Annotated in this window: 55 protein-coding genes and 7 tRNA genes (1 of these 62 cut by a window edge); 17 read left to right on the top strand and 45 right to left on the bottom strand. The window is 53.2% G+C overall.

Translation table 11 applies throughout. From position 1 onward, the window contains the following. The 7 genes in view from citT to citC are tightly spaced (at most 37 nt apart) and all read right to left on the bottom strand, a layout consistent with a single transcriptional unit that may run on beyond the window. A protein-coding gene (gene citT, locus ACH0WD_RS05145; protein ID WP_000059028.1) for a citrate/succinate antiporter CitT crosses the window boundary here: on the bottom strand, positions 1–368 show its 5' portion. The gene continues 1096 nt to the left of window position 1, outside the view; only the first 368 of its 1464 coding nucleotides appear in the window; the start codon lies at positions 366–368; the stop codon falls past the left edge of the window. A 37-nt stretch (positions 369–405) separates the two neighbouring features. After that, positions 406–1302 carry a triphosphoribosyl-dephospho-CoA synthase CitG gene (citG, locus tag ACH0WD_RS05140; protein ID WP_000982671.1) on the bottom strand — a complete coding sequence of 299 codons (897 nt, stop codon included), beginning with the start codon at positions 1300–1302 and terminating at the stop codon, positions 406–408. Then, positions 1274–1825 (bottom strand): citrate lyase holo-[acyl-carrier protein] synthase, encoded by a 552-nt coding sequence (gene citX, locus ACH0WD_RS05135; RefSeq protein WP_001236066.1) that lies wholly within the window; start codon positions 1823–1825, stop codon positions 1274–1276. The genes citG and citX overlap by 29 nt, the downstream gene beginning before the upstream one ends. Before the next feature lie 3 nt (positions 1826–1828). Beyond that, positions 1829–3358: a citrate lyase subunit alpha gene (gene citF / locus ACH0WD_RS05130; protein ID WP_000192334.1), complete on the bottom strand. Its 1530-nt coding sequence runs from the start codon at positions 3356–3358 to the stop codon at positions 1829–1831. A gap of 9 nt (positions 3359–3367) precedes the next feature. Continuing rightward, positions 3368–4276, bottom strand: a complete 909-nt coding sequence (gene citE, locus ACH0WD_RS05125) for a citrate (pro-3S)-lyase subunit beta (RefSeq protein ID WP_000622342.1) — start codon at positions 4274–4276, stop codon at positions 3368–3370. Continuing rightward, positions 4273–4569 carry a citrate lyase acyl carrier protein gene (gene citD, locus ACH0WD_RS05120; RefSeq protein ID WP_000700679.1) on the bottom strand — a complete coding sequence of 99 codons (297 nt, stop codon included), beginning with the start codon at positions 4567–4569 and terminating at the stop codon, positions 4273–4275. The genes citE and citD overlap by 4 nt, the downstream gene beginning before the upstream one ends. Then, on the bottom strand, positions 4566–5642 hold the full coding sequence (gene citC, locus ACH0WD_RS05115; protein ID WP_000467872.1) for a [citrate (pro-3S)-lyase] ligase: 1077 nt from the start codon (positions 5640–5642) through the stop codon (positions 4566–4568). The genes citD and citC overlap by 4 nt, the downstream gene beginning before the upstream one ends. Before the next feature lie 385 nt (positions 5643–6027). Between citC and dpiB the strand changes: the two genes are divergently transcribed. Together dpiB and dpiA are read left to right on the top strand one after the other, a co-directional pair. Continuing rightward, complete coding sequence (dpiB, locus tag ACH0WD_RS05110; RefSeq protein WP_000121814.1) at positions 6028–7689, top strand: sensor histidine kinase DpiB; 1662 nt, start codon at positions 6028–6030, stop codon at positions 7687–7689. After that, complete coding sequence (gene dpiA, locus ACH0WD_RS05105) at positions 7658–8338, top strand: two-component response regulator DpiA (RefSeq protein ID WP_000138786.1); 681 nt, start codon at positions 7658–7660, stop codon at positions 8336–8338. Before dpiB ends, dpiA begins: the two co-directional genes overlap by 32 nt. A 53-nt stretch (positions 8339–8391) precedes the next feature. Here the strand turns inward: dpiA and dcuC are convergent, their stop codons facing one another. Further along, a complete protein-coding gene (gene dcuC, locus ACH0WD_RS05100) occupies positions 8392–9777 on the bottom strand; it encodes an anaerobic C4-dicarboxylate transporter DcuC (protein ID WP_000958618.1) in 1386 nt (461 codons plus the stop codon). A 378-nt stretch (positions 9778–10155) separates the two neighbouring features. Between dcuC and pagP the strand changes: the two genes are divergently transcribed. Both pagP and cspE read left to right on the top strand, forming a co-directional pair. After that, on the top strand, positions 10156–10728 hold the full coding sequence (pagP, locus tag ACH0WD_RS05095) for a lipid IV(A) palmitoyltransferase PagP (protein ID WP_001623090.1): 573 nt from the start codon (positions 10156–10158) through the stop codon (positions 10726–10728). A 187-nt stretch (positions 10729–10915) separates the two neighbouring features. Beyond that, positions 10916–11125: a transcription antiterminator/RNA stability regulator CspE gene (gene cspE / locus ACH0WD_RS05090; RefSeq protein ID WP_000034826.1), complete on the top strand. Its 210-nt coding sequence runs from the start codon at positions 10916–10918 to the stop codon at positions 11123–11125. A gap of 57 nt (positions 11126–11182) precedes the next feature. Here cspE and crcB read toward each other — a convergent pair whose 3' ends face one another. Next, on the bottom strand, positions 11183–11566 hold the full coding sequence (gene crcB, locus ACH0WD_RS05085; RefSeq protein ID WP_000939753.1) for a fluoride efflux transporter CrcB: 384 nt from the start codon (positions 11564–11566) through the stop codon (positions 11183–11185). A 90-nt stretch (positions 11567–11656) separates the two neighbouring features. Between crcB and ACH0WD_RS05080 the strand changes: the two genes are divergently transcribed. Together ACH0WD_RS05080 and tatE are read left to right on the top strand one after the other, a co-directional pair. Then, on the top strand, positions 11657–12445 hold the full coding sequence (locus ACH0WD_RS05080; RefSeq protein ID WP_000495786.1) for a deaminated glutathione amidase: 789 nt from the start codon (positions 11657–11659) through the stop codon (positions 12443–12445). 128 nt (positions 12446–12573) lie between these two features. Next, the gene (gene tatE / locus ACH0WD_RS05075; protein ID WP_000503938.1) at positions 12574–12777 is read left to right on the top strand and encodes a twin-arginine translocase subunit TatE; all 204 of its coding nucleotides are present in this window, start codon (positions 12574–12576) and stop codon (positions 12775–12777) included. Between the two features lie 85 nt (positions 12778–12862). On the opposite strand, the gene lipA is transcribed toward tatE, so the two are convergent. From lipA to ACH0WD_RS05020, 11 genes are all read right to left on the bottom strand, one after another. Next, complete coding sequence (lipA, locus tag ACH0WD_RS05070) at positions 12863–13828, bottom strand: lipoyl synthase (RefSeq protein WP_000042640.1); 966 nt, start codon at positions 13826–13828, stop codon at positions 12863–12865. A gap of 205 nt (positions 13829–14033) precedes the next feature. Continuing rightward, complete coding sequence (locus ACH0WD_RS05065) at positions 14034–14987, bottom strand: YbeF family transcriptional regulator (RefSeq protein ID WP_001282817.1); 954 nt, start codon at positions 14985–14987, stop codon at positions 14034–14036. 301 nt (positions 14988–15288) lie between these two features. Further along, on the bottom strand, positions 15289–15930 hold the full coding sequence (lipB, locus tag ACH0WD_RS05060) for a lipoyl(octanoyl) transferase LipB (RefSeq protein ID WP_000284009.1): 642 nt from the start codon (positions 15928–15930) through the stop codon (positions 15289–15291). A gap of 99 nt (positions 15931–16029) precedes the next feature. Then, positions 16030–16293, bottom strand: a complete 264-nt coding sequence (ybeD, locus tag ACH0WD_RS05055; protein WP_000850547.1) for a DUF493 family protein YbeD — start codon at positions 16291–16293, stop codon at positions 16030–16032. Between the two features lie 107 nt (positions 16294–16400). Beyond that, positions 16401–17612: a D-alanyl-D-alanine carboxypeptidase DacA gene (gene dacA, locus ACH0WD_RS05050; protein WP_000858711.1), complete on the bottom strand. Its 1212-nt coding sequence runs from the start codon at positions 17610–17612 to the stop codon at positions 16401–16403. Positions 17613–17751: 139 nt separating this feature from the next. Then, positions 17752–18885, bottom strand: coding sequence for an endolytic peptidoglycan transglycosylase RlpA (gene rlpA, locus ACH0WD_RS05045; RefSeq protein WP_001231303.1), 1134 nt, complete (start codon positions 18883–18885; stop codon positions 17752–17754). Positions 18886–18895: 10 nt separating this feature from the next. Further along, a complete protein-coding gene (gene mrdB, locus ACH0WD_RS05040) occupies positions 18896–20008 on the bottom strand; it encodes a peptidoglycan glycosyltransferase MrdB (RefSeq protein ID WP_000131713.1) in 1113 nt (370 codons plus the stop codon). A gap of 2 nt (positions 20009–20010) precedes the next feature. Further along, positions 20011–21912 (bottom strand): peptidoglycan DD-transpeptidase MrdA, encoded by a 1902-nt coding sequence (mrdA, locus tag ACH0WD_RS05035; RefSeq protein ID WP_000828700.1) that lies wholly within the window; start codon positions 21910–21912, stop codon positions 20011–20013. Between the two features lie 30 nt (positions 21913–21942). Beyond that, positions 21943–22410: a 23S rRNA (pseudouridine(1915)-N(3))-methyltransferase RlmH gene (gene rlmH / locus ACH0WD_RS05030; RefSeq protein WP_000776107.1), complete on the bottom strand. Its 468-nt coding sequence runs from the start codon at positions 22408–22410 to the stop codon at positions 21943–21945. 3 nt (positions 22411–22413) lie between these two features. Beyond that, on the bottom strand, positions 22414–22731 hold the full coding sequence (rsfS, locus tag ACH0WD_RS05025) for a ribosome silencing factor (protein WP_001161670.1): 318 nt from the start codon (positions 22729–22731) through the stop codon (positions 22414–22416). A gap of 327 nt (positions 22732–23058) precedes the next feature. Further along, complete coding sequence (locus tag ACH0WD_RS05020; protein WP_001241923.1) at positions 23059–23667, bottom strand: adenosylcobalamin/alpha-ribazole phosphatase; 609 nt, start codon at positions 23665–23667, stop codon at positions 23059–23061. Positions 23668–23763: 96 nt separating this feature from the next. Here ACH0WD_RS05020 and cobD point away from each other — a divergent pair, with 96 nt between their 5' ends. Beyond that, positions 23764–24858 (top strand): threonine-phosphate decarboxylase CobD, encoded by a 1095-nt coding sequence (gene cobD, locus ACH0WD_RS05015; RefSeq protein ID WP_001173237.1) that lies wholly within the window; start codon positions 23764–23766, stop codon positions 24856–24858. Here the strand turns inward: cobD and nadD are convergent. Genes nadD through leuS form a run of 4 tightly spaced genes read right to left on the bottom strand, consistent with a single transcriptional unit; the run spans position 24833 to position 29694 of the window. Continuing rightward, on the bottom strand, positions 24833–25474 hold the full coding sequence (gene nadD / locus ACH0WD_RS05010; RefSeq protein WP_001518902.1) for a nicotinate-nucleotide adenylyltransferase: 642 nt from the start codon (positions 25472–25474) through the stop codon (positions 24833–24835). The genes cobD and nadD overlap by 26 nt on opposite strands. Position 25475: 1 nt before the next feature. After that, positions 25476–26507 carry a DNA polymerase III subunit delta gene (holA, locus tag ACH0WD_RS05005; protein ID WP_000620491.1) on the bottom strand — a complete coding sequence of 344 codons (1032 nt, stop codon included), beginning with the start codon at positions 26505–26507 and terminating at the stop codon, positions 25476–25478. Then, positions 26507–27097 (bottom strand): LPS assembly lipoprotein LptE, encoded by a 591-nt coding sequence (lptE, locus tag ACH0WD_RS05000; RefSeq protein WP_001269951.1) that lies wholly within the window; start codon positions 27095–27097, stop codon positions 26507–26509. Before lptE ends, holA begins: the two co-directional genes overlap by 1 nt. A 14-nt stretch (positions 27098–27111) precedes the next feature. Then, complete coding sequence (gene leuS, locus ACH0WD_RS04995; protein ID WP_001157916.1) at positions 27112–29694, bottom strand: leucine--tRNA ligase; 2583 nt, start codon at positions 29692–29694, stop codon at positions 27112–27114. A gap of 236 nt (positions 29695–29930) precedes the next feature. Between leuS and ACH0WD_RS04990 the strand changes: the two genes are divergently transcribed. The 5 genes from ACH0WD_RS04990 to ACH0WD_RS04970 all read left to right on the top strand — a co-directional run bounded on the left by ACH0WD_RS04990 (position 29931) and on the right by ACH0WD_RS04970 (position 35026). Next, entirely contained in the window at positions 29931–30272 is a 342-nt protein-coding gene (locus ACH0WD_RS04990; RefSeq protein ID WP_001574029.1) for a UxaA family hydrolase, read from the top strand. Between the two features lie 16 nt (positions 30273–30288). Continuing rightward, complete coding sequence (locus ACH0WD_RS04985; protein ID WP_001670689.1) at positions 30289–31461, top strand: UxaA family hydrolase; 1173 nt, start codon at positions 30289–30291, stop codon at positions 31459–31461. Between the two features lie 49 nt (positions 31462–31510). Further along, a complete protein-coding gene (locus ACH0WD_RS04980) occupies positions 31511–32464 on the top strand; it encodes a 2-keto-3-deoxygluconate permease (RefSeq protein WP_000694477.1) in 954 nt (317 codons plus the stop codon). A gap of 67 nt (positions 32465–32531) precedes the next feature. Further along, positions 32532–34460, top strand: a complete 1929-nt coding sequence (locus ACH0WD_RS04975; RefSeq protein WP_001044182.1) for a sigma-54-dependent Fis family transcriptional regulator — start codon at positions 32532–32534, stop codon at positions 34458–34460. 92 nt (positions 34461–34552) lie between these two features. Further along, positions 34553–35026 (top strand): zinc ribbon-containing protein, encoded by a 474-nt coding sequence (locus ACH0WD_RS04970; RefSeq protein ID WP_001044885.1) that lies wholly within the window; start codon positions 34553–34555, stop codon positions 35024–35026. Between the two features lie 38 nt (positions 35027–35064). On the opposite strand, the gene ACH0WD_RS04965 is transcribed toward ACH0WD_RS04970, so the two are convergent. Next, on the bottom strand, positions 35065–36060 hold the full coding sequence (locus tag ACH0WD_RS04965; protein WP_001016633.1) for a tetratricopeptide repeat protein: 996 nt from the start codon (positions 36058–36060) through the stop codon (positions 35065–35067). Between the two features lie 124 nt (positions 36061–36184). On the opposite strand from ACH0WD_RS04965, the gene ACH0WD_RS04960 reads away from it, so the two are divergent. Genes ACH0WD_RS04960 through ACH0WD_RS04945 form a run of 4 tightly spaced genes read left to right on the top strand, consistent with a single transcriptional unit; the run spans position 36185 to position 40489 of the window. Further along, positions 36185–36892 (top strand): DUF1266 domain-containing protein, encoded by a 708-nt coding sequence (locus ACH0WD_RS04960; RefSeq protein WP_001747487.1) that lies wholly within the window; start codon positions 36185–36187, stop codon positions 36890–36892. Then, on the top strand, positions 36889–38322 hold the full coding sequence (locus tag ACH0WD_RS04955; RefSeq protein WP_000845193.1) for a J domain-containing protein: 1434 nt from the start codon (positions 36889–36891) through the stop codon (positions 38320–38322). The genes ACH0WD_RS04960 and ACH0WD_RS04955 overlap by 4 nt, the downstream gene beginning before the upstream one ends. 11 nt (positions 38323–38333) lie before the next feature. Beyond that, entirely contained in the window at positions 38334–39029 is a 696-nt protein-coding gene (locus ACH0WD_RS04950) for a DUF1266 domain-containing protein (protein ID WP_000356624.1), read from the top strand. Continuing rightward, the gene (locus tag ACH0WD_RS04945; RefSeq protein ID WP_001017757.1) at positions 39026–40489 is read left to right on the top strand and encodes a J domain-containing protein; all 1464 of its coding nucleotides are present in this window, start codon (positions 39026–39028) and stop codon (positions 40487–40489) included. Before ACH0WD_RS04950 ends, ACH0WD_RS04945 begins: the two co-directional genes overlap by 4 nt. A 21-nt stretch (positions 40490–40510) precedes the next feature. Here the strand turns inward: ACH0WD_RS04945 and ACH0WD_RS04940 are convergent, their stop codons facing one another. From ACH0WD_RS04940 to miaB, 12 genes are all read right to left on the bottom strand, one after another. Beyond that, complete coding sequence (locus ACH0WD_RS04940) at positions 40511–42190, bottom strand: molecular chaperone HscC (RefSeq protein ID WP_000368031.1); 1680 nt, start codon at positions 42188–42190, stop codon at positions 40511–40513. A gap of 75 nt (positions 42191–42265) precedes the next feature. Beyond that, complete coding sequence (locus ACH0WD_RS04935) at positions 42266–43504, bottom strand: hypothetical protein (protein ID WP_000498889.1); 1239 nt, start codon at positions 43502–43504, stop codon at positions 42266–42268. A gap of 31 nt (positions 43505–43535) precedes the next feature. Next, the gene (rihA, locus tag ACH0WD_RS04930; RefSeq protein WP_001207426.1) at positions 43536–44471 is read right to left on the bottom strand and encodes a pyrimidine-specific ribonucleoside hydrolase RihA; all 936 of its coding nucleotides are present in this window, start codon (positions 44469–44471) and stop codon (positions 43536–43538) included. A 116-nt stretch (positions 44472–44587) separates the two neighbouring features. After that, positions 44588–45313: a glutamate/aspartate ABC transporter ATP-binding protein GltL gene (gene gltL / locus ACH0WD_RS04925; protein WP_000631369.1), complete on the bottom strand. Its 726-nt coding sequence runs from the start codon at positions 45311–45313 to the stop codon at positions 44588–44590. Next, the gene (gene gltK / locus ACH0WD_RS04920; protein WP_000272802.1) at positions 45313–45987 is read right to left on the bottom strand and encodes a glutamate/aspartate ABC transporter permease GltK; all 675 of its coding nucleotides are present in this window, start codon (positions 45985–45987) and stop codon (positions 45313–45315) included. The genes gltL and gltK overlap by 1 nt, the downstream gene beginning before the upstream one ends. Continuing rightward, a complete protein-coding gene (gene gltJ / locus ACH0WD_RS04915; protein WP_000020930.1) occupies positions 45987–46727 on the bottom strand; it encodes a glutamate/aspartate ABC transporter permease GltJ in 741 nt (246 codons plus the stop codon). Before gltJ ends, gltK begins: the two co-directional genes overlap by 1 nt. Positions 46728–46886: 159 nt before the next feature. Next, positions 46887–47795: an amino acid ABC transporter substrate-binding protein gene (locus ACH0WD_RS04910; protein ID WP_001518176.1), complete on the bottom strand. Its 909-nt coding sequence runs from the start codon at positions 47793–47795 to the stop codon at positions 46887–46889. 354 nt (positions 47796–48149) lie between these two features. After that, positions 48150–49688 carry an apolipoprotein N-acyltransferase gene (lnt, locus tag ACH0WD_RS04905; RefSeq protein WP_001575804.1) on the bottom strand — a complete coding sequence of 513 codons (1539 nt, stop codon included), beginning with the start codon at positions 49686–49688 and terminating at the stop codon, positions 48150–48152. A gap of 19 nt (positions 49689–49707) precedes the next feature. Then, positions 49708–50586 carry a CNNM family magnesium/cobalt transport protein CorC gene (gene corC / locus ACH0WD_RS04900; RefSeq protein ID WP_001278615.1) on the bottom strand — a complete coding sequence of 293 codons (879 nt, stop codon included), beginning with the start codon at positions 50584–50586 and terminating at the stop codon, positions 49708–49710. Between the two features lie 157 nt (positions 50587–50743). After that, positions 50744–51217 (bottom strand): rRNA maturation RNase YbeY, encoded by a 474-nt coding sequence (ybeY, locus tag ACH0WD_RS04895; RefSeq protein WP_000084477.1) that lies wholly within the window; start codon positions 51215–51217, stop codon positions 50744–50746. Further along, complete coding sequence (locus tag ACH0WD_RS04890; protein WP_001018045.1) at positions 51214–52260, bottom strand: PhoH family protein; 1047 nt, start codon at positions 52258–52260, stop codon at positions 51214–51216. Before ACH0WD_RS04890 ends, ybeY begins: the two co-directional genes overlap by 4 nt. A gap of 204 nt (positions 52261–52464) precedes the next feature. Next, positions 52465–53889 (bottom strand): tRNA (N6-isopentenyl adenosine(37)-C2)-methylthiotransferase MiaB, encoded by a 1425-nt coding sequence (gene miaB, locus ACH0WD_RS04885; RefSeq protein WP_001519200.1) that lies wholly within the window; start codon positions 53887–53889, stop codon positions 52465–52467. A 143-nt stretch (positions 53890–54032) separates the two neighbouring features. On the opposite strand from miaB, the gene ubiF reads away from it, so the two are divergent. Next, entirely contained in the window at positions 54033–55208 is a 1176-nt protein-coding gene (gene ubiF / locus ACH0WD_RS04880; RefSeq protein ID WP_000184624.1) for a 3-demethoxyubiquinol 3-hydroxylase, read from the top strand. 66 nt (positions 55209–55274) lie between these two features. Here ubiF and ACH0WD_RS04875 read toward each other — a convergent pair whose 3' ends face one another. From ACH0WD_RS04875 to ACH0WD_RS04840, 8 genes are all read right to left on the bottom strand, one after another. After that, positions 55275–55850, bottom strand: coding sequence for a hypothetical protein (locus tag ACH0WD_RS04875; protein ID WP_001109081.1), 576 nt, complete (start codon positions 55848–55850; stop codon positions 55275–55277). Positions 55851–55985: 135 nt separating this feature from the next. Further along, a tRNA-Gln gene (locus ACH0WD_RS04870) sits at positions 55986–56060 on the bottom strand. Positions 56061–56103: 43 nt separating this feature from the next. Beyond that, positions 56104–56178 (bottom strand) — tRNA-Gln (locus ACH0WD_RS04865). Between the two features lie 46 nt (positions 56179–56224). After that, positions 56225–56301, bottom strand: a tRNA-Met gene (locus ACH0WD_RS04860). A gap of 15 nt (positions 56302–56316) precedes the next feature. Continuing rightward, positions 56317–56391 (bottom strand) — tRNA-Gln (locus ACH0WD_RS04855). Between the two features lie 35 nt (positions 56392–56426). Further along, positions 56427–56501: transfer RNA gene (locus tag ACH0WD_RS04850), tRNA-Gln, on the bottom strand. A 23-nt stretch (positions 56502–56524) separates the two neighbouring features. After that, positions 56525–56609: transfer RNA gene (locus ACH0WD_RS04845), tRNA-Leu, on the bottom strand. A gap of 8 nt (positions 56610–56617) precedes the next feature. Continuing rightward, positions 56618–56694, bottom strand: a tRNA-Met gene (locus tag ACH0WD_RS04840). Positions 56695–57001: the final 307 nt, after the last annotated feature.

The following is a 57001-nucleotide window of genomic DNA, read 5'->3' as shown; positions in this document are numbered from 1 at the left end:
CCCAGCCCGGTCACTTCGTAGCCCAGCGCGAAAATAAACGCGCCGAAAACCAGCCAGACCGTGGTGCTGGAGAAACCGGCAAGCCCCCATTTCAGCGCCTGTTTACTGGCTTTAAACGCCGGATCGGCTAGTTCTGATGCGTCAAATAGCAGGTAATTGCTGCCGATAACGCAAATGGTTACGGCGATAAAACTGATCGCTGTCGCCGGGATCGGCTCCAGGATCATACCGACAATCATCGCGACGAAAACCGCAAAATAGTGCCAGGCCTGTGGCGGCATACCATCTGGAACAGGAATTAGCAACATGACGCCCATCACCACTAATGGGGCCAACAACTTCCATATATTATCTTTGGATAAAGACATAAATGACTCTCCGGAAAGGATATTTTCTATAATTGTGTTAATGATTAACTTGCGAAATTTGCGCTAAAAACCAGGTCACGATCAGCAGATCGGCGCTACCGCCTGGGCTGAGATTGCGTTCAATGCATTGCTGATCGAACCGGTGGAGATAAACGAGATCGTCAGGCGTCCGTATGCCGCCCTGCTGTAATAAGACCGCAGCCTGCTGCTGTAACCAGCGCAGACCGTCCGCCCCGCCGCGCGACGCGACGTTGGTATCGCCGTTAAGCGACATCAGCAGCAGTAAGGTATCAAGCAGCGCCAGTTCCGGATCGCGCCCCTGCGCCAGCAATGCGCGGTAGTGCGGCAACGCGTGGCGGATGACCAGCGGATAGCCCGCTTCCGCTTCACCGCGCGCGCCGGTTAATCCCAGTTGCTGATACAGCCGCTGGCCTGCGGTGAGCTGTAGGTTGTTCTGGCGCAGTTCGCGCGTGGTCAGGCCGCGGCAAAAATCGGCGGCGGTAGCGCAGAGTGTTTCTGCGGCGATCGGCTGGCGTAGCTGATACAGGCGGCCAATGGCGGCGCACAGTAACCCCAGCGAGAAAATGCTGCCTTTATGGGTATTGACGCCCGCCGTTGCGCGAAACATCGCGGCTTCACAGGCCATCCCCAATGGACGCAGGCCCGCCAGAACCGACTCTGGCGGCAGGCGCGTGCAGCTGGCGCCATATTCCATAAAGCGCGGCAGCCAGTGTCGAATCGCCTCCGCGCTGCGGTGAAAATCCGCCAGCGCCATATCTTTGTGCGCGCCGCAGTTTAGTCGGTCTACCAGACCGGGTTTTGGCGATAAATTTACCTCGGTCAGCATGGCGCGCCAGGCCAAATCGGCCCAGGCGTCATACAGCGACTGAGGCTGAATGGAGGCGTTAGTCGGGTTGACGGGAATCGGCATCATGCAGCAGCGCCTCCATATGAGTCAGTAAATCAGTCAGCGCGTGGGTTTTACCCCGCGCGCATTCAGCCGCGCTTTGCCCGCACAGCAGACAGCGGCGAGCGGGAAGCGCGAAATGGCGGCGGGAGAGTATTTCGCCTTCCGCCGTCAGGACATCGATATCCCACAGGCGCCCCAGTGGATAACGCTGTTCAAGCGCGATGGTCGCCTGTTTGAGCGCCTGAGCGGGCGCGTCAATCGCCAGCAGCCCTTCCGGCCCGCTGGCGGAAACCAGTGCAGCCTGCTCCCGGATAGTCCAGCCATACTCTTCTGCCAGCGTGTGCAGGGCAGTCACGCCGTGATTAAAGATCCGGCGGGTTAACGCGCTGTCTTTTATCGGGCCTGGCGCCACCACGGTAAAGGAGACCAGTGGAGTGGCGTGGCGCGTTAGCCAGGCGCGCTGTCTTGCTTGTCTCTCATCCCGGCTGGCGAGCAGCTCAGGAATAGAAACGTCGTGACAGGTGGCGAGTTCAGGAAACAGGCGCATGGCTTATTCCTTCACCTGATGCACCACATCGATCACTGAACCGTCGCGATAACGCACGACAGCAATCACGCGGTCGGTGAATTCGATAGGGCGGGGCTGACCGGTAAGCAGTTGCGCGCGTTCGCGCAGCCACTCAATCGATACCACTTTCATTCCCGCTGCTTTCAGGCGTTCAGCCAGCTCCGGACGCGCCGGATTGACGGCGATACCGTGATCGGTGACCAGAATGTCGACGCTGGAGCCTGGTGTGACGCAGGTGGTGACGTTATCAACCAGCGTTGGGATGCGACCACGCACCAGCGGCGCGACGATGATGGACAGCGCCGCCGCGACGGCGGTATCGCAGTGACCGCCGGACGCGCCGCGTAGAACGCCGTCGGAGCCGGTCAGCACGTTAACATTGAAGTGGGTGTCGACTTCCAGCGCGCTCAGTACCACCACGTCCAGACGGTCGACGGAAGCGCCTTTAGAGCCCCAGTTGGCGTACTGGTTAGCGCTGATTTCGATATGGTTCGGGTTGCGGGCCAAAGATTGCGCAGCGTTACGATCGAAGCTCTGCACGTCAAGTAGTTTGCGGATTAAGCCCTTTTCATGCAGGTCGACCATGGTGGCGGTGATACCGCCCAGCGCGAAATTAGCCACAATGTTGCGGCTACGCATTTTGTCTTCCAGGAAGCGGGTGACCGCCAGCGATGCGCCGCCGGTGCCGGTTTGCAGGGAGAAACCTTCGTTGAAGTAGCCGGAGTGAGCAATGACTTCCGCCGCGCTGCGGGCGATCAGCAGTTCACGCGGATTAGTGGTCATGCGGGTCGCGCCAGCGCCGATTTTGTTTGCATCACCGACTTCTTCGATTTGCACGATCAGATCAACCTGATCCTGAGCGATGCTTGCCGGGTTATGCGGATACGGCAGCAGTTGCTCCGTCAGCATCACGACTTGCTTCGCGCTGTCGGCATCCACCATCGCGTAGCCCAGTGAACCGCAACAAGCTTTGCCGGTATAACCATTAGCATTACCGAATTCATCGCAGGAGGGCACGCCAAGAAACGCAACATCAATATTGAGTTCGCCGCTTTGTACCAGATGCACACGACCGCCGTGGGAGTGAATCTGAACCGGCTCAGCCAGCAGGCCGCGAGAAATTTCTTCCGCCAGCGGGCCGCGCAGGCCTGACGTGTAGATGCGGCTGACCACCCCGTTACGAATGTGTTCAACCAGCGGCGCATGGCAGTCGCTCAGCGAACTGGAGGCCAGGGTCAGGTTTTTGAAGCCCATCTTCGCGATGGTTTCCATCACCAGGTTAATCGTTAGATCGCCGCCGCGAAACGCGTGGTGAAAAGAGACCGTCATGCCGTCGCGTAAACCGGAACGGCGGATGGCCTCTTCCAGGCTGGCGCACAGTTTGTGGTCGCGCGGTTTTTGCGCTTGTAGATCCAATTTTGCCGCACTTTGGTAAGCGCTCAGTTCGCTTTCAGCGTGACGGCTCCAGGCGGCTACGCGATCCTGGCGTTGAGATTCATTTTTCTGCGTCATTTTTTTGCCTTATTCTTCGCGAATACCGGAAAGTTCTGCACGGGAGAGCACCAGACGGGCGCGTTCAATCACCGGGCTGTCGACCATCTTGCCGTTAAGGGAAACGACGCCGAGACCTTCGCGGGCGGCGGCTTCTGCGGCCTCAACGACCAGACGCGCATGGGCGACCTCTTTACGCGTCGGCGCATAAAGGTTGTGCAGCAGTTCTATCTGGCGGGGGTTGATCAGTGACTTACCGTCAAAGCCCAACTGTTTAATGTGGGCGGCTTCTTGCAGGAAACCGGCTTCGTTGTTGGCGTCGGAATAGACGGTATCGAAGGCCTGAATGCCGGCGGAACGCGCGGCCTGCAAAATGGCGCAGCGGGCGAACAGCAGTTCGGTGCCTTCCGGAGAGCGTTCGGTGCGCAGGTTGCGAACATAGTCTTCCGCGCCCAGCGCAATCCCGATCAACCGTTCAGAGGCGTGGGCGATTTCTACCGCGCGGGTAATACCCAGCGGCGATTCCACGGCGGCTAACAGGCCGGTACTGCCCGGTTCGCGACCGCAGGCGTTTTCAATGCGCAGAATTTCGTTTTCGATATCAATGACGTCCTGCGCGGTGTCGGTTTTCGGTAAACGCACCACGTCCGCGCCGCCGCGCACGACCGCTTCCAGATCGTTGACGCCCCATTCGGAGTCCAGCGCATTCACGCGGACAATAGTTTCGACGTCACGGTAAAGCGGGTGTTGCAGCGCGTGATATACCAGACGGCGCGCCGCGTCTTTTTCGCGTAATGCAACGGAGTCTTCCAGGTCGAACATCAGCGCGTCGGCCGGGTAGATAAACGAATTGCTCACCATCGCCGCGTTGGCGCCCGGTACGAATAACATACTGCGGCGGGTGCGGGTTTTACGTTGTTGCAGAGAGGCGGAAATCATTGGCGATCCTCCCAGGGCAGAGCGGCAATACCGCTGGCGCGCGCCAGTAGCGTTTCCAGTCGGGCGCGCAAAATGCAGTCCAGAGCGCCTTTATCATCGACGTTCAGTTGTACGCCGCGCACGTCGTAGCGAGAAAGCACCTCCAGGATGGTGGCGCGAATGGCCTCGCCAAACTGTTTTTCAACGCTACTGTTGATTTGCAGGTCAATATCCTGCGTATCGAGCGGCGCAATGCGTATCATCACATCGCCGGACTCAAGCGTGCCTGCGACGGCTAGCTGGTTTATTTTCATTTTTCACCTGTTGCTAATACGGGGGACTTTTGACGGGCTGCCGCGCTGCCCGGATGGCGTTCGACCATGCCCTGCAAATAGCGCAGGGTGGCGTCGGGAACCAGCGGCGCGATAGCCGTGAGATCGTGTTTAACCAGCAGCTTGCGTACCCAGGAGGCGGATATCGGCGTCTCCTGGAAGCAAAGCCGCTCTATTTCCACCAGCGTAATGGGTGGGGCGGGAAGCGTTGGCGTCTCCAGCCAGAAACGCATATCAAGGTTGTACTGGGCGGTAACGGTGCAAAACGGCTCCGTACCGACAAAGCGGTGTGTGATGCCAAGCGCGGGCGCCAGATACTGGCGGAAAATCTTCAGGTCGATTTCGGTATAACAGTGATTAATGACGCTCTGCTCTTTAATGAAATAGCAGGGGAACGTCGCCCGAGAGATAATGTATTCGGAGCCGCGGTGAACGGTTAAGCGCGGGATATCGGTAGTCCCTTTAAGGACCAGATCGAGTCGGTCTTCATAGGGAAAGCGTGACGTATCTTCTTTGACCAGGAACAGATGCAGCCAGTCGCACTGTGCCGCCGCCTGTTGGATCAGATAGCGATGGCCGTGCGTGAAAGGATTGGCGTTCATCACAATACAGCCAATTTTCTTTCCCTCATGACGCAATGTCGCCAGCGATTCCGCATACCGTTTCAACCGGGTCGCGCTATTTTCCATTAAGACCATTACGCCAGGGACGCTGGCTATCGTCGAAAAGCTGCACTGTTTAAACAGCGCTTCGTATTCCGTTTTGGTATAAATAAAAAGATGGGTGCAGTGCCGTTCCCAGGCGAGATTAATCAATTCCGTCGCCAGCGTTAACGCTAAGCCTTCGCCGCGTACTGATTCGCTAATGGCCACGCATTTAATGATATTTCCGGCAATACCGCCGCAGGCAATAAGACGGTCATCACGGCTGACGGTAATAAACACTTCTACAGTGGTATCGACGCTTAAATCATTCTCTTTGAGAAAGTGAGCGATCTCCGCCATTTTTTTATTTTCAGAGCGTTTTACCCGAGTGAATACATTATTGCCAAACATAGTAAGAAATATCCTAGTGATATGCTTGTTGCCACTTTTCTGTATATGTTGCGCTGTGTTGCAACTTGATAACTTTTTCTTTTCAGTCAGAGTGGGAGTATTTTTATGACGAGTTATTTATTTTTTCTCACTGACGTATACATCGTAAGGAGTATTTTGGTGGTAAATTTTGATTTATTTCACAAAGCGTTAGATGGTTTTTAAGTGTTTTATGGTTTTAAGTTTTTTAATTAATTTAATCGCCATTCCGGCGGTGGGTTTTAGTTGTTTAATTGATTTAATGTGGGGAATCTGTAACGATTGGTTTTTATATGCTTCAAGATACTCAAAACATTTTTATTACATTTGCGATAAATCTGAAGAGAAATGCCCATAAGGAACCTTAATGTCCTATCAGAAAAATAAAAAGCTGTTTCCTTTTTTTCGGCAACTCGCGTTTCCGTTACGTATTTTTCTGCTCATTCTGGTGGTTTCTGTTTTCATCGTGGCAGCGTTAGCACAATATTTGTCTGCCAGTTTCGAAGATTATCTGGCGTCCCATGTTCGTGATATGGCGATGAATCAGGCAAAAATTATTGCTTCTAACGACAGCATTATCGCTGCCGTAAAAAACCGGGACTATAAACGCCTGGCGATAATTGCGAATAAACTGCAGCGCGGGACGGATTTTGACTATGTGGTGATAGGCGATCGCCACTCAATCCGGCTTTACCATCCGAATCCGGAAAAAATCGGCTATCCCATGCAGTTTACGAAACCCGGCGCGCTGGAAAGAGGAGAAAGTTATTTCATTACCGGTAAGGGCTCAATAGGGATGGCGATGCGCGCCAAAACGCCTATCTTTGACAACGAAGGCAACGTGATCGGCGTTGTTTCAATTGGCTATCTGGTCAGTAAAATCGACTCCTGGCGGTTGGACTTCTTATTACCGATGGCGGGAGTTTTTGTCCTGTTGCTGGTGGTCTTAATGCTGCTTTCCTGGTTTTTCGCCGCGCATATCCGCCGACAAATGCTGGGCATGGAGCCGAAACAGATTGCGCGCGTGGTACGCCAGCAGGAGGCGTTGTTTAGCTCGGTTTATGAAGGGCTGATCGCCGTTGATCCGGAGGGACATATCACCGCGATTAACCGCAGTGCGAGAAAAATGTTGGGGCTGCCGTCGCCGGGGCGTCAGTGGCTGGGCAAGCTGATAGCGGAAGTCGTCAATCCGGCAGACTTTTTTACCTGCCAGATCGCAGAAAGACGCCAGGACGTGATGGCCAACTTCAATGGCCTGAGCGTCATCGCCAATCGTGAGGCTATCCGTTCCGGCGAGGAGCTGCTGGGCGCTATTATTAGTTTTCGCAGCAAAGATGAAATCGCGACGTTGAACGCGCAGTTAACCCAGATTAAACAGTATGTTGAGAGCCTGCGCACGCTACGCCATGAGCACCTGAACTGGATGTCGACTCTGAACGGCCTGCTGCAAATGAAAGAGTATGATCGGGTCAGAGAGATGGTGCAGGGCGAATCGCAGGCGCAGCAGCAACTTATTGATAGTTTACGCGGCGCCTTCGCCGATCGTCAGGTGGCCGGTTTGCTGTTTGGCAAAGTTCAGCGCGCGCGTGAACTGGGGCTCAAGATGGTGATTGTTCCCGGCAGCCAGCTACATCAACTGCCGGAGGGGCTGGATAGCACGGAGTTCGCCGCCATCGTCGGGAATCTGCTGGATAACGCGTTTGAGGCGAGTTTGCGTACACAGGAAGGCGACAATACCATCGAACTTTTCCTGAGCGACGAGGGCGACGAGGTGGTAATAGAGGTCGCCGACCAGGGCTGCGGCGTTCCTGAAGCGCTGCGGGAAAAAATTTTTGAGCAGGGCGTAAGTACCCGAACTGACGAACCCGGTGAGCATGGTATCGGGTTATATCTGATTGCAAGTTATGTGGGGCGCTGTGGCGGGGTCATTACGCTGGAAGACAATGATCCTTGTGGCACCTTATTTTCTTTATTCCTTCCGAAAGTGAAAAAAAACGATGACAGAACCATTAACCCTATTGATCGTTGAGGATGAAACGCTGCTGGCGGAAATGCACGCAGAATATATCCGCCATATTCCTGGCTTTAACCAGATATGGCTGGCGGGCAATCTGGCGCAGGCGAGAATGATGATTGACCGGTTCAAACCTGGATTAATTCTGTTGGATAATTATCTGCCGGATGGGAAGGGGATTACGCTGCTGCATGAATTAATGCAGTCGCGCTATCCCGGCGGCGTCGTGTTTACGACCGCCGCCAGTGACATGGAGACGGTAGCGGAAGCGGTACGTAGCGGCGCGTTTGATTATCTGGTCAAACCTATTGCTTATGAGCGTTTGGGGCAGACGCTGACCCGCTATCAACAGCGCAGACGTATGCTGGCGAGCGCGGATAGCGCAAGCCAGAAGCAGATAGATGAAATGTTCAACGCCTATGCGCGCGGCGAACCGAAAGGGGATTTGCCGACCGGTATTGATGCCTTAACCCTTAATGCGGTGATGAAGCTGTTTGCCGATCCAACCGTACGCCATACGGCTGAAACGGTCGCGCAGGCCTTAACGATAAGCCGCACCACATCCCGACGCTACCTGGAATATTGCGCGAGTCGGCACCTGATTGTCGCAGAGATTATTCATGGCAAAGTGGGCAGGCCGCAGCGTATTTACCACGGCGGCTAAGCCTGGTTTAAGATGCCGGGGCGATGTTTTCCCTCGCCCCGGCTTACCGGCTATCAGCCGTCAGTAACGGCGGAAGAGGCGCCCGGCACCATAATTTCCGTGGCGATAATGACGATCAACAGACCGACGATGACCGGAACGGACGTGCGTTTCACCACTTCAAACGGTGATATTTTAGCCATCCCGGCGACAGCGACCACGACGCCGGAGACCGGCGAAATCGTGCGCCCCAGGTTTGAGGCTTGCAGCATTGGGATGGATAAATAGGCTGGGTTGATACCGGAGGAGTGCGCCAGTTTAGGGATCATCTCAACAAAGGCGTAAAAAGGCGCATTGCCTGAACCGGTGGTCATCGCGGCCAGCATGGTTAAAATCACTAAGACCAGCATCAGAATAATGCTGGCGGAGCCAAAAGAAGTGGCAATCGAGATCAGACTTTGGATAAAGCCAATGGTGCTCAGCCCCTGGGCGAAAACGCCCGCCGCGACCAGCAGCATCACAACGCCGGCAAACGCATCCGCCATGCCGCGATAAGCCACTTCCAGGCCGGAAAACACATTTTGCGTGTTGAAGCCGCGCACGAATTCCAGCACGGCGGCCAGCAGCATACAGATCACCAGAATGGTAATAATGTGCAACTGCGGCCCCCATTTACCGTCAAAAATCAGTACGCCGATAATGGGCGTGAACGGTAAAAGGGCATAAAACGCCGGGGCTGTGGTGGTAATCTCCGCCACGTCCAGCATCTCATGTGAAATGTTCTCTTTTTTATCCAGATAGCGTTGCCAGAAAAAGTGCGCAATCGCCATACCGATAATGGCGGCGATGGAAATTGGCAGCGTGGTTTTGAACGCGAAATCGATTAACGGCATCTCCGCCGCTTTTGCGGCTAAAACCACATCGCCAGACGTTGGCGAGAGGATAATGGCGGCCGGAGAGGCGCAAATAGCCGCCGCCGCGCCGCGGCTAATGCCGACGTTGACCATCACCGGGAAGAGAGTAGCCATGAGCAGTACGCCAAGCCCCGTCGCGGAAGAGACGGCCAGCGACATCAGGCAGGCGACAAAATAGGCAGCAATCATCAACAGGTAGGGCGAGTTTATGTACTGTAAAGGTTTCGACGCCAGCTTCACGACCATATCATTCGCGCCGATATGCGTCATATAGGCGGCAAAGCCGCACAGCATCATGATCATCATGCCAAGATCGCCGCCGCGACTCATAAGCAAAATTTTGATGTATTCAACAATATCTGTTGCGGTATAGCCGGTACTGGTTTCGCTGGCAGGTAATACCTTATGCCCCATCAGCGCGCTGATAATAAGTAGAACCAGACCGCCGACAAATAAAACGCCAGTGGCGGAATATCCCTTAATGATGTAGCGCGCTACACCCACAATAACGACGACTCCGATAAGGAGCTCTATAACTGTTAGCATTGTTTCCCCTGTCTTATCGACACCCAGAGTAAAAATAAGAGCCACAAAAGTGGTATAAAAATGTACCGAATAAAGGATGGCGCCTTACTGATTAAAATCACGGCGCGGTTATTTTTTCATGTCATCGCTAAAGATGAAATATGCTTATACGAATTTTCTGTAGCGCTATAAGTATTAATTTATTGTTATTTTATTGTTTTATTTGTTGTGCTTTGTTTTGTGTTTTTTGTGAAAGCTTATTAAGGAGCGCGCGACGGTTCTGAGTGCTAAATCAAACGCCGTTAACCCGATACTCTCTCAGATTATTCTCTGTTTATAGTTTGTTAAGATTTTATTCAGGTTAATGTTGTTATTATCACAGTCGAATTTTTGAACGGTATGGCTGTTGTGATGATTATCAGAAAGTATTTTCTTATTATTGCTCTCCTTGTTATGCCATGGCTGGCTATTCCTTCAGTCTCTGCGGCGGATAAAGGGTGGTTTAACACGTTTACCGATAACGTCGCAGAAACGTGGCGACAGCCTGAGCATTATGATTTGTATGTCCCCGCCATTACCTGGCATGCGCGCTTTGCCTACGATAAAGAGAAAACGGATCGCTATAACGAGCGGCCGTGGGGCGTTGGTTTTGGTCAGTCGCGCTGGGACGACAAAGGCAACTGGCATGGCCTCTATATGATGGCCTTTAAAGATTCATTTAACAAATGGGAACCCATAGGCGGTTATGGCTGGGAAAAAACCTGGCGACCGCTGGAAGACGATAATTTTCGTCTGGGACTGGGCTTTACCGCAGGCGTTACCGCGCGCGACAACTGGAATTATATTCCCATCCCTGTGCTGTTGCCTTTAGCGTCGATAGGTTATGGGCCCGCTACCTTTCAGATGACCTACATTCCGGGTTCGTATAACAACGGAAATGTCTATTTCGCCTGGATGCGTTTCCAGTTTTGACGGGGAAGGGCATGCTTCAGTTGTGAATTAAAAATCCTTAAAAAACAATAAGTAGATAGGGTTAGCTAAAAATTAACGCGATATTTATCACTTTTTCGCAAAGTTCGACTGGACAAAATGCATCACAATTGTTGTACTGGTATCCGACACAGCATTTGTGTCTATTTTTCATGTAAAGGTAATTTTGATGTCTAAGATTAAAGGTAACGTTAAGTGGTTTAATGAATCCAAAGGATTCGGTTTCATTACTCCGGAAGATGGCAGCAAAGACGTGTTCGTACACTTCTCTGCAATCCAGACCAATGGTTTTAAAACTCTGGCTGAAGGTCAGCGCGTAGAGTTCGAAATCACTAACGGTGCCAAAGGCCCTTCCGCTGCAAACGTAACTGCTCTGTAAGCATACGTCCGACAGCAAGATTTCAAAACCCGCCCTTTCGGCGGGTTTTTTTTGCGCTTAACGCGCCGCTGCGGCGGAAAATAGCCAGAATGCCAGCGCCGTCATGGCAAACGAACCCAACAGGTTAATCAGCACATTCAGTAGCGCCCAGCCAAAGCGCCCCTCTTGCAGCAAGAATACCACTTCAGCAGAAAAAGTAGAAAAGGTCGTCAGGCCGCCGCAAAAGCCGGTTGTGATGAGCACTTTCCACATCGGATCGATATGTGTCATGCGGTTAAACCAGGCGAACCCCATGCCGATAATAAACGCGCCAAGCAAATTTGCTGTTAGCGTACCGATGGGAATCGCCTGATGAAGCGGATTAAAACGCATACTTAGCATCCACCGGGCTACGCTCCCCGTTCCACCGCCGATAAAAACTGCTAAAAGAAGCTGTAACACTGCCGAATCCTTTATTTAATTGCTATACAGGAGGAGTGTAACGCCGAACACGCATAATTGGCGAGTCCTGACAGAGGTGTGGGAGGGGATATGTTCGTTGCAGCCGGGCAGTTTGTGGTGAGTTCTGTATGGGAAAAGAATGCGCAAGTTTGCGTTTCGTTAATGGCTCAGGCGGCGTGCCGCGGCGTATCGCTTCTGGTGTTGCCTGAGGGGATATTAGCGCGAGATGACATCGACCTTGACCTGCCGATTCGCGCCGCGCAGCCGCTGGATGGCGCGTTTATGACGCGGCTTCTGGAAGAAAGCGCTCATAATAATATGACGACGATATTCACTATCCTTGTCCCGTCAACGCCTGGACGGGCGGTTAATATGCTGGTGGCGCTACGGGCGGGTAACATTGTCGCGCGTTACGCGAAGCTGCATCTCTATGATGCGTTTTCGATGCAAGAATCCCAAAGTATTGATGCCGGAACCGTTATCGCGCCTGTACTGGACGTGGAGGGGGTTAAGGTGGGGCTTATGACCTGTTATGACCTGCGCTTTCCGGACATGGCGTTAGCGCTGGCTTTACAGGGGGCTGACGTATTGGCGCTGCCGACGGGCTGGGTTCGCGGCCCGTTGAAAGAGCAGCAGTGGTCGACGCTGCTGGCGGCGAGAGCGCTGGATACCACCTGCTATATGATTGCGGCCGGGGAGTGTGGTAATCGTAATATTGGTCAAAGTCGTATTATCGATCCGTTGGGGGTAACGATAGCCGCGGCAGCCGATCGTCCGGCGCTGATCGTCGCGGAAATATTCAGAGAACGAATAGACCAGGTGCGGGAGCAACTTCCTCTTTTGCAGCAACGACGATTTGCGCCACCGCAATTATTATGATGTTTTTTTACGCAAAGCTTGATTCACCTTGTTACAGATTGCTATTGTGTGCGCGCGTCGAAAGACCGTTAATATTCTCAGGTTAATCCGGCGCGTTACGCAGCCTGTTTTTAGTGAAGAAGGTATCTATGGGTGAGATTAGTATTACCAAACTGCTGGTGGTTGCCGCACTGGTTGTTCTGCTGTTTGGTACCAAGAAGTTACGTACGCTGGGCGGAGACCTGGGCACGGCGATTAAAGGATTCAAGAAAGCAATGAACGATGAAGACGCGGGCGTTAAGAAAGACGTCGACGGTAGCGTTCAGGCTGAAAAACTCTCGCACAAAGAGTAATAGCGCGATGCGCTTGCTCCGCAGAGTAAAAAAACCGGCGAGTTGCCGGTTTTTTTTGCCTGAAATGTAAGCGTCTATTACACGATCATTTCACTTCCATGCCTTTGGCCTGGAGATCAGCATGGTACGAAGAACGTACAAAGGGGCCACAGGCGGCATGGGTAAAGCCCATCGCCAGAGCTTCCGCTTTCATCTCGTCAAACTCTTCCGGGCTGACATAACGCTGTACCGGCAGGTGATGGCGGCTTGGCTGTAGATACTGACCAAGCGTCAGCATGGTAACGCCGTGACGGCGTAAGTCGCGCATAACCTCAATGATTTCCGCATTGGTTTCGCCTAAGCCCACCATCAGACCCGATTTTGTCGGAATTTCCGGGTGCGCTTCTTTGAAGCGTTCCAGTAATTTCAGCGACCAGTTGTAATCGGCGCCCGGACGAACCTGGCGGTAGATACGCGGCACGTTTTCCAGGTTGTGGTTAAACACATCCGGCGGCGTCGCGTTAAGGATATCCAGCGCGCGATCCATACGTCCACGGAAGTCTGGCACCAGGGTCTCTATTTTTATCTCCGGGCTTTTGGCGCGGATGGCGGTGATGCAGTCAGCAAAATGCTGGGCGCCGCCGTCACGCAGATCGTCACGGTCGACAGAGGTGATGACCACATAGCGTAGCGCCATGTCGGCGATCGTTTGCGCCAGTTTCTGCGGCTCTTCCGCATCCGGCGCAACGGGGCGGCCATGGGCGACATCACAGAACGGACAGCGGCGAGTGCAAATGGCGCCAAGGATCATAAACGTAGCGGTACCGTGGTTGAAACATTCAGCCAGGTTTGGGCAAGACGCTTCCTCGCAGACAGAATGCAGGCCATTTTTGCGCATTGCGGCTTTGATGCCCTGGATACGGGTAGAATCCGCCGGAAGTTTTATTTTCATCCATTCCGGTTTACGTAGTAGAGCGTCGCGCTCTGTGACCACATTTTTAACCGGGATAAGAGCCATCTTATCGGCATCGCGGTATTTTACACCGCGTTCCATCACAATGGGTTTACTCATAGCGTGCGTGTTCCAGTTGCGAATAACGAAGGAAAGCGTTTCAATTCAAGGGAAAGTTGTATTTATCAACTATTTTTGAATTTGTGACACGCAGTATATCATTGATAAGGGCCATAAAGCAGCCTGACAGCCCGGCAAAATGTAAAATAGTTGTTGTTTTGTGCTGTTTGCCCATATCTTCCGTGACCTGAATGCAACATTTTTGTCAGAACGCCTCACGAATGATATCAATGACGTTCTCCAGCACCGGATCGCGCAGACTCAGTTTATTGTAATGCAGCGAGAACTCGACCTGTTCACTATTCACCGGCGCGTAGGGAAGGCGCTCAAGCGGCCAGCAGCGGCTAAATAAGTCGTAGAAGCGGGTGGGCATCAGTCCCAGCAGATCGCTGCTGGCGATCAGCGAGGCAATGGTAAAAATATTGTAGCTGCTAAAACTGATTTGCTGATCGGGAAATGTCTCCTGCAGTCGCTGGCGCAGGAGGGAAAGATGTTGTCCCTCCAGCATCAGAAAGGTGTGATCCGCGCTGTTCAGTCTCTCTTCAGTAATGGCGTTCGCCAGACACGGGTGATGCTGGCGGCAGACAATCTCAAGCGTATCGCTAAACAGGACGTGATGCTGGATGCTCCGGTTGTTATAGCTATGGGTATTGATAATGAGATCGGTCTGAAACTGACTAAGCTGGCTTTCGGCATCGTCTACCGGAATGTTGCGCAGCAAAAGCTGAGGATAACGCGGCCTGATGGCCTGGTAAATAATCGGCATCACTAGCGCGCCGACCGAAGGCGTCGTGCCAATTGTAATGGTGCGTTGCTTATCATAGCTGCCCGTAAGATCCAGGGCGCCAAGAATAGATTCCAGCCCCTGGCTGATGTATTCGTGCAGATGCGTAGCATACGTCGTGGGCGTTACGCCCTGGCCTTTGCGAATAAACAGCGGATCGGGAAATATAGTCCGTAATTTTTGAATGGACTGGCTGATGGCTGACGGCGTCAGGTTAAGAATTTTCGCTGCATTGACGATCCCTTTATGGACATATACGGCCTCGAAAATCGTCAACAGATTGAGGTCAATATTTCTCAGTGTTCTGAAAATTTGCGGTTTGTCTTGTAGGTGTTGATCGGCCGGTTGTCTTTCTGCCTGATTATTATCACTCACGCTCTGGCTCCGAATTCATTCGTATTATGAATAATAGATGAAATAGTATATTTTGCATTTATGAGTTGGTTTTAAAATTACTCTTATGAATGTATTTTTAGTCATTTCAATAAGATAAGTAGCAGCAAGGCCGGGATTTTGTTCACGGAAAATTCCTCATCATGAGGACTGAAGAGGCCATGCCGCCTGGCGGCTACAGCAGGGATATAACGAAAATATAGAAAGCGGGGGGAGAAGTAAAGCATTCAAATCATATATGATTAATGACCCATAAATTTCTTGGGCCATTATATTTTACGCATTAAGCAGCAATATATTCATACGGTGGATTATTTAGCAGAGCTAAAATATTCGCCAGCAAGCGGGGCGCAATATTATCCGTGGTAGCGTCTTCCTTCCACTGTGTTATTTTGGCCATTTCCATGCCGGCATAACCACACGGGTTGATACGCAGGAAAGGAGAAAGATCCATGTTAACGTTTAGCGCTAAACCGTGGAATGAGCAGCCGCGACGGATACGTAAACCCAGCGAGCAGATTTTCTTTTCACCCACATAGACGCCCGGCGCATCGGCGCGCGGATGCGCCTCAATACCAATTTCAGCCAGCGTATTCACCACGGTCTGTTCAAGTAGGGTGACTAAATCACGCACGCCCAGTTTACGTCGTTTCAGGTTAAGTAAAACGTACATTACCTGTTGGCCCGGACCATGATAGGTCACCTGTCCTCCACGATCGCTCTGCACAACGGGAATATCGCCAGGCATCAATATATGTTCCGCTTTACCGGCCTGGCCCTGGGTAAACACCGGGTAATGCTCAACCAACCAGATTTCATCATGGCTGTTTTCATCGCGCATATCGGTAAAGTTATGCATGGCCTGAGAGATAGCTTCATAGGGCTGAAGGCCGAGCTGGCGGACAAGGATTTTATCCTGATACAAAACGGCATCTCCGTAGAGAATGAAAAAAGAGAGGAAAGTATATCACAGCGGGGGAGGCGGGGAGTTACCCGGATAAGACCGGGTAACCGTCTGGATGTATTACAATACCATTCGCACGATATCAATATTGCCCAGTTCTTCGTACAGCGTTTCAACCTGTTCAATATGGGTGGCATTAATGGTGATAGAGACCGAGTGGTAGTTGCCTTTGCTGCTCGGTTTTACCGTCGGAGAGTAATCACCAGGCGCATGGCGCTGTACCACTTCAACCACCTGATCAACCAGCTCAGGTAACGCCTGCCCCATTACTTTGTAAGTAAATGGCGTAGGGAATTCAAGCAGTTCGTTAAGTTTGGTTTTCATGTCAGCTCCGGCATTACGTAAAAAAATAACAACTCCCGCCACAGGGCGGGAGTTTTACTGATGCATAGTATATGGGGACGAAAATCACACTTTCAAGCGTTCAATTTTTATCCAAACCAGTGATGGAACATTAATTTAATGTAATCAATGATTTTACCGAAGAAGTTCCCTTCCGGGATCTCTTGCAGTACGACCAGCGGACGCTGCTCGATGGTTTTACCGTCCAGCTGGAAGTTGATGGTGCCGACCACCTGGTTTTTCTGCAGCGGCGCGTGCAGTTCTGCGGTATTCAGTACATAGCTCGCTTTCAAATCTTTCATGCGGCCGCGAGGGATCGTCAGGTAAACGTCTTTATCAACGCCCAGCGAGGCGCGATCGGTATTACCAAACCAGGCGGGTTCAGAGGCGAACTCTTTACCAGCCTTCAGCGGATTAACGGTTTCAAAGAAACGGAAGCCCCACGTCAGCAGTTTTTTGCTTTCTGTTTCACGGCCTTTATAGGTCCGTCCGCCCATCACGGCGGAAATCAATCGCATCTGGCCTTCGGTTGCGGAAGCGACCAGATTATAGCCCGCTTTGCTGGTATGGCCGGTTTTGATGCCGTCCACATTCAGGCTGTTATCCCACAGCAGACCGTTACGGTTTAACTGGCGAATGCCGTTAAAGGTGAACTCTTTTTCTTTATAAACGGCATATTCGTTAGGCACATCGCGAATTAACGCCTGACCAATCAGCGCCATATCGCGAGCTGAACTGTATTGTCCGTCGGCGTCCAGGCCGTGTACGGTCTGGAAGTGGGTATTTTTCAGCCCCAACGCGTTCACATAGCTGTTCATCAGCCCGACGAAAGCATCCTGGCTACCGGCGGCGAAATCAGCCATCGCCACACAGGCGTCATTGCCGGATTGCAGATTGATGCCGCGTATCAACTGAGAGACCGGTACCTGCATTCCCGGTTTGAGGAACATCAGCGAGGAACCTTTAAATACCGGATTGCCGGTGGCCCAGGCGTCATTACCGACGGTAACCAGGTCGGTTTCTTTAAATTTACCCGCTTTCATTGCCTGTCCGATGACGTAACTGGTCATCATCTTTGTCAGACTAGCCGGGTCGCGACGTTCGTCGGCGTTTTGTTCCGCCAGAACTTTGCCGGAGTTGTAGTCGATCAGGATGTAGGATTCCGCATCGATCTGCGGAACACCCGGGATCATAGTTTTGATATTCAGGTCATCGGCATGTGCGGTTGAGATAAACGCGGCACAAAGCGCCGTGGTGAGCGCCATGCGCTGCATAAAACGAGCGGAAAAAGTGGTCTTCATGGTCTGAACTACGACGTCCGTGATGAAATTAAAAAAAGAGCCCTACTATAGCAAAAGCATAACTGGCAGGCATCTGACTTTCCGCGTGACTTTGTTAATGTCATTTACAGAAATTGACAGTACAGATACCTGCGATCGGTTACTGCGCGCTGGCGATAAAGGACTGTAATTGTGCTTCTGTTTGCAAACGTTGCTGTAACGCGCTGGCTTCGGCTTTACTGGCAAAAGGCCCCAGTTGAATACGCCAGACCGCGCCGTTTTGTATTACGCGTCCTGGTACGCTGAACTGCTGGCTTAAACGCTGTTGGTACTGCTGCGCGCGCGTTTGATCGCTGACGGCGCCGACCTGGACGACGAAACGACCGCTCGCCGCGGCGGCAGGCGCGCTCACCGGGGCAGATACCGGGGCCGCGGCAGCAGGCGCGCTTACCGGCGTCGCAGTCGCTGGAGCCGTCACCGGCGCGGAAACCGGCGCTGTCTGTGGTGCCGGCGTCGGTTCATTACTCTCCAGCACGCCAGGCGCCAGCGTAGTCGGCGCGCCGAGGAAGCCGCTGCTGCTCACCGGCGCACCGGTGGTATCGTCACTTTTCAACGTGGAATTACTGACCGGAAGAACGTCGCCTTGCGGTTGCGCAGGCGCTGAAGAGGCGCTTCCCATGCCGCCGCTTAAATCAGGGCGAGGGGGCAGAGCGTAGGTCTGTTTCGCCACCGTCGTACAGGCCATCCCCGGGCCGGAGAGCGAACCATCCGGCGCCACGATAATGGGGTCAATCCGTACTTTAGTATTATTCGAGGTATTCAGACGATCCGCCGCCGCGCGGGACAGGGAGATGACCCGATCGGTGCCATAGGGGCCGCGATCGTTAATACGCACGACGATCATGCGACCGTTGGCCAGGTTGGTGATTCGCGCATAGCTGGGGATAGGCAGTGTCGGATGGGCGGCGGTAAGCTGCATCGGATCGAACATCTCCCCGGAGGCGGTTAAATTACTGCCGGGTTCCGCATCATAAATAGCGGCCAGGCCAGCCTGGCTAAAGCGGGACGGGTCCTGAACGATTTTATAACTTTTACCGTCACGCTGATAATCCTGGTTTGCGGTCGGATTCAGAGGTTCATAACGCGGTTCCGCTCCGCTGATTTCCACAGTCGGACCATTACATACCGCAGGTTGCGGCGCGACGGTGGTTTGCTGCTGACCGCCGTCATTAGTACATGCCGCGAGTAGTACTATCCCTGCCGCGACGCAGATTACAGGCAACTGCTTACGCATTGCGCACCCCTTATACGCTTTTCGACAACATTTTTCTGTGGGTGTGGATCGACATCACAATCCCGAACCCGGCCATCAGCACAATCAGTGCGGAGCCCCCGTAGCTGACCAGGGGTAAAGGTACTCCAACCACAGGCAGAATACCGCTCACCATACCAATATTTACGAAGACATAAACGAATAATATTAACATTAATCCGCCAGCCATCACGCGACCAAATGTAGTTTGCGCTCTGGCGGCAATCCACAAGCCGCGCATTATTAGCAAAATATAGAGCGCGAGCAGAATCAGGATGCCCACCAGACCGAGCTCTTCCGCCAGTACCGCGAAGATAAAGTCGGTATGGCGCTCGGGTAAAAACTCCAGCTGCGACTGGGTGCCGTGGAGCCAGCCTTTACCGCGCAGGCCGCCTGAGCCAATGGCGATTTTAGACTGAATAATATGATAGCCCGCGCCCAGCGGATCGGTCTCCGGATCAAGGAGCATCATGACGCGCTGGCGTTGGTAATCGTGCATCAGGAAAAACCACAAAATAGGAATAAATGCAGCGATCAATACAATGGCGACCCCAATTAAGCGCCAGCTCAGACCAGACAAAAATAGGACAAAGAGACCGGAAAGGGCGACCAGAATAGACGTCCCCAGGTCCGGCTGGGCGGCGACCAGCAGGGTAGGCATAAAGATTAATACCAGGGCGATGGCGGTATTTTTCAGCGAGGGCGGGCAGACGTCGCGGTTAATAAAGCGGGCGACCATCAGCGGCACGGCGATTTTGGCTATTTCCGAAGGCTGAAAGCGAACGATTCCCAGATCGAGCCAGCGCTGCGCGCCCTTGGATATTGCGCCGAAGGCATCAACGGCAACCAGCAGAATGATACAAATGATATAGAGATAGGGCGCCCAGCCTTCATACACGCGCGGCGGGATCTGCGCCATCACCACCATAACCACCAGCCCCATCGCAATCTGACCGATTTTACGCTCCATCATGCCGATGTCCTGGCCGCTGGCGCTCCAGATGACCAACGCGCTATAAACCAGTAACGCCAGCAGAATGAGTAGCATCGTGGGATCGATATGAATTTTATCCCAGAAGGTTTTTTTGTTCGGATTATCCGTCATGATTATTGGTCCTCCGCCGCTGCAACCACCGGGTTTTCCGCAGGCAAATGGGTGTTGTTGTCGCCCAGCATGATGTGATCAAGGATTTGGCGCATGATCGTGCCTACTGCCGGGCCTGCGCCGCCGTTTTCAAGGATGATCGCGACGGCGACCTGGGGATTGTTATACGGCGCAAAGGCGGTCATTAATTTATGGTCGCGCAGGCGCTCGGCGATTTTATGCGCATTGTACGTTTCGTTGGCCTTCAGGCCAAAGACCTGCGCGGTGCCCGATTTCGCCGCGATTTTATAGGGCGCGCTGGCAAAATATTTATGCGCCGTGCCGTTAGGGCGGTTGGCGACGCCATACATGCCATCTTTCGCTATTTCCCAGTAGCCGGAGTGAATATCGCCCACCGGCGGCTCATGCGGCTGTACCCACGGCACCTGTTTACCGTTTTCCGCGGTGCTCATTAACAGGTGCGGGACTTTAACTACACCGTCGTTAATAAGGATCATCAGCGCCTTACTCATCTGAATCGGCGTTGCCGTCCAGTAGCCCTGGCCGATGCCCACCGGAATCGTATCGCCCTGATACCACGGTTTTTTAAAGCGTTTCTGTTTCCACTCGCGGGTCGGCATATTACCAGATCGCTCTTCTGCGAGATCAATTCCGGTATAGTGACCATAGCCGAACTTACCCATCCATTCTGACAGGCGATCGATCCCCATGTCATAGGCCACCTGATAGAAGAAGGTATCCGCCGACTCTTCAAGGGATTTGGTGATATTCAGATGCCCGTGGCCCCATTTTTTCCAGTCACGGTAGCGTTTCTCAGACCCCGGCAACTGCCACCAGCCAGGGTCGAAAAGACTGGTGTTACGGGTGATGACGCCAGCGCTTAACGCCGATACGGCGACGTAAGGCTTAACGGTAGAAGCGGGTGGGTAGACACCCTGAGTCGCGCGGTTCACTAATGGCGTGTTCGGGTCGTTAAGCAGCCCGGAGTAATCTTTGCTGGAGATGCCGTCCACGAAAAGGTTAGGGTCGTAACTTGGCATGGAGACCAGCGATAGCACGCCGCCGGTACGCGGATCGGTGACAATCACCGCCGCGCGACTGCCTGCCAGCAGCGTTTCAATATACTGCTGGAGCTTGAGATCCAGCGTCAGGTAGATATCGTGTCCGGCCTGCGGCGGCACCTCTTTGAGCTGGCGAATAACGCGACCGCGGTTGTTGACTTCAACCTCTTCATAACCGGTTTGCCCATGCAGAATATCTTCATAGTAGCGCTCAATGCCCAGCTTGCCGATGTCATGGGTGGCGGCGTAGTTCGCCAGTTTGTTTTCTCTGTCGAGACGCTCGACGTCTTTATCATTGATTTTCGATACGTAGCCGATAACGTGGGTCAGCGCCGATCCGTATGGATAATAGCGGCGTTTATAGCCTTTGACTTCGACGCCCGGAAAACGGTACTGGTTGACAGCAAAGCGCGCGACCTGAACTTCCGTCAGGTTTGTTTTCACCGGAATAGAAGTAAAGCGATGGGATCGGGCGCGCTCTTTTTTAAAGGCGGCGATATCGTCGTCGTTTAAATCGACCACACTGCGTAGCGCATCCAGCGTTTGCTGAACGTTATCCACCTTTTCCGGCATCATTTCAATCTGATAGATAGTGCGGTTCAGCGCAAGGGGAATGCCGTTGCGGTCGTAGATTATCCCGCGGCTTGGCGCAATTGGCACCAGCTTGATACGGTTTTCGTTCGAGCGGGTCTGGTAATCGGTAAAACGGAGAATTTGCAGATTATACAAATTGGCGATCAGTACGCCGGTCAGCAGCAAAATACCCAAAAAGGCGACCAGCGCCCGACGCACAAACAGTGCGGACTCAGCCGTATAGTCACGAAAAGAATTTTGTCGTTTCATCCGCTGCTTAATCTTCTCAAGACTTCACGATCACTCACGGTGATAAGGGTGGTTGGTTGTGATGCTCCACGCCCGGTACAAACTCTCCGCGACCAGAACCCGAACCAGCGGGTGAGGGAGCGTTAACGCCGAGAGCGACCAGCTCTGTTCCGCTGCCGCTTTGCAGGCGGGAGATAATCCTTCCGGGCCGCCAATCAGCAAACTGACGTCGCGCCCGTCCTGTTTCCAGCGCTCCAGCTCATTGGCTAACTGCGGCGTATCCCACGGCTTGCCTGGAATATCCAGGGTAACAATGCGATTCTTACCGGCGGCGGCCAGCATCTGCTCGCCCTCTTTGTCGAGAATGCGTTTGATATCCGCGTTCTTGCCGCGTTTGCCCGCAGGGATTTCGATCAGCTCAAAGGGCATATCTTTCGGAAAACGACGCAGATATTCCGTAAATCCCGTTTGAACCCAGTCGGGCATCTTCGTGCCGACAGCGACAAGTTGCAGCTTCACGCATTAACTCCAGAGTTTTTCCAGTTCATACAGGCGGCGACTTTCTTCCTGCATGACATGCACAATCACATCGCCCAGATCGACGACAATCCAGTCAGCCGCATTCTCGCCTTCGACGCCCAACGGCAGCATACCGGCCGCGCGCGACGACTGCACCACGTGGTCGGCAATAGACATAACGTGACGGCTGGAGGTGCCGGTACAAATAATCATACAGTCGGTGATACTGGATTTACCCTGAACATCTAAGGCGATGATGTCCTGACCTTTCAGGTCATCAATTTTGTCGATAACAAAATCCTGGAGTGCTTTACCCTGCAAGTTTTCCCCCTGGGTGAATAATTGCGTTATAACGATAGAAAAAGGCCAACAGGCTGGACCGGTAAGGCGTTGCGAGTTAACGCTAACCTTCCGGCGGGACGCCGTGTAGTATACCTGAATCAGCGGCGATACCGGGACTTATGTCGCCGGATCGGCGTTTAAAACCAGATTATCATCCCATCCCACGTCACAGAAAGCATCGCCATTTTTGTAAAACAATTTCTGCAAAGCTCTGCAAGGTGAAAAAAGCCTGGCTGCGGAGAATAACAGCCTGTCGGGGGCTGTCAATGGGCGAAACCGCTGCGGCGAGAAAAAACGGAAAATTCATCACTCAGGCCGCCAGACGGCACGACTATTTAATACTTTCAGGGTGGCGAACCCTTCGCACAGGTCGATTGCGCTCCAGCATCCCTGTTCTACCCGGAAATGCCATAGCGAGGCGGCGGGCATTGCGAGCAGACGGGCAATCAACAGGCTGAGTACGCCCTGATGGCTGACGATCAGCAGGTTCTGGCAATCGCTGAACGCGTCGAGTCGCGAGATAAAGCGCTCTACGCGCCGGGTAAAAGCCTGAAAACCCTCGCCATTGGTCGGAACCGCATTCTGCCAGTCCGTACACCAGGCGGCATAGCTTTCGGCATCTTCATGGGTGAGGTCGCGGTGATGGCGCATTTCCCAGTCGCCAAAGTACATCTCATTAAGCTCAGGTAAGATGTGTTGCGGCACATCCCGGCCCTCCAGTACGAGCCGGGCGGTATGGCGCGCGCGCTCCAGCTCGCTGCATAACACCCTGTCAAATGGCGCGTGGCGCAATAAAGTATGTAGCGTTTTCGCCTGGCCAATCCCTTTTTCCGTTAACGGCGTGGGAGCATGTCCGCTATACAACCCGGCGACATTGGCCTCGGTTTCGCCATGACGCACCAGCCACAATCGCATGGTATTCCTCATGAGGTTAAATGCGCAAAACATGATAATGCCCCTGATTGCGCAACGTTTTTTTCACTAAAATAGCGTTTTTTGGCCGGAGGCATAATGGCGTTATTCAACAGCGCGCATGGCGGTAATATTCAGGAAGCCGCGACGGTGTTGGGCATCTCGCCTGACCAGTTACTGGATTTTAGCGCAAACATTAATCCGCTGGGTATGCCTGTCAGCGTGAAACGCGCGCTTATCGACAATCTGGACTGCATTGAGCGCTACCCGGACGCCGATTATTTTCATTTGCACCAGGCGCTGGCGCGTCATCATCAGGTGCCGGCATCGTGGATACTGGCGGGAAATGGCGAGACGGAGTCAATCTTTACCGTGGCGAGCGGTCTTAAACCACGTCGTGCAATGATTGTCACGCCAGGTTTCGCGGAGTATGGCCGGGCGCTGGCGCAAAGTGGCTGTGAAATTCGTCGCTGGTCTCTACGCGAAGCGGATGGCTGGCAGCTTACCGATGCCATTCTTGAGGCGTTGACGCCCGATCTGGACTGCCTGTTTCTGTGTACGCCCAATAATCCTACCGGCCTGCTGCCGGAGCGGCCGTTATTACAGGCCATTGCCGTACGCTGCAAATCGCTGAATATTAACCTGATCCTGGATGAAGCGTTTATCGATTTTATTCCGCATGAGGCGGGCTTTATTCCTGCTCTTAAAGATAATCCGCATATCTGGGTGCTGCGTTCGCTGACCAAATTTTATGCCATTCCCGGCCTGCGGTTGGGATATCTCGTCAACAGCGATGACGCGGCGGTAGCGCGGATGCGTCGCCAACAAATGCCGTGGTCGGTTAACGCGCTGGCGGCGCTGGCCGGTGAGGTAGCGTTACAGGATAGCGCCTGGCAACAGGCGACCTGGCATTGGTTACGGGAGGAGGGCGCCCGGTTTTATCAGGCGCTTTGTCAGCTCCCCCTGCTGACGGTCTATCCCGGGCGGGCAAACTATCTGTTGTTACGCTGTGAGCGAGAGGATATTGACCTGCAGCGGCGGTTGCTGACGCAGCGGATTTTAATTCGTAGCTGCGCTAACTACCCGGGGCTGGACAGCCGCTATTATCGTGTGGCGATACGCAGCGCTGCGCAAAACGAGCGTCTGCTGTCGGCGCTGCGCAATGTGCTTACCGGTATAACCCCTGCTGATTGATGTAGTTCAGCACGTTTTCCGGCAACAGATCGTCGCAGGACTCGCCTTTTTCCAGCCGTTCGCGGATGAGGGTTGCGGAGATATTAAGCCAGGGCGTTTCCGCCAGGTAAATTTTACCGGCTGGCAACTGGTGCAGATCGTCCGGCGTATGGGTCAGATGCTGTTCCAGCCACTGCTGGTGTTGCGCCTGCGTCATTTCAAGGGGATAGCCCGGACGACGACAAACGATCAGGTGAGTGTTATCAAGGATGGTGTCGTAATCATGCCAGGTGGGGAAGTTAAGCAGCGAGTCCTGGCCGATAATAAACGCCAGCGGCGCTTCGGGACCCTGTTCTTCGCGCCATGCTTTCAGCGTTTGCGCAGTGTAAGAGGGCGCGTTTCGCTGTAGCTCGCGTTCATCCAGCGTAAAAAGCGGCTTATCGGCGATAGCCAGCTCCAGCATATATTTACGCTGCGCGCTGGAGGCTTCCGGCTGGGGGCGATGCGGCGGCACATTGTTAGGCATAATAATCACCCGCGATAAGCCGATCAGATTCGCCAGCGTTTCAACAGGTTTAAGATGTCCATAATGCACCGGATCAAAGGTGCCGCCGAATAAAGCCTGTAACGATTTCATATCACCCATCAATAAATACGTCTGCCAGCGCCTTATGGCAGAGCAGGAGCGACAGCCCTTCAAGATCTGCCCATACCGACTGACCATAATCCTGTTTGAGCGTAATTTCTGTACGCGTCAGTAACTGCACGGCCTGGCGAAGCTGCGCAGGATGGAGACGCTGCAACGCGTCGCCGATCATGGGGCGACGGTTTTGCCAGACCCGGTGTTTATCAAACAGCGCGCGTAACGGCGTATGCGCGGACTGACGTTTGAGATTTACCAGTAGCAGCAGCTCTCGCTGGAGGGTGCGCAGCAGAATAACCGGTTCGCTGCCTTCAAGGCGTAGCTGTTGCAGGATATGCAGCGCGCGTTTGCTTTTCCCCATCAGTAACGCATCCACCCAGTGGAAAGGGGTAAAGTGGGCGGCGTCATTGACGGCCTGCTCCACGCGAGGAAGCGTTAACTTACCGTCAGGCCAAAGCAGCGACAGCCGTTCCAGCGCCTGTGCCAGCGCCAACAGATTGCCCTCATAGCAATAGCACAGCAGTTGGTTCGCGGCGTCATCCAGTTGCAAATTCTGTGCTTTCGCTCTGGCGGCCACCCAGCGGGGAAGCTGCGCCTGCTCCGGCGTCTGACAACTGACCTGAACGCTACGGTCTGCCAGCGCGGTATACCAGGCGGCGTTCTCCTGCGCTTTGGTGAGCTTGTTTCCGCGTACTATTAATAACAGGTCGTCATGCAGCAGCTCGCTCAGGGTGGCGAGTTGCTCATTCATTGCCGCGTTAGGCCCGTTTTCCGGCAGTTGCAGCACCAGCGTTTGACGGCTGGCGAACAGGCTCATCGCCTGGCAGAGTGAGAAAAGCGATCCCCAGTCGGTACTGGGATCGAGAGTAAAAGCGTGGTGCTCTTCGAAGCCTTGCGACGCAGCCGCCAGACGAATAGCGTCCTGACTTTCCTGCAGCAGCAGCGGATCGTTGCCCAATAATAGATATGCCGCACGCAGCCCTTCGTTGAGCTGCGCGCGGAGTTGTTCAGGATACAACCTGATCATTAGTTACTCAGCGTAGTGGAGACGCGTGCTGGCGTAGAGGCGGGCACCGCCGTCTCATTGTCGGCGGTAGCCTCCTCTTTCGTCGCCTGAATATCCGCCGCGCGGACGCTGGTCAGCTTACGAATCAACTGTTCAGCGGCTTTGTCGTACATCTCTTGAACGATCATGGCCTGCTCGTTATCCTTCGCCAACGCCATCTGCGGGTTATCGAAGAACGAACGGTACACTTTCGTGCTGATAGGATAGATGTCATGGCCCGGAATCAATACCGAGGCATTGACGGTCATTACCATCTGATATTCCGCCGTCTGGCCGTCCTGGAACACTGACGCCGTATCCTGCGAAATAGTTACCGTTCCAAGCCGCAGAGACGGAACGTCTTTGCGCGTTGTGTCTTTATCAAGCAGGTTTACGTTATTCAGCCGTAACTGATTACGTACCGCACGACTTAGCGGACCGTTCGGATCGCCGGAATCGAGGATCATCGTTTTCATTGAAGCCGGAACCTGCGTAGTGCTACGCAGATGCCAGCCGCATCCGGCGGTGACCAGCACCGCCAGAGATAACAACAGTGTTACCAGATATCGCACGCTTCCTCCCGCGCTTAGCCAACAACCAGATTGAGGAGTTTACCCGGAACGTAAATCACTTTACGCACGGTAACGCCATCAAGATATTTTGCCACCAGATGTTCCTGGCCTGCACGTTCACGCACCTGTTCTTCGGTGGCATCCACCGCAACGGTGATCTTACCGCGAACTTTACCGTTAACCTGCACGACAACCAGCGTGGTGTTTTCCACCATTGCCTGCTCGTCGGCAACCGGCCACGGCGCGTTGTCGATATCGCCTTCGCCGCCCAGTTCCTGCCACAAGGTAAAGCAGACGTGCGGGGTGAACGGGTTAAGCATACGCACGACGGCCTGCAGCGCTTCCTGAAGCAGTGCGCGGTCTTGTTCGCCTTCCTGCGGGGCTTTCGCCAGTTTGTTCATCAACTCCATGATCGCCGCAATGGCGGTGTTGAACGTCTGACGGCGGCCGATATCATCGGTCACTTTGGCAATGGTTTTATGCACATCGCGACGCAGCGCTTTTTGATCTTCGCTCAGCGCATCGACGTTCAGCGCCGCGACAGGACCTTTAGCGGTGTGTTCGTAAACCAGCTTCCAGACGCGTTTAATAAAGCGGTTTGCGCCTTCTACGCCGGACTCCTGCCATTCCAGAGTCATATCCGCCGGAGAAGCGAACATCATAAACAGGCGTACCGTGTCCGCGCCATAACGTTCAACCATTACCTGCGGGTCGATACCGTTATTTTTCGACTTGGACATTTTACTCATGCCAGTGTAGACCAGCTCATGACCCGCTGCGTCTTTTGCTTTGACGATGCGGCCTTTTTCATCGCGCTCGACGATAGCGTCAACTGGCGAAACCCAGTTACGTTCGCCGTTCTCGCCGACATAATAGAACGCATCCGCCAGCACCATGCCCTGGCACAGCAACTGTTTAGCCGGCTCGTCAGAGGTGACCATGCCCGCATCGCGCATCAGCTTATGGAAGAAGCGGAAGTAGAGCAGGTGCATGATGGCATGTTCAATACCGCCGATGTAGATGTCGACTGGCAGCCAGTAGTTTGCCGCTTTCGAATCCAGCATTCCTTCCTGATACTGCGGGCAGGTGTAACGCGCGTAGTACCATGACGATTCCATAAAGGTGTCGAAGGTGTCGGTTTCACGCAGCGCCGGCATACCGTTAACGGTGGTTTTCGCCCACTCAGGATCGGCTTTAATCGGGCTGGTGATGCCGTCCATGACGACGTCTTCCGGCAAAATAACCGGTAGTTGATCTTCCGGCGTCGGCAGCACGGTGCCGTCTTCCAGGGTGACCATCGGGATCGGCGCGCCCCAGTAACGCTGACGGGAAACGCCCCAGTCACGCAGACGGTAGTTCACTTTACGTTCGCCGACGCCTTTTTCCGCCAGTTTATCGGCAATGGCGTTAAACGCCGCTTCAAAGGCCAGACCGTCGAACTCGCCGGAGTTAAACAGCACGCCTTTTTCGGTCAGCGCCTGTTCGGAAAGATCCGGCTCGGAACCGTCGGCGGCCAGAATCACCGGCTTGATGGTCAAACCGTATTTGGAGGCAAATTCGTAGTCGCGCTGATCGTGACCCGGAACGGCCATCACCGCGCCAGTGCCGTACTCCATCAGGACAAAGTTTGCCGCCCAGACCGGGATCTCTTCGCCAGTTAACGGATGAATCGCTTTATAGCCGGTGTCGACGCCTTTTTTCTCCATGGTCGCCATTTCGGCTTCGGCCACTTTGGTGTTACGGCATTCGTCGATGAACGCCGCCAGCTCGGCGTTATTCGCCGCCGCTTTTTGCGCCAGCGGATGACCGGCGGCCACCGCCAGGTAAGTGGCGCCCATAAAGGTATCCGGACGGGTGGTATAGACGGTCAGGGTGTTATCGTAACCCTTCACATCGAAGGTGATTTCCACGCCTTCAGAGCGGCCAATCCAGTTGCGCTGCATCGTTTTTACGGTATCAGGCCAGTGGTCCAGCTTATCCAGATCGCGCAACAGTTCGTCTGCGTAAGCGGTGATTTTGATAAACCACTGTGGGATCTCTTTACGCTCAACTTTGGTGTCGCAGCGCCAGCAACATCCGTCGATCACCTGTTCGTTGGCGAGAACGGTCTGATCGTTCGGGCACCAGTTAACGGCAGAAGTCTTCTTGTACACCAGGCCTTTTTTATACAGCTCGGTGAAGAATTTCTGTTCCCAACGGTAGTATTCCGGGGTGCAGGTCGCGATTTCACGGCTCCAGTCATAGCCAAAACCCAGCGTTTTGAGCTGGTTTTTCATGTACGCGATGTTGTCGTACGTCCATGGCGCCGGCGCGGTGTTGTTCTTCACCGCCGCGCCTTCCGCCGGCAGGCCGAAGGCGTCCCAGCCGATTGGCTGCAGCACGTTTTTGCCCAGCATACGCTGGTAGCGGGCAACCACGTCGCCGATGGTGTAGTTACGTACGTGGCCCATGTGTAGTCGGCCAGAAGGATAGGGAAGCATCGACAGGCAGTAATACTTCTCTTTGCTCTCGTCTTCGGTCACTTCAAATGTGCGCTTCTCATCCCAGTGAAGCTGTACTTTGGATTCTATCTCTTCCGGGCGGTATTGCTCTTGCATGGCAGCCAGTAGTCCTGTTTTCGATACAGCTACAAATGTAGCTTTAGAGGTGGTGTTTAGATCCGCATAGCATAGCCCAAACACGCACGTCAAAACAGGGGGTAGAACATTTGTCGCGCCAGGCGTTCATGAGGAGGTGACGCAAAATGCGACACGACTGAGGCAAATTACCGCAGTTCCTGTCACCGCCAGATCGGTCTGTGAAAATAAAGACATATAAAACAATAAGTTAAAAAATGGCACGCCTTTTGATTAGGGAAGACAGGACTAAAGCAAAGGAGTTAATCGTGAAAAAAAATGCAGTGGTGATTCACCCTCAGGATTGCGTCGCGACGGCTATTACGGCGCTCAAGGCCGGCGAAACCGCCACAATGTTCATTGGCGAACGCGAGATAAGCGTTGTGTTACATCAGGATGTGCCATTTGGCCACAAATTCGCCATCTGCGATGTGCCTTTTCATGGCGAAGTTTATAAATATGGCGAATCCATTGGCCGCGCCACTCAGGAAATAAAAAGTGGCGACTATGTGCACGTCCACAATGTGGAAAGCGAACGCGGACGTGGTGACTGGAAATAATATAAAACAAGGGAAAATGATTATGAGCAATGAGACTTTTTTGGGTTTCCGCCGCCCTGACGGCCGTTTTGGCATCCGTAATTATGTACTGATTTTACCTACCAGCGTTTGTGCGAATAAAGTTGCCCAGGATATTGCCCGGCAGGTAAAAGGCGCGACATGGGTGAATAACGATTTTGGCTGCTGCCAGGTGGCAGGCGATGCGCGTCTGACGGAAAAGACATTGATTAATGTGGCGAATAATCCCAACGTCGGCGCTATTGTGGTTGTGGGCTTAGGCTGTGAAGGCGCGGAGCCGCTGCGCATCGCAGAAGAGATTACCGCATTTGGCAAACCGACCTCCTGCATTACCATTCAGGAAGAGGGCGGCACGCTTAAATGTCAGGCCAGGGGGATTTCGCTGGCCCGCGACTATGCGCAACAACTCTCCATGCAAAAACCGCAGCAAGCACCGGTTAGCGAGCTGCTGCTGGCGATGGAGTGCGGCGGGTCAGATACGACATCGGGGCTGGCGTCTAACCCTTCCTGCGGGGTCGCCTCGGATAAGCTGATACGCTGTGGCGGAAGCTCAATTCTTTCTGAAACGACGGAATTTATTGGCGCCGAGCATGTGATGGCGAAACGCGCGGTGACGCCGGAGGTTGGTCAACAGCTCATTGATTTAGTGGTCGGCTGCGAGGCGCGAGCAAAAGCGCTGGGCGAGGATATTCGCGGGGGACAGCCGACGCCGGGCAATATTAAAGGCGGGCTGACTACCATTGAAGAAAAATCGTTAGGCTGTATGCATAAAGCAGGTCATGCGCCGCTACAGGGCGTACTGGAATATGCCGATAGCCCAACGCATCCTGGCCTGTGGATTATGGATACCCCGGGGCAGGATATTGAATCTATTTCCGGCATGGTGGCGGGTGGAGCGCAGATCGTTATTTTTACTACCGGTCGCGGAACGCCTGCCGGTAACCCAATAGCGCCGGTAATAAAAATTACGGGTAATAAAGCAACGTGGGAAATGATGCAGGACAATATTGATATTGATGTGTCCGCCATTATGTCTGGCGAGGCTTCTATTACACAAATGGGCGAGGAAATTTATCAGGAAATTTTACGCGTCGCGAATGGGAAAACGACTAAATCAGAAGATTTAGGTCATAACGAATTCTCTATTTATAAGATCGCGCCGACGTTCTGATACCAAATCGGGCAGCACAAGCTGTCCGGTTATCTCCTGGGAATAAGCTATGAAAATTAAAAAAACACTGGAACGTTTTCCTGGTGGTATGATGGTTGTACCGCTAATCATCGGCGCATTGTTTAAAACTTTTGCGCCGGAGGCGCTGGAAATAGGCGGTTTTGTCACCTCTATTTCGCATGGCGCAATGGCGATTTTAGGCATGTTTTTAGTCTGTATGGGCGCGGATATCCAGTTTAAAGCCGCGCCGAAAGCGTTGAAAAAAGGCGCTGCGATCACCTTTGCGAAATTTGCCAGCGGCGTGATTATTGGCATTCTGGTCGGGAAATTTTGCGGCCCGGATGGGTTATTAGGTCTGTCGGCTTTAGCGATTATTTCGGCGATGACCAACTCAAACAGTGGGTTATATGCCGCGTTGGTGGGGGAGTACGGCGATGAAACCGACGGCGGCGCGATTGCGGTAATATCGTTGAACGATGGTCCCTTTTTCACCATGCTGGCGTTAGGGTCGGCAGGCATGGTGTCGATACCCTTTATGAATCTGGTGGCGGTTATTATTCCCATTATCATTGGCATGATTTTGGGTAATCTGGATGAGGACATGCGCAAGTTTCTTAAACAGGGCAGCGTGGTAACGATTCCCTTTTTTGCCTTTGGGTTAGGATACGGTATTGATTTCGCAAGACTTATCACGGCAGGTTCTTCAGGCATTTTACTGGGACTCATGACGGTGGCGATTGGCGGATTTTTTAATATTTTCGCCGATCGTCTGACGGGAGGCAGCGGCGTGGCAGGCGCGGCGGTATCCACCACCTCTGGCAACGCCGTCGCGACGCCAGCGGCAATCGCGCTGCTCGATCCGCATTTTACTGACCTGGCGTCGACGGCGGCGGCGCAGGTGGCGGCCTCGACGATTATTACCGCTCTGTGCGCCCCCTTCCTGACCGTATGGATAAAAAAACGCTACGATCGTAAACTGAACCCAGCCGCCGCAGGCGGTTAGCGTTTCGGCGGAAAATAAATCACGACGGGCGGTCTCGCCCGTTTATAAACCAACAGGATGGTGAGTGATGAATAAGACGAAAGATATAGCCGCATCTCCTCTCTGTTTTGTTTCTCCTTATCCGCAACTGGCAAAGGCTGCCGAGGCGCTGGTCGCGCAGTTGGATTACGCCGTCACTATTCATCAAACGACGCTTAATCGTATCCTGGATGAGCTACCTTTATTAGAGTCCCGTGGGCACCAGGTACTGATTAGTCGTGGCGGCTGTGCGGAAATATTAAAAAAGCACAGTAAATTACCGGTAGTCGAAATTAAAATGTCCGGCTACGACATTCTTGATGCGCTTATCCCTTTTAAAGGACAAAAAGGCACTGTCGGTATTGTCGGCTTTTCCAGTGTGATCAAAGGATGCGCGCGCGTAGCGGAACAGTTAAATATTAACTATAAAATTTTTACCTTACAGGGAAATGATAAAGAAACGATTTCTTGCCTGAAGCGGCAATTAGCGTCCACGCCATTAGATTGCATTGTTGGCGATACCGTTTGTCAGGATTATTTTTCACCGCTGGGCTCGCAATTCCGTTTACTTGATTCCAGCCCCGCCTCAATAACCGAAGCTCTGGAAGAAGCCCGCTCATTATATCTGGCTTTTCGCAGCCAATTACTGGAGCGCCATCATCTGCAGCTGATTCTCGATCAGTTTGATAAAGCTGTTATCACGCTTGATGATACCGGCGCGTTACTGCATTATAATAAATATGCGAGCCAACTTTTTAAAATTAACGCCTCCGGTGAAATTTATGACGCATCTTTCCTGAAACAGGTATTGCACCAGGAGCGGCATACATTACGCGAGGGAAAAACCGTCAGCGCGAAAGTCGTCGATACGCCGCAAGGCGCGATGGTGGTTAATCTGTATCCGGTATTTGCGGCCAGACAGTTAAGCCGGGTAGTGTTGACGATGCAAACCGTCTCCAGTTTACAGGGGGCGGAACATCATGTTCGCCGCCAGGAACTGTCTCGCCGTGGCTTGAGCGCCCGCTATCATTTCGACGATCTGCTTACCGAAAACCCGGAAATGCTGCGTCGTCTGGCGATCATTAAAAATTATGCCGGTACGGACGCGACTATCTTAATTAATGGCGAAAGCGGGACGGGAAAAGAGGTGCTGGCGCAAAGTATTCATAATGCCAGCCAACGCGTCAACGGCCCGTTTGTCGCCATTAACTGCGGCGCGATGGCCCCTCAGATTCTGGAGAGCGAACTCTTTGGCTATGTCGCCGGCGCATTTACCGGCGCGTCGCCGAAAGGCAAAATAGGCCTGTTTGAATTAGCGCACCACGGTACCATTTTTCTGGATGAGATTAGCGAACTGGATAAACCGCTACAGACGCGCTTATTACGGGTATTGCAGGAGCGGCAGATTATGCGGCTGGGCTCGGACCAGATGATACCTGTTGATATTCGCGTGATTGCGGCGACCAATCAGACGTTAACGAAGCTCATTGCGGACGGGACATTTCGCGAAGATCTTTACTATCGGCTTAACGTATTAAAAGTGACCACCATCCCGCTACGCAAACGTCCGGAGGATATCAAAGCCATCGGCCTGTCGCTGCTTACTAGTTTCAGCCAGCATTATAAACGCCCGGCACTAACGTTAACCCCGGCGCTGTGGCAAGAGCTTCAGCGCTTCGCCTGGCCCGGAAACGTCAGGCAGTTAAGCAATATTATCGAACGGCTGGTGCTCTCTATTGATCACTCCCCGGCAACGCTGGATGAGGGTCGCCTCTTGCTGGACGATCTGGAAGAGGGGAGCCGACGCGAGCCAACTACCTGCCACGACTGCCAGATGCTGGCTGGCGATTATAAAACGATTCGCCTGCGTATTTTGAGAAAATTATTAGAGGCGGAAAGGGATAATAAATCGTTAGTGGCGAAACGGTTAAATGTCGATCGTACCTCGCTGACGCGCTGGATACGTGAGTCGGCCTGACAAGAATTTACAGACTCTGTGGGCAGCCTTGCAAAGCGTAACGCAAATAACGTCTATTATTATAGGCAGTTAACGATCCAAGAGGTGAAGTGATGAACAAGGTTGCTCAATATTACCGTGAACTGGTGGCCTCATTAAGCGAGCGTTTACGCAATGGCGAGCGCGACATTGATGCGCTGGTGGAGCAGGCGCGCCAGCGCGTGATGCAAACAGGGGAGTTAACGCGAACCGAGGTGGACGAACTGACGCGCGCTGTCAGACGCGATCTGGAAGAGTTCGCCATGAGCTACGAAGAGAGCCAGGAAGATAGCGTCTTCTTGCGGGTGATTAAAGAGAGTCTCTGGCAGGAACTGGCGGACATTACCGACAAAACCCAGCTGGAATGGCGTGAAGTCTTCCAGGATTTGAATCACCACGGCGTGTATCACAGTGGCGAAGTGGTGGGGTTGGGGAATCTGGTGTGCGAGAAATGCCACTATCATCTGGCGGTTTACACGCCGGATGTGCTGCCGCTCTGCCCGAAGTGTGGGCACGATCAGTTCCAGCGCAGGCCGTTTGAGCCGTAAGGTTCATTATCGTGAGCGGACGGTTGCCGTCCGCCATGTTAAGCGTGCAGTTGGGCTTCCAGTTTGCGGATCTCTTCGTCGACGTTCCATTTGCCCGTGGGCTGTGCTTTTTTGAACCAGTAGAGCGCCTGCTTCACATCCACTGCGGTACCGCGCCCGTCGCGGTACATAAAACCCAGGTTATACCATGCGGTAACGTTGCCAGCTTCCGCCGCCCGATGAAACCAGCTAAGTGCTTCTTCATCGTCACGCTCGACACCGTGTCCTTGTTTGTACATCCAGCCGATATTAACGTAAGCATTGCTATCTCCCTGCGCCGCAGCTTGTTGATACCAGTGCATTGCCTGCTGATAATCCTGCTTAACGCCTTCCCCTTCGCTATACGCGCAGCCAAGCTGGAATTGGGAATGGACTTCATCCTGTAGCGCACTTCTCAAATACCATAAGGTAGCCAGGCGTAGGTTTTTTGTCGTGCCGCGACCGTCCCAATACATATCTGCCAGATTCTCCTGGGCGGTAGCGTCACCTTGTAAGGCCGCCTGTTTGTACCAATAAAAGGCCAGTTGATGATTCTTCTCAACACCGTCACCTCCTTCATACATTTTGCCGAGATTATTTTGCGCATAGCTGTGCCCGCGTTCCGTACCGACGCGATACCAGAATACTGCCTGAGCGTAATCTGGTTCACTTCCTGTTTCTCCTTCCAGGACCCACCCCAGGTCGTTAGGCGCAAGCTTATGCCCTTGCTTTGCTGCTTTTTCCAACCAGTATGAGGCTTTGGCATTATCTTTCATGCTGGTAGGCGTGTCTGAATATCGTAAGCCGAGCCAATATTGCGCCTCGCAATGCCCTTGCTCGGCCGCCTGCTGTAGCCAATAAAAAGAGAGCTTATCCTCTTCGCTGCCATCTATACGTTCGTCATTATATAAACGGCCTAATATATATTGAGCTTCACTATTTCCTGACTGCGCCAGTTCGGTTAATTGTGCTAAAGATACGTTGTCGCAGGGATGACTGGTTATGGAATGATTCATTTTTTAATTTATCCCGCCATTGTTTTTTAGATTAATAATATATTGCGATTTGGCTTTGTTGTACTCTATTTTAGTTTTCAATTGCGTTTTTATTTGTGGTGTGAATATATTTTGGCGATTTATTATGGATAAAGAATCACAATATTTACTCTTTGCACTTTCCTCGCCGATGGAAGTATTGAACGAGGACTGTTTACCTTCACATTCGTCACCGAAAATGTATTTAGGGATAAAACGTTTCGATCTTGAATCGTCGTGGGGTATTGAAAATCGCGATGAACTGCTTCAGACCATTTCCCGCATGACGGATGACGGTCATGCCACACAACTGGAATGGCTATATCGCCTCTGGTTTAGGTATGCGCCGCAGGAGTGGCAGGAGTATACCGACACGCTGGACGAGGGAGATCGTATTTATGCCCGATTCGTCGCTGATACCGCCGTGTGTTGCGGTGAAGGCGGTATTCGCAGCTGGGATTATGTGCGGATGGGATTTCTCTGCCGCATGGGCGTACTCAATGAATGGCTGACGGAAGAGGAGGGCCTGTGGCTGCAGTCGCGGATACAGCTTCGTGCGCTCAGCTATTATTCCGGCTGGTTGCAATATTTCAGCGCTTATTACACCGGGCGTTTGTACTGGCAGTTACGGAATGGCGATAACCTACCGTTGCTACGCGAGACATTCGCCCGTAAGGAGTTTGATGACGCGGGGCGACGTATGATGAATAAGCTGATCGCCGGGAAAGACAGTTTTTACGCCACGCTGCCGTGGCGCTACCTGCCTCATTACCCTGAATGCCCGGACACGCTTCAGGAGGTGAGCGATCTATGAAAACCTGTTGGCAAGTCCTTGGTATTGAGGCCACCACGGATACCGACGCCATTCGTCAGGCTTATCTGGCGCTGCTGCCGTCATTTCATCCGGAAACCGATCCGCAGGGTTTTAAGCTATTGCGAGAAGCCTATGAGAATGCATTGCAGGGGACAACATCGCCCGCCATTACGGTGGTTGATGAGGATCCCGATACCCCGTGGGTGAATTATCTCGGGGAGATTTTCCGTGACTTGCTGGCGGATGAAGAACGGCGCTTTCAGCCGCAGGCATGGCAGGAGTTTATCCAACAGATCAATAAATTATCGATTACACAGGCCGAAAAAGCGCGCTGGCTATTGTGCGATATCGCGATGCAGACGTTTCCAGTCTCCTATAGTTGTATGAACCTGCTATCGCAGCGGTTGAGCTGGGAGCAACGGGACTGCAATGAGGAGATGGATCGCGAAAGGCTGGATAATTTTCTGTCCTATGTTGAGCACGGCGATATGTTTGACTATGCGCTACTGCTCAATATACCGCCGGAGGTGCAGAATCAGACTCTGGCGTTTTATGATGCCCTGGACAACACCTTTTTCGAGCATCCTCTCTATTTCGCCCAACTTATGGCCCAGCACGGCCCGTGGATTGTCCCGGACGATCTGCGCTTTCACCGACGCTTGTTACGCTGGTTCAGCACCCTGCATCTTGGCGTCGCGGAGCTGCTGCCCGTCGCCCTGACATGGCAGGAAGCCGAACCCGATAGCCAGACGCCGGGTTATTACTACTTAGCCCAGCGCGTATTCTGCGGTGAAGGCGATAGCCTGCTGCCAGAACTTTACGCGCAGTGGTGGGCGCATCCTTCTACCCAGCTTGACGATCTGTTGCTGCGTTGGTGCCGTCAGCATCGACCGGACTTTTTCCCGCTGCTGGTGATGGCGGTTGAGACGCGCGAGCAGGTCGATATCGATGGCGAACCGCTGCTGTATATTCCCGGCTCCAGCGCCCGTTCCTGCTTGCTGTGGGCCGAGGCGCTGCACAGCGGCGCATTATCGCCGCTAAGCGAAAGTTTTATTGCGCGGCGTTTGAATTATGGCGCGCCAGCGGTGAGTGAGGCGCATAGCCAGCATCCATACTGGCTGTTGTATCAGGTGGCGGATAGCCTGGCGTGCGCCGAGGAGCCGTCAGCGGCATTGTTACAGAGTCTGGTAACGAAGCTTGATGCGCCGGATATCTGCCCGTTGGAAGCGCTGGTTATTCGCGGGTTGCTGGGGCGGGCTGCGGCTGTCGCCACACCGTGTGAAGCTGTAGTCGCAGATGAAGAACCGGTGACGACGGTGACTTCGCCGAGTACGGAGGAATCTGGCGGCGGCTTTGGCCTCTGGCAGGTGATTAAAATCATTTTATTTATTGGCGTTGTCGGCCATGTATTACGCCAGTTTATGCATTAGGGATATCGAATATGGACAAGGAAGAACAATATTTACTTTTTGCGCTCTCCACGCCGATGGAGGTGCTATATATCGGCAATGAGCCTTCGCATACCTCTCCAGCAATGTATACCGGAATTCCTGCTGTCGATCTCTCCGATTCATGGGGGATTGATAACCGTGAAGATCTTATTCAAACCATCTATCGGATGACGGACGATGGTCATGCGGCAGATTTGGCTCCCTTTTATATCCGCTGGTTTACGCTATCTCCTCGTCAATGGCGCGAATTTACCGCGCAGTTTGGCGAGCAGGGCCAGATTTATGCGCGATTTGTTGCCGAAACCGCACTATGCTGCGGGCGCGGAGGCATTAAAGCCTGGGACTATGTGCGTATGGGGTTTTTATGCCGGATGGGGGTGTTGAATCAATGGCTGACGGAAGAGGAAAGCCTGTGGCTGCAATCGCGTATCTATGCGCGGGCGTACTATTTTTACGACGGTTGGACGCAATATTTTGCCGCCTATTCGTTGGGTCGGCTGTACTGGCAGGCTAAAGGGGACACCATACAGGCATATTTCGCTCACCTAAAGTACGACGCTTCAGGCGCGCGGATGTTTAATGAACTGGCCTCTACGACAGAGAGTTATTATGCGCAGCTACCGTGGCGTCCGCTCAACGAACAACCGACATGCCCGGAAACGCTTAAAGGAGTGAGCGATTTATGAATATCTGTTGGGAAATCCTGGGCATTGAACCCACCACCGATCTGGAATGTATCCGTCAGGCTTATCTTGCCCTGTTGCCCTCATTTCACCCTGAGAGCGATCCGCAGGGTTTTAAGCGATTGCGCCAGGCCTATGAAGAAGCGCAGCACTGGGCCGCCTCGCCTGCGGAGGACGCAAAAACGGAAGAGGTGGGCGACGAACATGAAATACTGGTGGCGTTCAGGGAATTGCTGGCATCAGAGCGCGATCGCTTTCAGCCCTCGGCATGGCAGAAATTTATTCAGCAATTGAACCAGTGTTCAATGGATGAGATAGATAAGCTGCGCTGGCAGTTGTGCGACATCGCCATGAAAACGGAAACGATCTCGCTGTCTTGCCTGGCATTGTTGGCGCAGCGTCTGAACTGGCAGCCGCAGGAAGCGGACGATGATGCTGAGGGAGAAGAGCTGGAAGCATTTCTGGAGACCGTAAAGCGGGGCGATGCGTTTGATCTGCTAAGTCTGGCCAAATTGCCTCTTGTTGTTCAAGACCAAACTGACGCCTACTTTTTTAAGCTTGAGCGTATCTGGCGCTTTTATCCCGAACATTTTGCCGACGCTCTGCAGGTTCAGGGAGCCTGGATAATTCCCGATGATAAACAGCTGCATCGTAAACTATTACACTGGTTTAGCGCCGAGCAGTGGGGCATGGCCGAACTGGTCGATATTGCTCGTCGCTGGCAGGCCGCGGAGCCGGATAACGAAGATGCGCACTATTACCTTTGCAAACAGCGTTTGCTCTGCGGCGAAGGAGAAAGCCTGTTGGCCGATCTTTGCGATTTCTGGCAGCGTTACCCCTCCACGCAGGCGGACGACCTGTTGCTGGGCTGGTGCCGCCAGCACCGGCCTGATTTCTTCCCGCTGGCGGTGATGGCGGTCGAAGCGCGCTGTATGGCGGATGCCGAATATGTCCCCGGTGAAAGTGCGCGCACGCGTTTACTGTGGGCCGACATTTTGCACAGCGGTAGGTTATCACCGCTGGGGCGTTCATTTGTTGACTCCCTGTTTTATAAGCGAAAAGCGATGGCGTGGGCAAATTCACGGCTGAGTACCCAGGGGGAACCCGAAACGCCGCTGTTGGATCTGTACCGGACGGCGGAGCAGGTGGTGCTGGAAGCGTTTCCCAAAGAAAAGCCCTTTTTTCGCCTGCTGATCCGGCTGGAGGAGGGGCAAGCCTGTCCGCTGGAGGCGCTGATAACCCAGGCATTGTCATCTAAAATCGCCATGAAGCCAGGCGATATTCGTGACAAAAAGGAGCTGGCGGAAGAGCTCAGGCTGGCGGCTGAGAAAAAATTGTCTTCTGAAGCGAAAACCGAAACACCCCGTCAGGCGGAATCTGGCGGGGTGATGAAAATCATGAAGATTGTCGGTTTGATCGCGTTGATTGTCTGCGCGTTAAATCGATTCTTCCATTTTTTCTGAACAGGGGTAGTGAAAGCGCCGTTACGGCGCTTTCGGCTCGTCAATACCCAGATATTCGCAGGCGCGACGGCGCACGTCATCGACGCGCTGCATATCATTAGACAGCAGCGCCGCGTCGAAATCGGTAATAATCTCCCCCAGCATTTCGCGCTCATCGCCTAACGCGCGTGACCACTGCTCCTCTAACTGTGCTTTAAACGTCCGGTTAATCAGCATATCGCGGGGATAAATTTTCAGCGCCTGCAGGCGCTCGCGGCTGGCGTCGATTTGCTGCGTCGTCAGTGAGGTGGCATTGTGACTGATGATTCTGGATTCACTCTTGCCGTCTTCCAGCAGCACGTCAACTTCCAGCAGGCCATTAATATCGTAGCTAAAACGAATATCAATGGCCTGAATGTGCCCGTTCGGCTTCAGCATGACGTCAAAAGAATCGATCAGGATATTATTTTTCACCTTGTGGCTTTCGCCCTGGTATACCCTGACGCAGATAGAGTCCTGCTCAGGGTGCATGGTGGAGTACGTTTCCACTTTTGACACCGGAACGGTGGTATTGCGTTCAATGATGGGCGAGAAGATACCAGGCACGCCCTGTCGGTTGACCTCTACGCCCAGCGAGTAGGGGCAGATATCTGTGAGGATCACCTCTTCAACGTCTTCATGGCGCAGGCGACAGGCGGCCTGAGTTGCGGCGCCAAGCGCCACGATGGTGCTGGGATCGTAACTTTGATAGGGCAATTTACCGAATAAGCGCACCGCGATGCGTTGCACCAGCGGCATCTGTGACGCGCCGCCGACCAGCACCAGGCTATCAATTTGCTCCGGTTTGAGTCGGGAGTCGCGCAGCGCCTGCTCAATGGGCGTGCGCAGCCGGTTGAGCAACGGTAGCCACAGGGCTTCCAGCTCATCGTCATAAAACGTGCTTTCCAGAACGCTCTCCTGATAAAGCCAGCTCATGCGCAGCGGGGAGCCGCTGGCGCATTTTGCGGCTTCAACACAGGCATACAGCGCAGCCAGATCGCTATCCGTCAGCGCTGATTTATCGAGATTCCAGCGTTTTAGCACTTCATCAAGCAACAAATGCGTGAAATCTTCGCCGCCGAGGTAGTTATCGCCAGCGGAGGCGTGAACTTCGATAATCGGCGTAGCGTATTCCAGAACGGTCACATCAAAGGTTCCGCCCCCCAGATCGAAAACCAGCGAACGGCTGTTTTGCTGCGTATGCAGGCCATAAGCCATTGCCGCCGCCGTGGGTTCATTGATCAAGCGCACGGCGTTTAACCCCGCAAGCTCAGCGGCAAGGCGTGTATGCTTACGCTGCTCATCGCTGAAATAAGCCGGAACCGAGATCACGACGTCCTTGATTGGCTGCTGAAGGTAGTCTTCCGCATCTTCTTTCAGCGAGCGTAAAACCAGCGAAGATAATTCCGGCGCATTAAACGACTCTTCACCCAAATGCCAGTGAGTATTACTGCCCATTGCGCGTTTAAATAAGGCAGCGGTTTTATCTGGATGAGATGTTTTACGCGCTGCGGCAGGTTTTCCCACCAGAATTTGTTTATTTTCATCCATACTAATTATGGATGGTGTTAAATATTCACCAAATTTATTAGGTATTAATTGTGCGGCTCCGTCTTGCCAGACGGCGATTAAACTATTAGTGGTGCCGAGATCGATACCAATCGCTAACGTTGCATTATCCATTGCGTTTAATTTATCGGGAAAGAGAGTTTATAGAATAAAGAACACCACCCTCTGGCGTGGTGATCTTTATCAATGTCACGCCTGGCGAAAGTATTCATCCATAATGTTCGTCAACTCCGGGCGCTCGCCGTCATCATTGATGGCGAAATCGAGGAAAAAAGCATCGGCCTGTGGCGTGCGTTTCTGGGCCAGTAAACGAAACGCCAGCGGGTAGTGGCAAGCATAACCGGGTGCGCGAGTCAGAAAACGGACAAAATCAATCAACAAGGGAGAATGGGTATAAAACAGCGCGCGTAACAGTACGGCGGGAAATCCCTCTTCGGCGATCCCTTGCGCCATGATTTTGTTGAGACCGGCTTCGCTCAAATCGCCTGCGGCAATAATATCTGCGCAGGCCGCAAGATCGGGATAATGCGTTGCGCAGTTAGCCAATGCGTTCGGCCAGTTGACGCGGGTATAACGTTCGTCATGGCGAGTAAAGTAATCCTCCCAAAGGGATGGCGGTAGTTTTTCGTACTGTATTTTCAGGGGGATGCGGCGCTGAAACTGGGCTTCTTCCAGGCGCTCGCCGTCATAAAATCGCAGGTATTGCTGTCGCGTCTCGTAGCATGACACCGCTACCGGCTGGCTGATGACCCAGGTCTTCACGGGCCGGCCTTCCAGCGCGGCGGCGGTGGCTTTATGGTGACCATCAAGCAGGACGCAAAGCCAGCTGTCATTCATATGCCAGGCCAGCGCGTGGCTCTCTGGCTTATCGCGGTAATACCCGGCGCGTTGTGGGTTAAATCGCGATGGGGGCTGGCCTGGCAGTAAAAAACAGGGTTCGCCGGACTGGTAGTGATAGTCCACGTCAGCAATCCACTGCCCTGTGGTCGCGGGATTCGGTTGTTTTTCGTTACCCACCGCCCAGAAAAAATGCCCGTTGCCATCCGTCGGATAAAGTTCGCGTTCTTCCAGCCGGTAATAGCCATCGGCAAAGAGTGAAAATAGCGGCGTCAGGGCGGTAAATGCTTCGTTCAACCCGACTCCTGGCTGATTCCACTCGGCAAGTGAGGATAAAAACTGCGCGGCGCCTTCATCATCATTGCTAAAACCGGCATAAACAAATTCTGCACAAGTTGGGCACCAGGCTTCAGTGTAAAAACGAATCAGCGGCGAGCCATGCCAGGAGAGCGTATGAATACCGGCGTAAGAGTCGGGATCGTGGATAACGCAGGGACGAAGCAATGCTTTTCCGTTACGTACTGAAAACGTTATATGGGCTACATCGTGCTGTAGCAGGCTAATTTCAGGTCTATTGTTACGCCAAAACATCGCTGTTCATCCCTGGATTCTACTTTGCGCTTTATGCGTAGTATTGCAGCCGTTCCGCCAGCAAATCGACAAATCCCTGGCGGTCTACATCGACCATCACCGTCGCATTCGGCTTATTCCCCGTCAGGAAATAATAATCCACCACCGTCATCCCCTGGGTGTATTTCCCCTGGGTTTCCACGCCAACCCAACGCTCAACGGTGGTGAAAATCTCGGGTTTCAGCAGCCAGGCGATGGTGCACGGGTCGTGCAGCGGCGCGCCGACAAATCCCCATTTTTCGTCTTTGTGATACTCCATAAAGAAGTCCAGCAGTTCGGCGACGATGGTGGAAATCGGGTTACCGATGGCGCGGAAACGCTCGATATCGGCGGCGTGAATCTGCGCCTTATGGGTGACGTCCAGCCCGGCCATCACCACCGGAATGCCTGACTGGAAGACAATTTCTGCCGCTTCCGGGTCGACGTAAATATTAAATTCCGCAGCGGGCGTCCAGTTCCCCAATCCCATTGCGCCGCCCATGATCACAATGCGCGCAATTTTCGCGTGCAGTTCCGGATGGCTATTCAGCAGCAGCGCCACGTTGGTCTGTGGGCCAGTGGAGACGATGGTGACTGGCTGTGAGCTCTCACGCAGTGTTTTTGCCATCAGCTCAACGGCAGTGCCGCTTTGCGGGGCGAATGACGGCTCGGGCAGCGCCGGGCCGTCGAGGCCGCTTTCGCCGTGAACGTTATCGGCGATAATCAGTTCGCGCATGAGAGGTTTCACCGCACCGCCCGCCACCGGAATATCCGGGCGTTTGAGCAGCGTCAGCATCCGCAGCACGTTGCGCAGCGTCTTCTCCGGCGTCTGGTTGCCGGCGGAAGAGGTGATCGCTTTCACTTCCAGTTCAGGGGAGGCGAGGGCGAGAACGAGGGCGATCGCGTCATCATGACCCGGATCGCAATCAATAATAATGGGCAGTGCCATTGTGGCTCCTTGTAAGCGGTACTTTGTGACAAGGTTAACGCCCGGCTGGATACGTTTCGAGAAGCGAAGCGGTAAAGCGTGAGATAGCGCGCACTCTGACATGCGCGCCGGGAAGATTAGTGCAGGATTTTCGCAAGGAAGTCTTTTGCGCGATCGGAACTGGGGTTAGCGAAGAACTCCTCTTTTGGCGAATCTTCGACGATTTTACCTTCATCCATAAAGATCACCCGGTTAGCCACTTTACGGGCAAAGCCCATTTCGTGCGTCACCACCATCATGGTCATCCCTTCGTTCGCCAGTTCGACCATCACGTCCAGCACCTCGTTGATCATTTCCGGATCGAGCGCGGAAGTCGGTTCATCGAATAACATGGCGATAGGGTCCATACATAGCGCACGGGCGATGGCGACACGCTGCTGCTGACCGCCGGAAAGCTGCGCCGGGAACTTGTTGGCATGCGCAGACAGGCCAACGCGCTCCAGCAGCTTCAGGCCCTTATCGCGGGCGGCGGCCTTATCGCGTTTCAGTACTTTCACCTGCGCCAGCGTCAGGTTTTCGATGATCGACAGGTGGGGAAACAGCTCGAAGTGCTGGAATACCATGCCCACGCGGGAACGCAGTTTCGCCAGATCGGTTTTTTTGTCGTTCACAATAATGCCGTTAACGGTAATTTCGCCTTTTTGCACCGGTTCCAGACCATTGACGGTCTTAATCAGCGTGGATTTACCGGAACCCGATGGCCCGCAGACTACCACCACCTCACCTTTTTTCACTTCTGTTGAACAATCGGTCAGCACCTGAAAGTGACCATACCATTTTGAAACATTTTTCAGGGTAATCATTAAACTGTCCTTTTCTTCAAATAGCTGACCAGCAACGACGCGCTCAGGCTGATAACAAAATAAACGGCACCGGCGAACAGAATCATTTCGACCTGAGTACCGTCACGCTCGCCGATAGTCGACGCGGTGCGGAAGAAGTCCGCCAGGCTGAGTACATAAACTAAAGAGGTGTCCTGAAATAGCACGATGCCCTGCGTAAGCAACAGCGGCACCATCGCCCGAAACGCCTGCGGCAGAATAATGAGCTTCATCGACTGCCAGTGGGTCATCCCCAACGCCAGCGCGGCGCTGGACTGCCCGCGGGAAATACTTTGAATACCGGCGCGAATAATCTCGGAATAGTAGGCCGCTTCAAACATAGAGAATGCCACCATCGCGGAGATCAGGCGGATATCGGTTTTCGGCGATAGTCCCAGCACGTTTTGCAGAAAGCCGGGTACAATCAGATAAAACCACAGCAGCACCATCACCAACGGGATGGAACGGAAAACGTTAACATACGCTTTAGCAAACCAGGCGATAGGGGTAAAGCTTGAGAGGCGCATGACGGCCAGAATGGTTCCCCAGACTATCCCCACGACAACGGCGGTGACGGTGATCTTCAGCGTGATGACCAACCCGGCCAGCAGGTAAGGCAGTGAGGGGATAATCGAACTCCAGTCAAATTCGTACATTATTTGCTCCCCACGTTGCCCGGCAGGCGGACTTTGCGTTCAACCAGGCTCATGACCAGCATGATAACGGCGTTAATCAGCACATAGGCCAGCGTAATGGCGGTGAAGGATTCCCAGGCGTGCGCCGAGTAATCCAACAGTTTGCCTGCCTGCGCCGCCATATCCACCAGACCGATGGTTGACGCGATGGCCGAGTTTTTCACCAGGTTCATCATCTCTGACGTCATTGGCGGCACGATAACGCGATAGGCATTCGGCAGCAGGACATAGCGATAAGCCTGCGGCAGCGTTAGCCCCATCGCCAGCGCCGCGTTCTTCTGCCCGCGAGGCAGAGACTGAATCGCGGCGCGTACCTGTTCGCAAACACGGGCGGCGGTAAACAGTCCCAGACAGATCATTGAGGAGAGGAAAAACTGAATATTGGGATCGAGTTCCGCCTTAAACCACATGCCAAGATCTTCCGGCAACAGTTCAGGCACCACCAGGTACCAGGTGAAGAATTGCACGATCAGCGGCACGTTACGGAACAGTTCTACGTACAATGTGCCCAGTCCGGAGAGGAAACGGTTGGGAACGGTACGTAAAATGCCGAAAATAGATCCTACCAGGAAAGCGATAATCCAGGCGGTAATCGAAAGGGCTACGGTGACCTGAAAACCACTCCATAGCCAGCCGAGATAAGTGGTATTGCCGAAGGGGGCTTCCTGTAAAAAAATACCCCAGTTCCAGTCTATTGACATACATCTACTCCGAAAAAAAAGGGTAGCAGCGCTACCCTCGAAGATTGTTGCCCGGCGATTTGCGGCTTCAGGCCCGATGGGGAACGACCATCAGGCTTATAGTCTGTCCGTGCTGAGCGACAATCGAGAGGACAGGAGTCCCGTCCCATTTAGTTTTAGTTAGTTAAGCGCTTTATCATTCGGTGCTTTGAACAGGGCTTTCATCTCGTCAGACAATTCGAAATTCATGTTCAGGTTTTTCGGTGGGATCGGATTTTTAAACCACTTATCAAACCACTTTTCCGCTTCGCCGGAGGTTTGCGCCTGGGCGATGGTATCGTCCATCAGCTTTTTAAACTCAGGGTCGTTTTTACGCAGCATACAGCCGTAGGCTTCCTGGGACTGCGGTTTACCGACAATCTCCCAGTTATCCGGTTTCTTGGCTTTGGCGCGCTCGCCGGCCAGCAGCGCGTCATCCATCATAAAGGCGACGGCGCGACCGCTTTCCAGGGTGCGGAACGAGTCACCGTGGTCTTTCGCGCTAATAATACGCATCCCCATCTTTTGCTCTTCGTTAAGCTTATGCAGCAGAATTTCAGAGGTCGTCCCGGAGGTGACGACGACCGCTTTGCCTTTCAAATCCGGGAAATCTTTAATATCGCCGCCTTTTTTAGTCAGCAGTCGCGTCCCGACGACGAAAATCGTATCGGAGAAGGCGGCCTGTTTCTGGCGCTCAAGGTTGTTAGTCGTTGAACCACATTCAAAATCGAAGGTTCCGTTTTGCAATAGTGGAATACGGTTTTGCGAGGTGATCGGGATCAGCTTCACCTGCAGATCGGGCTTGTTAAGTTTCTTTTTTACCGCTTCCACAATGGCGTTGGAGTAGTCCTGGGAATAGCCGACCACTTTCTGCTGGTTGTCGTAATAAGAAAAGGGCACAGAAGATTCGCGATGCCCGACGACGATCACGCCATTTTTAGCGATCTTGTCCAGGGTGCTACCAGCGGCAGGCGCGCCATCTTCTGCGTGCGCAAGGCCCGCAGACAGTCCCATGACCAGCATTGCTGTGGTTAGCTTACGTAATTGCATATCCAACTCCTTTATCATCTGCGCCGTCGACGCATTGATAGCTATTGTGATGTTGTTATTGCCTGCAACTTGCGCGTGCAGTGTTATGTGTGTTTGTTAACATTTAGTGTGGCTTGTTGTAAATATTTTGCTGCGATATTGTTTATTTTTGCGAAGTGCGCCGCACCGTTCAGAGGCAAAAATCCTACATTGCACCGTTCAGGTGCTACCGATGATCGATTTTGGTGCGACCAGGTTGCACAAGCAGCCAGAACAGGTTTGCCATGTTTAACAAAGCAATAGACGTGCCAGAATGAGGGAAAAAGGAGGATTTTCAGGCCGGATAAATGAAGCGCTATCCGGCCTGGGAAGAGATTATTTCCGTCGTTGTCGCAGACTCATCACTACCGCGCCAAAAGCAAACAGCGCGGTCAGTACCCATAGCGGCCAGTTGCCGGTACGGGCATAGGGAGTTAACCCCGTGGTTGGCGTGACATTGGTGGTCAGTACCTGGCGTGTGAACTGCGGGATCATCGCCTGAATTTCGCCCTGCGGGCCAATCACCGCCGTAATACCGTTATTAGTACTGCGCAGTAACGGACGCGCCAGCTCCAGCGAACGCATCCGCGCCATCTGGAAATGTTGCCACGGGCCAATGGACTTACCAAACCAGGCGTCGTTAGAAATCGTCAGCAGGTAGTCGGTGTCCGGGCGGAAGTTATCCCGCACCTGTTCGCCAAGAATAATTTCATAACAGATTGCCGCCGTCAGCTTATAGTCGTGCGCATGTAACTGCGGCTGGATATAAGGGCCGCGACTAAAGGAGGACATGGGCAGATCGAAGAACGGCGCCAGCGGACGCAGGATAGACTCCAGCGGAACGAACTCGCCAAAGGGCACAAGGTGATTTTTATTGTAGCGATTGGGCGAATCATAACTGTATGGATTATCTTTGCCCAACGTAATAATCGTATTGTAGGTGTCGTATCGATTCTGTTTATTGAGACGCGCATCGACAATACCGGTGATCAGCGTGCTATTTTTTTCGCGTAACATCTCGTCCAGCGAACGAAGGAAAGGCTGCTGATTGATTTCGAGATCCGGAATCGCCGACTCAGGCCAGATAATAATCTGTGATTTGCCTAACTCTGGGCGAGTTTCGTTGAGATAAATTTTTAGCGTATTCAGTAGCTGGTTTTCGTCCCACTTCAGCGACTGCGGAATATCGCCCTGCACCAGCGATACCTGGGTCGCTTTGGCCGGTTCCAGCGTAAACCACTGGATATAACGTAGCGGAAAGGGCAAAGCAAACAGAATCACGGCGACAGCCAGCGGACGCCAGTTCCGCGTCGCCAGTGCCAGCGCTAACAGGCCGCTGACCATCATCAGCAGGAAGTTGATCGCTTCGACGCCCATTACCGGCGCCAGGCCTTTTAGCGGGCCATCGACCTGACTATAGCCAAATTGCAGCCAGGGGAAGCCGGTCAGCACCCAGCCGCGTAAAAATTCGGTGATTTGCCATATTGCAGGCGCGGCGATAGCGACGCGCAGCCAGTTGGTTTTTGGCCACAGGCGCGACAAAATCCCGGCAAACAGTCCGGTATACAGCGAGAGATAAGCTGCAAGCAGCACCACCAGAAAAACGTTAACCGGACCCGGCATGCCGCCAAACTGCGCGATACTGACATAAACCCAGTTAATCCCGCTACCGAAAAGTCCGAGTCCCCAGCAATAGCCGATAGCGGCAGACTGGAGCGGGCGGCGATTAAACGTTAAGGCCTGCAGCCCGATAAGCGACACTATCGCTGCGGGCCAGACGTCATACGGAGAGAAAGCCAGTGTTCCGCAGGCGCCGAATAATAACGCCAGCAGCAGGCGAATACGCTGGCGTTCAATTAACGAGGCAAATGCCATTTTTAGTCCACTATTGCTGTTATTCGTCCAGTTTTGGCTGGGGCGAGTCATCCGGGATCCTGACATGCACCTGAATAATACGACGACTATCGGCCATCGCCACTTTGAACTGGTAACCATCAATGTCAATGGTTTCGCCGCGGGCCGGTAAATGGCCGAACGCCTGCATCACCAGCCCGCCGATGGTATCAACTTCTTCATCGCTGAAGTGGGTGCCGAAAGCGTCGTTGAAGTCTTCAATCGACGCCAGCGCGCGAATCGTCCAGGTATGGCGGCTAAGCTGACGGAAGTCGATATCGTCTTCTTCGTCATACTCATCTTCAATTTCACCGACAATCAGTTCGAGGATGTCTTCGATAGTTACCAGGCCGGAAACGCCGCCAAACTCATCGATAACGATGGCCATATGGTAGCGCTGGGAGCGGAATTCCTTGAGCATACGGTCAACCCGTTTGCTTTCCGGTACGACAACCGCGGTGCGTAACACTTTGTCCATGCTGAAGGCTTCGGCATCGCTGCGCATAAACGGCAGCAAATCTTTGGCCATCAGAATCCCTTCAATGTGATCTTTATCTTCGCTGATCACCGGAAAACGCGAGTGGGCGGACTCGATGATAACATCGAGACATTCGTCCAGCGTCTGATTGCGTTTCAGGGTAATCATCTGGGAGCGCGGGATCATAATATCGCGAACGCGCTGGTCGGCGATGTCCATTACGCCTTCGAGCATATCGCGCGTATCTTCATCGATAAGTTCGTTCTGCCCGGAATCACGGATCAGCGCCAGCAACTCATCGCGGTTTTTAGGTTCCCCGTGGAAAAGCTGGCTGAGTAGCAGGGAAAAAAATCCCTTTTTACTGTTTACTGTGTCACTACTGTGTGAATTGTCGTCGCTCATGGCGTCGTATGGGTTCTCATGTTAGTTAATACAAAGCTCGTCATGCGTATACTCAGCTGTGACGGCATGTTTTGCCTGATGGCGCTACGCTTATCAGGGCTACAAAAGGCATGAATGTAGGCCGGATAAGGCGCAAGCGCCGCCATCCGGCAAGCTACTATTCTGCAATCTTCTCGGCAATGTACGGATCCTCATAGCCCATAGCAAGCATAATCTCCGTTTCGAGAGACTCCATCTCTTCCGCTTCGTCATCGTCGATATGATCGTAACCCAGCAAATGCAGGCTACCGTGCACGACCATGTGCGCCCAGTGCGCCTCCAGCGGCTTGCTCTGTTCCTGCGCTTCCTGCTCCACGACCTGACGGCAAATAATCAGATCGCCCAGTAGCGGCATTTCAATGCCGGGGGGCGCTTCAAACGGGAAGGAGAGAACATTAGTGGGTTTATCTTTCCCGCGGTACGTCAAATTAAGGTCGTGGCTTTCGGCCTCATCCACCAGACGGATTGTGACTTCCGCCTCTTCCTGAAACTGCGGAATAACGCCGTCCAGCCAGCGTTGAAACTGAGCTTCATCCGGCAGGCCCGCGTGGTTTTCACAGGCCAACTGTAAATCGAGGATCACCTGGCTCATTTCTGTTCCTGCTCCTGGGCTTCACGCTTACGCTCTGCCGCCAACGCCGCTTTGCGTTTTTGTTCGGCCTCTTCCCAGGCTTCATAGGCGTTAACAATGCGGGCAACGACCGGATGGCGCACCACGTCTTCGCTGTGGAAGAAGTTAAAGCTGATTTCATCGACTTCCGCCAGCACTTCAATGGCATGACGCAAGCCGGATTTGGTGTTGCGTGGCAGGTCAATCTGCGTCACGTCGCCGGTGATCACCGCTTTCGAGTTAAAGCCGATACGCGTCAGGAACATCTTCATCTGTTCGATAGTGGTGTTCTGGCTTTCATCCAGAATGATAAAGGCGTCGTTTAATGTGCGTCCGCGCATATAGGCCAGCGGCGCGACTTCAATCACATTGCGCTCAATCAGCTTCTCGACTTTTTCAAAGCCGAGCATTTCGAACAGCGCGTCATACAGCGGACGCAGGTACGGGTCCACCTTCTGACTTAAATCGCCTGGCAGAAAGCCGAGTTTTTCGCCCGCTTCCACCGCCGGACGGGTCAGTAGAATACGGCGAATCTCCTGGCGCTCCAGGGCGTCTACCGCAGCGGCGACCGCAAGATAAGTTTTACCGGTACCCGCCGGGCCGACGCCAAAGGTAATATCATGATCGAGAATATTGGCGATGTACTGCGCCTGGTTCGGGGTACGCGGTTTAATCACGCCGCGCTTGGTTTTGATATTGATCGCTTTGCCATAGTCAGGCACGCTTTCCGCGCTCTGTTCCAGCACCCGCGCTTCTTTGATCGCCAGATGAATTTGTTCCGGTTCGATATCCTGAGTCTGGCCGCGCATCGGTGCGGTATCGACATACAGACTTCGCAAAATATCTGTCGCCGCGGTCACGCAAATCGGACGACCGGTCAGTTTAAAGTGATTGTCACGGCGGTTGATTTCAATACCGAGACGACGTTCGAGCTGTTTAATATTGTCATCAAACGGCCCGCAAAGGCTCAACAGACGGGCGTTGTCTGCGGGCTCAAGGGTAATTTCGCGAGTGTCTATATTCAAACTGTTCCTCTTGTATCTGTATCGCCGGACGCTGAACATTTACCGGCATCTAAGGAAATTATTCACGCCATAGGGAAAAGGCGCAAGCATTGCAATGAAGATGGGGATGAAGAGGGAAAATTGCAAGGCCCGTCGGGCGACAGGCCATGACCAGGAAGCCCGACAGGTGTAGTGCCATCGGGCATTATTGCCTTTCCTGCAGGATTAAGGCTGGTAGAATCCTACGCCCAGCTCATTTTCTTTACGGGTACGGGCAATGACGGACTCCGGCGTTTCGGCGACGCGCAGCCCCATTTCATCTTCGGTACGCACCACTTTTCCGCGCAGGGAGTTCGGATAGACGTCAGTAATTTCCACATCGACAAACTTACCAATCATCTCCGGCGTGCCTTCAAAGTTCACCACCCGATTGTTTTCGGTACGGCCAGACAGTTCCATAATGTTTTTACGTGACGTACCTTCCACCAGAATGCGCTGTGTCGTGCCGAGCATACGGCGGCTCCATGCCATCGCCTGCTGATTGATACGCTCTTGCAGAATATACAGACGCTGCTTCTTCTCTTCTTCCGGTACGTCATCAACCATATCGGCAGCCGGCGTTCCCGGACGCGCAGAGAAGATAAAGCTGTAGCTCATATCAAAGTTGACGTCAGCGATAAGCTTCATGGTTTTTTCGAAATCATCGGTAGTTTCGCCAGGGAAACCGACGATAAAGTCAGAGCTTATCTGAATGTCCGGCCGCGCCGCGCGCAGTTTACGGATGATTGCTTTATATTCCAGCGCAGTGTGGGTGCGCCCCATCAGATTCAACACGCGATCGGAACCGCTCTGTACCGGCAGATGCAGGAAACTGACCAGCTCCGGCGTATCGCGGTACACCTCGATAATATCGTCGGTGAACTCAATCGGATGGCTGGTGGTAAAGCGAATACGGTCAATGCCGTCGATGGCGGCAACCAGACGCAGCAGATCGGCAAAGGTACCGGTGGTGCCGTCGTAGTTTTCTCCGCGCCAGGCGTTAACGTTCTGGCCCAGCAGGTTGACCTCACGCACGCCCTGCGCCGCTAACTGGGCGATTTCGAACAGGATATCGTCTGAGGGACGGCTGACTTCTTCACCGCGGGTATACGGTACCACGCAGTAAGTACAATATTTATTGCAGCCTTCCATGATAGAAACGAAAGCGGTCGGGCCTTCGGCGCGCGGTTCCGGCAAACGGTCGAACTTCTCGATTTCCGGGAAGCTGATATCGACCACCGGGCTGCGGTCGCCACGCACGGAGTTAATCATCTCCGGCAGGCGGTGTAAGGTTTGCGGACCAAAAATAATGTCGACGTAATGGGCGCGTTGACGAATGTGCTCGCCTTCCTGGGAAGCCACGCAGCCGCCGACGCCGATAATCAGATCGGGATTTTTCTCTTTTAACAGTCTCCAGCGACCTAATTGATGGAAGACTTTTTCCTGAGCCTTCTCGCGGATTGAGCAGGTATTCAACAGCAGCACATCCGCCTCTTCCGCCACGTCGGTCAGTTGATAGCCGTGGGTGGCGTCCAGCAGATCGGCCATCTTCGATGAATCGTACTCGTTCATCTGACAGCCCCAGGTTTTAATATGGAGTTTTTTAGTCATCGACTTGCTCTTGCGAAATAGTGGCTGAAAAGCAGGGCGCATAGTGTAATGCTTTGGCGCGGTTGTGACCAGTATGACTGACGTCAGCCCTAATGGGTAAAAAATCCTGTAAACTTGTCTAAAACGTAACAGGATGAATGACCATGACAAATCAACCAACGGAAATTGCCATTGTCGGCGGGGGAATGGTCGGCGGCGCGCTGGCGCTGGGTCTGGCGCAGCAAGGGTTTACGGTGATGGTAATAGAACATGCCGCGCCTGCGCCGTTTGTGGCTGACAGCCAGCCTGACGTGCGGATTTCGGCCATTAGTGCGGCATCCGTGGCGCTGCTCAAGGGACTGGGCGTTTGGGAGGCGGTGCAGGGGATGCGTAGCCATCCTTATCGGCGACTGGAGACCTGGGAGTGGGAAAACGCCCATGTGGTGTTCGACGCAGCTGAACTCAAGCTGCCGCTGTTAGGCTATATGGTAGAGAACAACGTCCTGCAACAGGCGCTGTGGCAGGCGCTGGAAGCGCACCCCGGCGTGACGCTGCGCGTTCCGGCTTCACTGGCGGCATTGCACCGCCGCCACGATGGTTATGCGCTGGAACTGGCCGACGGCGAATGGGTAACGCCGAAGTTAGTGATTGGCGCCGACGGCGCGAATTCGCAGGTTCGGCAAATGGCGGGAATTGGCATTCATGCCTGGCAATATGCGCAGTCGTGTATGCTTATCACCGTCAAGTGTGAAAATGCGCCAGGCGACAGCACCTGGCAGCAGTTTACGCCAACGGGGCCGCGCGCTTTTTTGCCGCTGTTCGACGATTGGGCGTCGCTGGTGTGGTATGACGCTCCGGCGCGTATTCGCCAGCTGCAGGGTTTATCGATGACGCAATTGCAGGTGGAAATTAACCAGCACTTTCCGGCGCGTCTGGGGGCGGTGATGCCTGTCGCGGCGGGCGCGTTTCCGCTAACCCGTCGTCACGCGTTGCAGTATGCGCAACCGGGGCTGGCGCTGGTAGGCGACGCGGCGCATACCATTCATCCGCTGGCCGGGCAGGGCGTCAACCTGGGGTATCGGGATGTTGATGCGTTGATTGATGTGCTGGCGAGTGCCCGTAGCTATGGCGAGTCCTGGGCCAGCCATTCGGTGTTGAAACGCTATCAGACGCGGCGCATGGCAGATAATTTTATGATGCAAAGTGGAATGGATCTGTTTTATGCCGGGTTCAGCAATGAATTGCCGCCGCTGCGTATTTTACGCAATATGGGGCTGATGGCGGCGCAGCGCGCAGGCGTGCTAAAACGTCAGGCGCTGAAGTATGCGTTGGGGTTGTAACCCGCTGAATGCCTTACCCGGTTTGTAAAAACGCTCAATTGCAGGTCGGGTAAGCGTATTGACATCTTACTTTACTGCAAATAAAGCACATAAACCTAATTTCCCTTTTAAATCAAACTCATACCAAGGTGATGCCATTTCAATTGTGCATACGTTGTATTGGCAACGTACTACTTTATGTAGCATCAGTAATGTGGAACTCATTGATTTTACAAGAATCGCCAGGGTGATTAATGCGGCGAGAATCCGATACCACGTCAGTGTTGCATGTTGGACATCAAACCACAGAATATAAAAAGTGATGATGTGAAGAATGACTTTGCTGGACAGGGCGCGAATATAGAATCCACGCAGCGCCGTTTTCGAGGAAAACGCGACATTAATCAGCGCGCTTTGTTTTTCTTGCACAGGGATCCCTGGCAGATACACTATCCATTCCGCACTATTCTGGCGTAGCATGACGGCCTTTTTCTGGTGCAGTATATGTAGCCTCATTGACACTGCCACGGGGTAAACCAGACCCAAAATAATCAACCAGGCGGCGCTGGCCGTGATATCAATGAAGGTGAAAGCGCAGAGCAAGACGACCATAAAAAATGTTAATGGCCGCAAAAAGAGATACCAACAAAACTGGTAATTCATTGTGAGGTTACCGAACGATCCCTGTAAGGCTTTATCATAGCGTTTTACTGATAGCAGGGCATTGAGGGGGAAACCTCTTTCGGAATTTATAAACGCAGAAAAGCAAAAAGCTCGCCGAAGCGAGCTTTTTAAAGGTGGCTGGGGTACGAGGATTCGAACCTCGGAATGCCGGAATCAGAATCCGGTGCCTTACCGCTTGGCGATACCCCAATTGTCGTACTTCTTGCGCTCATTAGCAGAGCGTCTTTAAAACTGGCTGGGGTACGAGGATTCGAACCTCGGAATGCCGGAATCAGAATCCGGTGCCTTACCGCTTGGCGATACCCCAACAAATTATTTTCGAACCGGTCGAATACCTCGACGCGTTCTGAATATGGTGGCTACGACGGGATTCGAACCTGTGACCCCATCATTATGAGTGATGTGCTCTAACCAACTGAGCTACGTAGCCAGATGATTTCTTCGATGGCTGGGGTACCTGGATTCGAACCAGGGAATGCCGGTATCAAAAACCGGTGCCTTACCGCTTGGCGATACCCCAATACCGTCGCGGTGAACCGCAAACTCGAAGAAATATGGCTGGGGTACCTGGATTCGAACCAGGGAATGCCGGTATCAAAAACCGGTGCCTTACCGCTTGGCGATACCCCATCCGTACAACGCTTATCGGTGAATGGTGCGGGAGGCGAGACTTGAACTCGCACACCTTGCGGCGCCAGAACCTAAATCTGGTGCGTCTACCAATTTCGCCACTCCCGCAAAAAAGATGGTGGCTACGACGGGATTCGAACCTGTGACCCCATCATTATGAGTGATGTGCTCTAACCAACTGAGCTACGTAGCCATCTTTTTTCGCGTTACCTTATCGGCGTTGCGGGGCGCATTATGCGTATTGAGCCTTGAAGCGTCAACCTCTTTTTCATCGAAAAACGTCGGAAAGTGTCTGTTTGGTTAGGTTGCGAACAGCGTGGCGCAATATTCGGCAATTATTGGTTATTAATCGTTTTTCCGAAAGTGGTTTGCTTGACTAGTCCTGATATAGGTTGACAGTTTTTTGTCTGTAAAACGCCTGATGAACATCATCGGGCGTTTTGTATTTCAGGGCCAGGTGTGGCCGTTCATGGTTATAAATTGCCACGGACTCTTTTACT

It is taken from the genome of Salmonella sp. 2020_1395 (assembly GCF_043848115.1).
GTDB classification, from domain to species: Bacteria; Pseudomonadota; Gammaproteobacteria; order Enterobacterales; family Enterobacteriaceae; genus Salmonella; species Salmonella enterica.
Note: the sequence above shows the minus strand (reverse complement) of the source record. Positions and strands in the feature narration are given on the sequence as shown.

What these genes read in the sequence shown, in the direction of transcription:
- miaB (WP_001519200.1), bottom strand. Translation starts at nt 53,889, where the DNA reads ATGACTAAAAAACTCCATATTAAAACCTGGGGCTGTCAGATGAACGAG.
- ACH0WD_RS05080 (WP_000495786.1), top strand. Translation starts at nt 11,657, where the DNA reads ATGTTCGTTGCAGCCGGGCAGTTTGTGGTGAGTTCTGTATGGGAAAAG.
- ACH0WD_RS05020 (WP_001241923.1), bottom strand. Translation starts at nt 23,667, where the DNA reads ATGCGATTGTGGCTGGTGCGTCATGGCGAAACCGAGGCCAATGTCGCC.
- ACH0WD_RS04950 (WP_000356624.1), top strand. Translation starts at nt 38,334, where the DNA reads ATGGACAAGGAAGAACAATATTTACTTTTTGCGCTCTCCACGCCGATG.
- citX (WP_001236066.1), bottom strand. Translation starts at nt 1,825, where the DNA reads ATGCGCCTGTTTCCTGAACTCGCCACCTGTCACGACGTTTCTATTCCT.
- ACH0WD_RS04965 (WP_001016633.1), bottom strand. Translation starts at nt 36,060, where the DNA reads ATGAATCATTCCATAACCAGTCATCCCTGCGACAACGTATCTTTAGCA.
- gltL (WP_000631369.1), bottom strand. Translation starts at nt 45,313, where the DNA reads ATGATTACCCTGAAAAATGTTTCAAAATGGTATGGTCACTTTCAGGTG.
- ACH0WD_RS04910 (WP_001518176.1), bottom strand. Translation starts at nt 47,795, where the DNA reads ATGCAATTACGTAAGCTAACCACAGCAATGCTGGTCATGGGACTGTCT.
- citG (WP_000982671.1), bottom strand. Translation starts at nt 1,302, where the DNA reads ATGATGCCGATTCCCGTCAACCCGACTAACGCCTCCATTCAGCCTCAG.
- ACH0WD_RS04935 (WP_000498889.1), bottom strand. Translation starts at nt 43,504, where the DNA reads ATGTTTTGGCGTAACAATAGACCTGAAATTAGCCTGCTACAGCACGAT.
- tatE (WP_000503938.1), top strand. Translation starts at nt 12,574, where the DNA reads ATGGGTGAGATTAGTATTACCAAACTGCTGGTGGTTGCCGCACTGGTT.
- citE (WP_000622342.1), bottom strand. Translation starts at nt 4,276, where the DNA reads ATGATTTCCGCCTCTCTGCAACAACGTAAAACCCGCACCCGCCGCAGT.
- ACH0WD_RS04980 (WP_000694477.1), top strand. Translation starts at nt 31,511, where the DNA reads ATGAAAATTAAAAAAACACTGGAACGTTTTCCTGGTGGTATGATGGTT.
- ACH0WD_RS04955 (WP_000845193.1), top strand. Translation starts at nt 36,889, where the DNA reads ATGAAAACCTGTTGGCAAGTCCTTGGTATTGAGGCCACCACGGATACC.
- gltJ (WP_000020930.1), bottom strand. Translation starts at nt 46,727, where the DNA reads ATGTCAATAGACTGGAACTGGGGTATTTTTTTACAGGAAGCCCCCTTC.
- citC (WP_000467872.1), bottom strand. Translation starts at nt 5,642, where the DNA reads ATGTTTGGCAATAATGTATTCACTCGGGTAAAACGCTCTGAAAATAAA.
- ACH0WD_RS04945 (WP_001017757.1), top strand. Translation starts at nt 39,026, where the DNA reads ATGAATATCTGTTGGGAAATCCTGGGCATTGAACCCACCACCGATCTG.
- ubiF (WP_000184624.1), top strand. Translation starts at nt 54,033, where the DNA reads ATGACAAATCAACCAACGGAAATTGCCATTGTCGGCGGGGGAATGGTC.
- ACH0WD_RS04940 (WP_000368031.1), bottom strand. Translation starts at nt 42,190, where the DNA reads ATGGATAATGCAACGTTAGCGATTGGTATCGATCTCGGCACCACTAAT.
- rihA (WP_001207426.1), bottom strand. Translation starts at nt 44,471, where the DNA reads ATGGCACTGCCCATTATTATTGATTGCGATCCGGGTCATGATGACGCG.
- corC (WP_001278615.1), bottom strand. Translation starts at nt 50,586, where the DNA reads ATGAGCGACGACAATTCACACAGTAGTGACACAGTAAACAGTAAAAAG.
- ybeD (WP_000850547.1), bottom strand. Translation starts at nt 16,293, where the DNA reads ATGAAAACCAAACTTAACGAACTGCTTGAATTCCCTACGCCATTTACT.
- mrdA (WP_000828700.1), bottom strand. Translation starts at nt 21,912, where the DNA reads ATGAAACGACAAAATTCTTTTCGTGACTATACGGCTGAGTCCGCACTG.
- ybeY (WP_000084477.1), bottom strand. Translation starts at nt 51,217, where the DNA reads ATGAGCCAGGTGATCCTCGATTTACAGTTGGCCTGTGAAAACCACGCG.
- holA (WP_000620491.1), bottom strand. Translation starts at nt 26,507, where the DNA reads ATGATCAGGTTGTATCCTGAACAACTCCGCGCGCAGCTCAACGAAGGG.
- ACH0WD_RS04990 (WP_001574029.1), top strand. Translation starts at nt 29,931, where the DNA reads ATGGCACGCCTTTTGATTAGGGAAGACAGGACTAAAGCAAAGGAGTTA.
- citD (WP_000700679.1), bottom strand. Translation starts at nt 4,569, where the DNA reads ATGAAAATAAACCAGCTAGCCGTCGCAGGCACGCTTGAGTCCGGCGAT.
- ACH0WD_RS04970 (WP_001044885.1), top strand. Translation starts at nt 34,553, where the DNA reads ATGAACAAGGTTGCTCAATATTACCGTGAACTGGTGGCCTCATTAAGC.
- cobD (WP_001173237.1), top strand. Translation starts at nt 23,764, where the DNA reads ATGGCGTTATTCAACAGCGCGCATGGCGGTAATATTCAGGAAGCCGCG.
- lnt (WP_001575804.1), bottom strand. Translation starts at nt 49,688, where the DNA reads ATGGCATTTGCCTCGTTAATTGAACGCCAGCGTATTCGCCTGCTGCTG.
- rlpA (WP_001231303.1), bottom strand. Translation starts at nt 18,885, where the DNA reads ATGCGTAAGCAGTTGCCTGTAATCTGCGTCGCGGCAGGGATAGTACTA.
- dpiB (WP_000121814.1), top strand. Translation starts at nt 6,028, where the DNA reads ATGTCCTATCAGAAAAATAAAAAGCTGTTTCCTTTTTTTCGGCAACTC.
- citF (WP_000192334.1), bottom strand. Translation starts at nt 3,358, where the DNA reads ATGACGCAGAAAAATGAATCTCAACGCCAGGATCGCGTAGCCGCCTGG.
- mrdB (WP_000131713.1), bottom strand. Translation starts at nt 20,008, where the DNA reads ATGACGGATAATCCGAACAAAAAAACCTTCTGGGATAAAATTCATATC.
- nadD (WP_001518902.1), bottom strand. Translation starts at nt 25,474, where the DNA reads ATGAAATCGTTACAGGCTTTATTCGGCGGCACCTTTGATCCGGTGCAT.
- dcuC (WP_000958618.1), bottom strand. Translation starts at nt 9,777, where the DNA reads ATGCTAACAGTTATAGAGCTCCTTATCGGAGTCGTCGTTATTGTGGGT.
- ACH0WD_RS04960 (WP_001747487.1), top strand. Translation starts at nt 36,185, where the DNA reads ATGGATAAAGAATCACAATATTTACTCTTTGCACTTTCCTCGCCGATG.
- gltK (WP_000272802.1), bottom strand. Translation starts at nt 45,987, where the DNA reads ATGTACGAATTTGACTGGAGTTCGATTATCCCCTCACTGCCTTACCTG.
- ACH0WD_RS04985 (WP_001670689.1), top strand. Translation starts at nt 30,289, where the DNA reads ATGATTATGAGCAATGAGACTTTTTTGGGTTTCCGCCGCCCTGACGGC.
- lipA (WP_000042640.1), bottom strand. Translation starts at nt 13,828, where the DNA reads ATGAGTAAACCCATTGTGATGGAACGCGGTGTAAAATACCGCGATGCC.
- ACH0WD_RS04975 (WP_001044182.1), top strand. Translation starts at nt 32,532, where the DNA reads ATGAATAAGACGAAAGATATAGCCGCATCTCCTCTCTGTTTTGTTTCT.
- leuS (WP_001157916.1), bottom strand. Translation starts at nt 29,694, where the DNA reads ATGCAAGAGCAATACCGCCCGGAAGAGATAGAATCCAAAGTACAGCTT.
- dacA (WP_000858711.1), bottom strand. Translation starts at nt 17,612, where the DNA reads ATGAAGACCACTTTTTCCGCTCGTTTTATGCAGCGCATGGCGCTCACC.
- pagP (WP_001623090.1), top strand. Translation starts at nt 10,156, where the DNA reads ATGGCTGTTGTGATGATTATCAGAAAGTATTTTCTTATTATTGCTCTC.
- dpiA (WP_000138786.1), top strand. Translation starts at nt 7,658, where the DNA reads ATGACAGAACCATTAACCCTATTGATCGTTGAGGATGAAACGCTGCTG.
- cspE (WP_000034826.1), top strand. Translation starts at nt 10,916, where the DNA reads ATGTCTAAGATTAAAGGTAACGTTAAGTGGTTTAATGAATCCAAAGGA.
- ACH0WD_RS04875 (WP_001109081.1), bottom strand. Translation starts at nt 55,850, where the DNA reads ATGAATTACCAGTTTTGTTGGTATCTCTTTTTGCGGCCATTAACATTT.